Source organism: Rhizorhabdus sp. GW822-FHT03C02 (assembly GCF_058801765.1).
Genome location: NZ_JBXANN010000021.1, coordinates 1 through 56,377, shown reverse-complemented (window position 1 = coordinate 56,377; position 56,377 = coordinate 1). Strand labels below are relative to the sequence as shown.

Genomic DNA, 56,377 nt, shown 5'->3' with positions numbered 1-56,377 from the left:
TCAGCTTGCGGTCGGCATCGTGCCAGGCGAGCAGCCGGGCGATGCAGCCGTCGCGATCGAGGTCGGGCAGGCCCGCCTCGGCACGGACCTGCGCCAGCTCGTCGGCGAGGCGATCCTCCTGCGCGGCGACGAAGCCGGCGAGCCGCGACCGCGCATAGGGGAACAAGATGTCATGGACGAAGGCGATGCTCGAGGTCGTCCCCTCGATATCGGTGACGATCGCCCGCGGGATCATGCCGCGCCCTCGTAGCGCGGGATCGCATCGGCGATCGGATCGCCGGTGAAGCGGACGATCCAGCCGTCGGGATCGGCGAACAGCCGGATCGCGGTGAAGCGCGGCGCCGGCCCCATGTCGAACCAGTGGCGGGTTCCCCTGGGCACCGCGATCAGGTCGCCGCGGGTGCACAGGAGTGCGTGGATCGCATCGGCGGCATGGATGTAGAATATCCCCGATCCCTCGACGAAGAAGCGGACCTCGTCATCGGCATGGACATGTTCGGCGAGGAATTTGGCGCGCAGCGCGGCGCGGTCGGGATGATCGGGCCGCAGCCGGATCACGTCGCACGACCGATAGCCGCGCTCGGCCATCAGCCGGTCGATATCGCTGCGATAGGCGGCGACCACCGCCGCGTCGTCGGCATCCTCGGCCAGCCGCACCGGTGCCTGCCAGCGCTCGAAACCGATGCCGATCGGCGCGAGCAGCGCCGCGATCGCATCGGCGTCGTCGGTCCGGCTGCGGACGGCGTGCGGCGCGTCGGCGGCATAGATGGTGAGCATCGTCATCGCGCCGGCCGCCCCAGCTTCATCGCCTCCCACTCGCAGGCGAGCAGATATTCGACCGCCTCGACCATATTCTCGGCCTCGGCGAGGTCGCGGCCCCAGGCATAGAGGCCATGGCCGCGAATATAGAAGGCCGGCACGATCGGATCCTGCGCGACGATCCGCGGCCGCAGCGCCGCCGCCAGCGCGACCATGTCCTGGCTGTTGTCGACCAGCGGGATCGCCACCCGCGTGGCATGGGTGTCGATGCCGGGGAAGATCTTGAGCATCTCATAGCCGTCGAAGCCGATCGCATCGGCATCGGCGAGCGCCCGGCTGAGCACCACCCCGGTCACCGAATGGGTGTGCAGCACCCCGCCTGCGCCGCCGTCGAGCGCATAGATCAGGCAGTGGAGCAGCGTCTCGGCCGACGGCCGCCGGCCGTCGAGCGCCGCCCCTTCCCCATCGACCCGCATCACCTGTTCCGCCGCCAGCCGCCCCTTGTGCGCCCCCGACACCGTCACCGCGATCGTCCCGTCGGCGAGCTTCACCGAATAATTGCCTGCGGTGGCCGGCGCGAGCCCGCGCGCATCGAGCCGCCGGCCCGCCGCGACGATGGCGTCGGCCGCCGCCGCCAGTGCCGCCGCATCGGCGTCGGCGGTCCGAAACAGGCTGTGCGGGGCGGGCGCTGCGCTTTTGTCCATCGATCCGATTGATAAGACCGCTGCATGACAGATCGGTGACTGGCGCATGCCCAAGCTTTGAGCCCCTCCCTTTTAGGGAGGGGTTGGGGTGGGTCGCGAGCGCAGCGAGCGTCGGCGCTGGAACCAGAAGCGCCTTCAGCGGCATCGAGCCGCTTCAGTCGCACCCCACCCCCAAACCCCTCCCCGTTGGGGAGGGGCTTAATTTGGAGGAACAGCCCCCCTAAAGCCCCCGCCCCCGCGCCGTTACCCGATAGGCAAGGGGGAACGGCCATGTCCGTCGGGGCGATCAATGCGGAACTGGGGCTGGCGACCGGCTTCGACCTCGCCACCCGCGCGATCCCCAGGGCAGGCCCGATCGCACTCGAATTCGCCGCCGCGCTGCTCGCCGCCCAGGCGTTCGCCGCCGACCCGCTGACCGCAATGGCACCCACCGACGGCGCACCGAAGACCGAAGCCGCGCGCAACGTCTCGGTCGCCGGCGGGGTGCGGACGACGGTGATCACCTATAGCGACGGCTCGTCCGACACCGAGGTCGCCGCCGCTGCCACCGGCGACGATCGGCGCGAGATGCTGCCGCTGTTCCTCTCCGACATCGCCCGCCTGCCGCTCGCCACCTTCAAGGCGAACAGCGACCTCGAACCCGAACAGGGCGCCGACGCCCGATCCGCACCCCGCACCCCGTGGCGGGTGAAACCAGCCGGCCAGCCTCCGATGGGTGCGGCAGCAAATCGCGAGCCGGTCGAAGAACCGACATCCGCCGCCGGACAAAGCATGTCGACCAGCGACTGGCTCGACCTGCGCGCAGGAAGGCTGTTCGACCGGCTCGGCTGAGCGATCGTGCCGAAATCCAACCCGAGCGGTTCGACTTTGCCGCGCTCAAGCAGCGCAAAACCGCGGAACATCGCTGAAAACAACGCTGCCACCGTTCCGGCGTTCCCGTCGACCAGCATCAGCCCGGCAATGCAAGGTCCGCCGCAAACCACGTCGAATCGTCTGCAGGAGACATATCCTTGCCCGCCATGCGCCAGGCCAGGCTGACATAGCGCTCGCTACCGGCGCGGGCTCCCGTGATGATTTGATCGAACCCACTGCGTCCGTATCGGACGCACTCGGCGGAGAAACCATTGTCGCCGAGCCATTCGTCATCGTGCACCGCCACCTGCAAGACGCCTTCCGGGCTTGTAAACCGCATACTCTCCAGGCCCTGCCCGGTCTCGGCGTGACCCGGCAGATCGGTGACGATGCTCAGGCGTAACGGACGTTCGCGGATCACGGGAGCTTCGATGCCGATGCGAACGAGGATGACCCCGTCAACGACCATGCCCTCGGGGAGTTCTGGCGTCACAGCTTCGATGACGTCCATCACCACGGACGATCCGCCGCTGATGTGGATCGTCACCACGCCAATGGGCGTCTCCACCGCTTTGAGCGCGACGTCGATTTGGTCGCTCATCGCGCCACACTCACAGCCTTCCCCCCGAAATCCTCCGCCGCGACCGTCTCGATCTGCCGCGCGATCCCGCGGGTCAGCCCGGCCGGCACCGTCACCGCGAAGCCGCGGTCGAGCAGGCCGTCGATCGCCCAGCGGACGCAATAGTCCGCGGCCACCCCGATCACGACCGCCTCGCTTATCCCGCGCGCCTTGAGGTCGGCGAAGAAAAGGTCGCGGTCGATGCGCGGCGCCGCCGGATCGCGGGCGTCCTCAATCGTAAGGCCGGGCTCGGCCCACATGTCGAACACCCCCTTTTCGATCCGCCAGGCGGGGATCGCCCGATCGACCAGCGCGACGTCGAGCATGTTCGCCCAGCCGGGGGTGTCGCGCACGCAGTGGATCGGGAAGGTCTCGGCCTCAGCCGAGCCCGCATAGACCTCGGGAAGATGGGTGTCGAAGGTGAACAGCACCCCCGCGGTCTCCGCCGGATCGAGCGCCTTGAGCCAGTCGCGCATCGGTGCGGCGAGCGCCTCGGCGCCGGCCACGCTGAGCGCGCCGTCGGCCGCGATGAAATCATATTGGGTGTCGACCGCGATGATGATGCGTTGCATCGGCCTGCTCCTTGGTTCGTGCCGCTTGACATATATCCAAACTGCACATAAGTAAAGCGCATCTTGCATATAAGGTGCAGCGATGACCGACGCCGACTATCTCGAAAACTATGACCCCGGCGCTTATGCGCGGCCGTCGGTGACGGTCGACCTGGTGCTGATGCGGGTCTGGGAGGGGCGGCCGGCGGTGCTGCTGCTCCGGCGCGATCGTCCTCCGCACGAGGGCCGCTGGGCGCTGCCGGGCGGGTTCGTCGGCATCGACGAGTCGCTCGACGCCGCGGCGGCGCGGGTGCTGGCCGAGAAGGTCGGCATGAAGGCCGCGCATCTCGAACAGCTCTACAGCTTCGGCGCGATCGACCGCGATCCGCGCACCCGGATCATCACCATCGCCTATCTCGCGTTGCTCGACGCGCCCGCCTTCGCCGCGGCGCTGGCGGGGATGCCGGGACTCACCCCGGCGCTGATCGAGGTGCCGTGGCAGGGCGAAGGCGGCGGCCCGATCGTCGCGCGCACCACCGACGGCACCGCGCTCGACCTCGCCTTCGACCATGACGACATTCTCGCGATGGCGATGCGGCGGCTGCGCGGCAAGATCGACTATTCGGACGTCGGCTTCGCGCTGCTGCCCGAGCGTTTCACCCTGCGCCAGCTCCAGGACGTCCATGAGGCGATCCTCGGCACGGCGCTCAACAAGCCCGCCTTTCGCCGGCGCATGCTCGACAGAGGCTGGATCACCCCGACCGGCGAACGCGAGACCGATACCTCGTACCGCCCCGCCGAGCTTTTCCGCTTCCAGCGGCCGCTCTGACCCCACCGATCCCAAGGAGGCTATATCATGGCCAGCATTCGCAATTTCGGCTTCTTCGCCCAGTTGAAGAGCGAGGCGAGCAACCATGTCATCCGCACCCGCAATGGCCAGGTGAAGCAGTCGGGCCGCGGCCTCGTCTTCTGGTTCCGGCCCGAGACCGCGAGCATCGCCGAGGTGCCGATGGACGATCGCGAGATGACCCTGTTCATCAAGGGCCGCAGCCAGGATTTCCAGGCGGTCTCGGCGCAGGGGACGATCGGCTGGCATGTCGTCGATCCCGAACTTCTCGCCAGCCGGGTCGATTTCGCGATCGCGCTGGCGACCGGCAAGCCGCAGAACGAACCGATCGAACGGATCGAGGCGCGGATCGCCGGCATCGCCAACCAGGCGGCGCTGCAATATCTGGCGCAGGCACCGGTGCGCGCGCTGCTCGACGCCGGCCCCGAGCCGCTGCGCGCCCGGCTCGAGACGCTGCTCGCCGCCGACCCGACCCTCGCCGCGATCGGGGTCGCCGCGGTCGCGGTGCGGCTGACCAATGTCGCGCCGAGCAGCGAGCTCGAACGCGCGCTGCAGACCCCGACCTTCGAGGCGCTTCAGCAAAAGGCCGACGAGGCGACCTTCGAGCGGCGCGCGCTCGCGGTCGAGAAGGAGCGCGCGATCGCCGAGAACGAGCTGGCGACGAAGACCGAACTGGCGCGGCGCGAGAAGGAGCTGATCGCCGAGGAGGCCGACAATGCCCGCAACCGCGCCACCGGCCTCGCCGAGGCGCGCGGGGTCGAAGCCGGCGCCGAGGCCGAGCGCATCCGCCTGATCGAAGGTGCGAAGGCCGCGGCCGAGGCCCAGCATATCGCGGTCTATCGCGACGTGCCGCCGGCGGTGCTGATGGCGCTGGCCGCGCAGCAACTGGCCGGCAAGCTCGAGACGATCGAGCACGTCAATATCACCCCCGACCTGCTCGCCTCGGTGCTCGGCGCGTTCCGCGCCCCGGCCTCCTCCCCCGCCTCCCCCGCCCTGACCGAGCTGCGCTGAGGCGATCATGGCCGCGCTCACCCCCCGCGTCGTGTTCGTGACCCGCGAGACCGATTACGAGCTGCTGGTCGCGCGCCATGCCACCCGCGACCAGGCGCGCTTCTTCCTCGAGACCCGCGGGCAGAGGATCGAGGATGTCGAGGCGCGCCATGCCCGCTTCCAGGCGGTGCTCGCCGCGGCGCGGGCCGCGGTGCCCGGCGAATGGCGCCAGGCGCTGGTCCGCCGCGCCGACCTCGACCGTTTCCTGTTCGCCCCCGAGGATCTGGTGGTGCCGGTCGGCCAGGACGGGCTGGTCGCCAATGTCGCCAAATATCTCGATGCCCAGCCGGTGCTCGGGGTCAATCCGGCACCCGATCTCTATGACGGGGTGCTGGTGCGGCTGACGGTCGAGCGCCTCGCGACATTGCTGCCCGCGAGCGCCGCCGGCGCGGCGCCGGTCGAGCGGCGGACGATGGTCCAGGCCGAGCTCGACGGCGGCGAGACGATGACCGCGCTCAACGAGATCTTCGTCGGCCATCGCAGCCACCAGTCGGCGCGCTACCGGATCGCCGACCGCGACGACGCCGAGGACCAGAGCTCGAGCGGGCTGATCGTCGCCTCGGGCACCGGCGCCACCGGCTGGGCGCGCTCGATCGCCGAGGCCACCGGGCTCGACCTCGGCCTCGGCCGCGAGGAACGCGCGGTCGGTTACTGGGTTCGCGAGCCCTTCCCCAGCGTCGCCACCGCGACCCGGCTGCGCGCCGGCCGGATCGTCGAGGCGCCGCTGACCGTCACCTCGCGGATGAACGACGGCGGGGTGATCTTCGCCGACGGCATCGAACAGGATCATATCGCTTTCGACTGGGGCCGCACCGCCCGGCTGTCCGCCGCCCCGCGCGCCCTCCATCTCGTCACCGCCTGATCGCAGGACCCTATATCATGGCTTTCACCGACATCGCGACCCGCACCTATGATCACAGCTTCCGGCTCGATCCGATCGTCCGCAGCCTGCTCGACACCGATTTCTACAAGCTGCTGATGCTGCAGATGATCCGCCATGTGCACCCGGACGTCGACGCGACCTTCTCGCTGATCAACCGCACGAAGAGCGTGCGCCTCGCCGACATCATCGACGAGGCCGAGCTGCGCGCCCAGCTCGACCATGCCAGCACCGTCCGCTTCACCAAGAAGGAGCTGATCTGGCTGGCGGGCAACAGCTTCTACGGCAAGGCGCAGATGTTCAGCCCCGACTTCATCGCCTGGCTCGCCGATTTCCGCCTGCCGCCCTACGAGCTGCGCAAGGCCGACGGCCAGTATGAGCTGCATTTCGACGGCCCCTGGACCCACACGACGATGTGGGAGATCCCGGCGCTCGCGATCATCAACGAGCTCAAATCGCGCGCGGCGATGCGCGACCGCGGCAAGTTCGCGCTCGACGTGCTCTACGCCCGCGCCAAGGCGCGGCTGTGGCAGAAGGTCGAGCGGCTGCGCGAGTTGCCCGACCTCGTCATCTCCGATTTCGGGACGCGGCGGCGGCACGGTTTCCTGTGGCAGCGCTGGTGCGTCGAGGCGCTGAAGGAGGGGCTCGGCGACCGCTTCATCGGGACCTCGAACGTGCTGCTGGCGATGGACGCCGATCTCGAGGCGATCGGCACCAACGCCCATGAACTGCCGATGGTCGCCGCCGCGCTCGCCGACGGCGACGCCGCGCTGGCGCACGCGCCCTATCAGGTGCTCGAGGAATGGCAGGCGCATTATAACGGCAATCTGCTGATCGCGCTGCCCGACGCCTTCGGCACCACCGCCTTCCTGCGCGAGGCGCCCGAATGGCTCGCCGACTGGACCGGCTTCCGTCCCGACAGCGCGCCGCCGATCGAGGGCGGCGAGCAGATCATCCGCTGGTGGCAGGACCAGGGCCGCGACCCGAAGACCAAGCTGCTGATCTTCTCCGACGGGATGGACATCGACGCGATCGAGGCCTGCTACCGCCATTTCCACGGCCGGGTGCGGATGAGCTTCGGCTGGGGCACCAACCTGACCAACGACTTCCGCGACTGCGACCCCGATGGCGGCGCCGCGCTCGACCCGATCTCGCTGGTCTGCAAGGTGACGAGCGCGAACGGCCGCCCGGCGGTCAAGCTGTCCGACAATCCTGCCAAGGCGACCGGCGAACCCGCCGAGATCTCCCGCTACCTGCGGGTCTTCGGCGACGCCGACCGGGCGCCGACGCCGGTGATGGTCTGAACATAGCTAGGATAGCCACGACCATGACAAGAGACGATCTCCTGGCACTTCTAGCGAACAATCTGCGACATCAAGCGCAAGCGGTACCAGGCGGCTTGCTTTTTTGCGCGACACCGCACGTCGGTCCGCATGCCTATCTTGCCCGGATATATGACATGGTGCCGACCGCCGCTGTAGATAGGTGGACAGGAGATTCCACCTATCGACACAATCCATACCTCACCTTCATCGCCACGGTTGCAAATGGTCTCCACTTCGCGAACATGAGCCTGTTCGGAATTATCGGGCAGATAGATCGTTCGGTCGGCCCCGGAGCAGGGCAACCGATAAGCCTCGATTATGGCAATCTGTGCGAACGCCCGCGCGGACTTGGAGAAGCCGAAATGGTCATAGGCGGTCTCGTAGGATGGTCGGCAAAGGCCAGCTATGTCATGCAGGAGGATGGCGCTGTCCGCCTCGTTCATTCGCTGGACGGTCGGGATGTCGCGGATAGATGGCCGAGTCTCTCAGCCATGCTGGAAGCCGAAGTCGGGAGATTGGCCGCGATGCACGACGGCGAAGGCCGCAAGCTCGGCTCTTCCACCGCCATGATGCATCCCAACGGACGACGGTGGGAAACCAAGGTTGAGCCTGGCTTGACGCCGGGCGCCTCGCAGCCAATCTCGCGATTTCCAGCATGGCTGAGAGACCGGCTGCGAGGCATAGCGCGTCGATGATCGAAATCGAACGGCCATCGCTTATGTTGGCACTTTGAGGATCCGTTCCGACCGATCGCTGAAAGTGGCTACGGACAGATTCGAGGGGTTCAATCGCGATTGAACAGCCATACATCGCGCCGCCGAGTCGTGCGAGGATGGTGTTCTGGTCATCAAGCGCTCCCCGGCAGCCGAAGGTGCCAAACGGACGGCGCCCGGCGCGCTGAACGCGTCGCGGCATGTCCCAGGATAACGTCCAGCACCGATCTACTGAACACCGCCCCATCGACATCGGCGCTCATGGGCCCGACGAGGTCGCGGATGGTGTGGCGGCGCACGTTCTGGGCAATCAGCAGGCCCGCGGCATCGCGCCAAGCACCCGCCCGCCCTGGCGGCGCAGCATATGGCCGATCAGCCCGAAGCCGAGGAGCAGCATCGCCCAGGTGGCGGGTTCGGGCGCGGCCGAGACCGGGCCGCTCAGGCCGAGGATCGATCCGACGCCGACCCCCGAACTCGATCCGTTGACGGTCGGATTGATCGACTGGAAGCGCACCGCGAAATTGTCGAGTTCGAGCGAGGTCATCACCTGCGCGAAGGTCAGCGCGAAGGTGCCGTTGCCGGTCTGGTCGGGGTTGGAGGTCAGCCCGGCACCGTTGCCGGTGCAGGTCCCGTTGCTGACCGCGGTGAAGCAGATCTCCACATTGCCGATGCCCTCGGGATAATTGACGTTCTGCGAGGCATAGCCGAAATAGCCTGTCGACGAGACCTGCGAGATATTCGGGTTGGCGTTGAGCGCGAACGAACTGATCCGCGAATCATAGACCGAATTGTTGAGCAGCGAATAGTTGAAGTTCCAGGTGAGTCCGTTGTTCGACGTGCCGGTGAAATTGAACGCGCCGGCCGCGGTGACGTTGCCGGTGCTCACCCCGCCGACCAGCCCGGTATAGGCGACGTTGAAGGCGACGCCCGGGGCGGAGTTGCTCAGCGTCACCGCCGCATAGGCCGTTCCCGCCATCAGCGCGAAGCTCGATGCGATGCCGGCGATGGTCCTGACGATGCTCACGATACGTCCCCAATTCAACGCAATGTGGTCCCGCGCGACAGGCCCGCAGTCAACTCCCCACAGGGTCGCCATTTTAGCACGAAACGCCGATGAAACAATTGTCGCCATTTCTTACAACCTGCCGGCCTGTGCTTTCCCGGCAAGGAAGAGAATATCGGAAATCAGCGAAATTCCGTTCGCTCGACCGAAGGATGTCTCGGCCATCGAGCGCCGGGACCCGCTCACCCTCACGCAATTTTTTCCTGTCTTCCCACGAACCGAAGCTTAAGAAATGGACATTGCACAGGAGAGACGATGACCGAAGCCGACCGCATCGCCCGCGAGGCCATTCGCGCGACGCTCGCCGCCTGCACCCAGGCCGGCGATGCGCGCAAGGCCGACGACTATGCCGCCTGCTTCGCCGAGGACGGGATCCTCGAACTGCACGAGACGATCGCCGGGCGCGACGCGATCCGGCAGTGGATGGCGGCGCCGTCGGTGATCCCGCAGCCGGGCGACGGCACGGTCGGCTTCGTCAGCCATCATCTCACCACCTGCCGGATCGACCCGACCTCGGCGACGACCGCGAAGGTGCGGACCTACTGGCTGGTGATCAGCGCGGTCGGGATCGATCATAGCGGCTATTATGACGACCGCTTCGTTTCGGTCGGCGGTGACTGGCTGATCGGCTGGCGGCGACCGCGCACCCTGTGGGTCGCACCCGGCAGCCTGATCGCCGGGACCGTCGCGCGATGACCGCGCCGCAACCCGCCGACGCGCTGTCGGCCGACCGGCGAAGCCGGGGCCGCCCCAAGCTCGAGGATGTCGCGGTGATCGAGGAACGGCTGCTGGCGATCGCGCTCGCCGAGTTCCTGGCGCATGGCTATGGGGGCACGTCGATGGCGCGGATCGTCAAGGCGGCGGGGATTTCCAAGACGACGCTCTATTCGCGCTTCGCCTCGAAGGAGGATCTGTTCCGCGCGATCGTCCAGCAGCAGATCGAGCGGCTGTCGGTCGCGGCCACCCTCGGATCCGACGCCGCCAGGCCCGATCTCGAAACGGGGCTGATCGCCTATGCCGAACGCACGCTGGCGATCAGCCTCGAGGGCGACCTGCTCGAGGTCAACCGGCTGATCTACAGCGAATCCAGCCGCTTCCCCGAACTGGGCGCGGCGGCGGCCGAACGCAGCCGGATGGGCGTCGTCCAGATCTCCGACTTCATCCGGCTCTGCGCCGCTGCCGACGGGGTGCCGTGCCGCGATCCCGACGGGGTCGCCGAGGCGTTCATCTTCATGCTGCGCGGCTGGTATGTCGACGTGATGCTCGCCAACCGCGCCGTCCCTGCCGCCGCCCGCCAGGCCTGGGCAGAGCGGACGGTGCATGTGCTGCTGTCGGCGCGCGCCGACTGGTGAATGTCGGGGGTCCATCCGCATCGTCAAGATCGCGCATGGGATGCGGAAGCGCTCGCGATCATTGCCCGCGCCCCACCGGCAACCTGGTCAGCTACCGAGGGCAGCCGTTCCGATGACATCTTCCGCGGTCAGCTTTTCGACGAGCACTGCCGGGGCCTCGATAGCGAAGGACTGGAGATTCCTGAACACCACGACCTTGCCCGCCGATCGCGCGGTCTCGCGCGATGCGCGCGCGACGATCTCTTTGACGACCTGTTCGGTCGCCTCGGGCGACAGCGCCGTGCCGCTCAACGTGAAGGCCGCATGGACGTTGCCGTCCTGCATTTTCCGTTTCACGATTTCGCTTTCCAGCTTCGGGTCGATATTCGCGGCCATAGGCTCGATATACGCCTCTAGGGTAGATAGTTCAACGCAAGCACCCCGTCCGGAATTCCGTGGCTCCCGCGGTTCGAGGCAATGGCCGGCGGCCGGCTCGCCGATTTGATCAGCGCGGCCTCGATCTGGGCGATGGTCGCATCAGGGCGATATTGCCAGAGCAACGCGGCCAGCCCCGAGATATGCGGCGTCGCCATCGAGGTGCCCGACAAGGCCAGCAATCCTCCCCCCGGCACACTCGACCATATCTCCGCGCCCGGCCCCAGCAGATCCGGCTTGGTATAACCGTCGGGCGGCGGAAAACGCTCGCTCGAAGAGTCTATCCAGATCTGGTCGGCGTCGTCGATCGCACCGACCGACAGGACGTTGCGATAATTTCCCGGCGAGCGGCTGGTGAGCGGGCCTTCGTTGCCGATCGCGACGATCGGCAGGATTTCCCGCTGCCTCAGGATGCCGATGATCGCCTCGAACTGCGGATCATAGCCCCTGAAACCCAACGAGATATTGATCAGCTTGACGCCCTGGCCGACGCACCAGTCCAACCCGCCGAGCAGCCGTGCTGCAACGACGCCGCCCTCGATCACCATCGCGCTGGCCAGCAGCGCATCGGGCGCCACGCCAAATTCGAAGTTGTGCGTTTTGCGCCCGGCCATGATGCCCGCGGTGTGGCTGCCGTGCCGCCCACTGTCGCGCGCCGCGGCACCGGGCACCATTTCCCCCACCCGATCGAATTCGGCAAACGCATCGACCGCGGCCGCCAAGGCGGCGTGCTGTGCATCGACGCCGGTGTCGACATGACCGATCGTGACGCCGGCGCCGGTGAAGCCCTTGTCCCACAGCGCGTCGGCCTTGATACGCTTCACGCCCCAGGAAATGCCGGTGGGATCCTCCGCCGCCAGCGCCGCGCTGAGCTGCGGCCGGATCAAGCCCGCATCGGTGGCCGGCGCGATCGTCTGCACCTCGATGTCACGCTGCTGCTCCAGCGCCGCGAGGCCGGCCATATCGACTGTTCCCAGCAGGACGCCGAGATTGGGAAAATAGCGCACCGATTTCGCACGCGGCGACGGCGCCACAACCTTGGCCGGTGCGCCGGATGCTCCCTCGCGCTTCTGCTGTTCGCGCATCTCGCGCGCTATCGTCACCTCGCGGCTGCCTTTGAATCGCCCGAAATGGCCCTCGAGCTTCTTGGCCGCCTCCGCCTGCAAATCGCGGGTATCGCCCAATTCGAGGGTGAAACGCCCTTTTTCGCGCTTGCGTATCGTCGGCTTGAGCACGACGATGATCTGCGCATGCCCGTCGCGTGCGATGCGGTCGTGAATCCGGTCCATGGCCCCCTCCCCCCAAACCGCCGATCAATCCTGGACGAAGTCGGCCCAGCGCATGCGCACCATGCCGGGCGGCGGCGATTCATGCGGCGGCGCGATAACGACCGGGCGGTCGTCGCCGAAATCGCTGCGCGCACGCTGATCCCAGTCGTCGAGAAACGCCTTCTGATAATATTGGGCGATCTGGGGTTCGTACATCACCAGCCCCGCATCGCGATTGCGCAGGGTGCCGGCACTCGACCAGTTCGCGCTGCTCACCAGCACCGTCTCGCCATCGACGATGATGCCCTTGTTGTGAACATTGCTCTGCACGCGAATGCGGTCCTGATTATATCCCGCCTCGACGAGTTTGCGCACCTTCTCGGGCGCCGAATTATTGCCGACGATGATCCTCAGGTCGAAATCCTGCCGGTGGCTGAGCGTAGCGATATGATCAAGCATCTCGCGAAAGGGCGCGTCCCGTGCCGCTTCCGAATAGGTGATGTAGGAATATTGCAGATAGAGGCTGTGCCGAGCCGATTTTATCAGCGGCGCGACCCGGTCGATATAATTATCCGGACACAACAAGGGCTGCACCTGAAAAGGTCGCCCATGGTCCGGAAGCCGCTGCGGCGCGATCGGCTGCGCCGCCGCCAGAGCCAGCCCATCGTCGCCGGTGAGAACCTCGATCGGAACGAACAGATCGGGCATCGCCAGCGGTACATATTCGCTCAGCGCGCTGTCCTCTTCCTCCGACTGATCCCGGTCATAGCGGATATAGGCCTCGAACAGCTTCGCCAGAGGTTCGTCATCGACGACGATATGCCATTCGCGGTTGCCCTTGCCGTACATGCCGCGCGCTTCGGCAGGTTCGGCGATCGGATCTATATCGGGCTGGCTGCGCTTCGACCAATTGCCGCTCGACAGCCAGAAGGACCGCGAATCCTGGACGGCGACTTTCTCGTGATAGGCCGAATCGAAACGGTAGCCGCCGCCGGTCTTGACCAGCCACGCGTCGAGACGGCCCGCGAGCTTCGCCTTGAGATCCGCCCGGATCGCCGGCTCGTCGCCGGTCATTCCCGAATCCCAGGTCAGCACGAAATCGACGAGATTGTCGCGCACCGTCTCGACCAGGGTTTTGGCGATGTAAGCGGCGTTGAGATCGTACATCGCTGCGGTGAGGGTGTCGCGCGTGCCCTCGATGAACCGTTTGAGCACGGGCCATCCCGCATCCGGGCCGAGATGGCACAGGATCGGCCGATCGATCTGGAAGGGCCTGTCGATGGGATTGTCTGGCTTCTTCGCATAGGTGAGCCCCGCAAGCGCCATGTCCGACAGAGCAGCGGTGAGTGCCGCGCCGTCGCCGTCATACGCCAACAGCCGAAGCGGATCGGCGGTAACGATGTCGACGCGAAATCCGTCGAGCATACGCGGCGCCATATCTTCGCGAAGCAGTTCGCTGGCCGGCCGCTTGCGATCGACATAGAGGATGATCGCGGGCTCGCGCCGAACCCACCCCCCGACGATGCGGAAGCCCGGCTCGGCATCGACGAAGCCAGGCATCTGTTCGAGCGCGTCGCGATGCGTCGCGATGACATCTGCAATTTGGTCCCTGGTTGCCTGATCCAGCCTGAGCATCAAAGCCCGCCTCCCCACGCATTCCGAATGTCACGGATTCGACCTGCCCCCGTTAGGCAACGGCATGCTATCGCCAAGCCAATTCTTTTCCATGACATTCGAAACACGCGCGATCAAATCGACCGAAAGCATCCCCATTTTATATTAACAATATGCGTTTGAACTTATTAGATTTATTGGGCAATCATATCTATCGAATATCATTCACCTGCCAAGACGATCCATTTCGGATCAGATTTCTATTCTCTTCCGAATCTCATGCGCCTCGATCCGGGATAGGTGCGTGAGGCCGATGGCAACCCGGATCGATCGCATCCGCGGAGCTTCACTCGGTGTAAAGCTTGACCAGCCGGTACATGAAGGCGCGGCCGTCCATCAGCGACTTGACCCGGATACGCTCGTTGAGGCCGTGGACGCCCTGCCCGTCGGGATCGGCGAACAGCCCCGAGACGCCATAGGTCGGGATGCCCGCGGCGTTGGTGAAGCGGCCGTCGGTGCCGCCGGTCGCGAGCCGCGGGATCACCGGCACGCCGGGCCACATCTCCCTGGTCAGCGCCTCGATCGGCCCCATGATCTGCGGGGTGAGCTGCGGCGGCGCCGACAAGGGCTGGGGCGGATCGGCGAGGGTCACCTTGATCTTCGGATCGCCGGCCAGTTCGGTGAGCTTGGCGAGGATCGCATCGACCGACTCGCCCGGGATGATCCGGCAGTTGATGTTGGCGGTCGCCGATTGCGGCTGGGCGTTCACCGCATGGCCACCCGACACCATCGTCGGGATGCAGGTGGTGCGCAGGGTCGCGTTCCAGCTCGGGTTCGCGGCGGAGACCACGGCATAGTCGGCCGCGGTCGCCTGGCCGGTGCCGACCGCGGCCATCGCCTTCGATGCCGCGCCCGGATAGAGCGGCGCCGATGCGCCGAAATAGGCCTTCGCCGCCGGGGTCAGGTCGACCGGGAAGTCATAGGCGTTGACCCGCGCCAGCGCCTCGGCGAGCCAGCCGATCGCGTTGTAATGCGGCACCTGGCGCGAGCTGTGGCCGCCCGGCGCGGTGACGGTGAAGGTGTAGTCCTGATAGGTCTTCTCGCCGGCCTGGACGCCGTTGCTGACCGGCTTGCCATTCTCGTCGAGCGAGCCGCCGCCGCCCTCGTTGAGCGCCCAGCCCGCCGACAGCGCCTCGGGCCGGTTCTTGAGCAGATATTCGACGCCGTTCAGCGCCTTCTCGGTCTCCTCGCCGCAGGTCAGCGCGAGCTTGATCGTGCGCTTGGGCTTGTAGCCCTCCTGGCGGAAACGGATCATCGCATCGGTGAACGAGGCCGCCATCGCCTTGTCGTCGGAGACCCCGCGCGCGCGGAAATAGCCGCCTTCCTCGATCAGGGTGAACGGGTCCTGGGTCCAGTCGGCGCGCTTGGCCGCGACCACGTCGATATGCGCGAGCAGCAGCAAGGCGGGGAGCTTGGCATTGCTGCCGCGCAGGATCGCCGAGAGATTGCCCTCCTTGGGATGCGCCGGATCGACGATCAGGACGACATCGGCGGCCGGATAGCCCGCCGCCGTCAGCCGCGCCGCCATCCGCTCGGCCGCCAGCGTGCAGCTGCCGTCGGGCCAGCTCGAATCGGTCTCGACCAGTTCCTTGTAGAGCGCGCGGAAGGCGGGCTCACCCGCCCGCGGATCAGGGGTCGCGGCCTGGAGCGGAAGCGCTGCCGCAACGGTTGCGAGCAACACGGCAAGGGTGACGGCGTGACGGCGGCGAGCCTTCATGATGGGGGCGGTCCTTTGTGTCGGGGAAAGGCGGATCGTCAGGGAAAAGCGGAGGCGCTTCTGCGGCGGCATGTCGGCACGGTTTTGGACAAAAGATCGCGCGCCGACAAGCCGCCAGCGCAGCGTCAGCGTGCGAGTTTCGCCGCGCGCAGTTTGGCGACGAGCTGCTTCGCGCCCGGCGGCGAAACCTCGATGAACAGGCCGAACAGGGTTTCGTCGGTCATCGCGTCGCCGTCGGTGCCGACCGGCAGCGCGATCGGCTGGCGCAGCCGGGCGCCGGGCTGCGCCTCGAGCACGAGCGTATGCCAGGCCATGCCGGCCGGCGCCTGGTCGACATCGTCCTCGAACTCCGACGGCACCGCGTTGCGGATGCGCATGCGGCGATCGGGATGTTTCGCGAACCAGGCCGCATCACCCTGGGTGGCGAGCTCGATCAGCTGCTCGTGGATTGCCGGTGCCATTCAAGCCGTCTCCGTCTTCGCGTCGCCAGCGCTATGCTCGCCGAGCGCCTTTTCGAGAAGCACGAAAGACAGATCGGCGCGCAGCGGCGTGCCGAAGCGGGTATCGTCATAAGGAAAGGGGCTGGTCTCGCCGGTCTCGCGATAGCCGCGCCGGACATACCAGGCGATCAGGCGGTCGCGGACATTGACCACCGACATTCGCACCCGCCGTCCGCCGCGATCGGCGATCCAGCGCTCGGCGGCGGCGAGCAGGGTGCGGCCGAGCCCGCCATTCTGCTGCCCGGGCTCGACCGCGAGCGAGCCGAGATACCAGCTGCCGTCGCCGAGCGGCTCGAGCCAGACGCAGCCGCTCGGCGGCGCATCGGGCCGCTCGCGCCATGCCAGCAGCGACGCCTGGGGCTTGTCGGCGATGTCGGCGCGCAGCAGCGCCTCGGTGGTGCGGTCGCCGCGGATATAGTCGGCCTCGGTGCTCCAGCCCGCCGCGGGGCCGGTGCCGCGATAGGCGCGGTTCATCAGGGCGACGATCGCCGGCAGGTCGCTATCGCTGGCTGGCGCAAACATCCGGCATCCTTTCGCTTCGGCCCTTTCGTGGCGCGAACGCCTCTACCGATCCGCGCCGGCCATGATATGGCGGGCCGATGAGCGTCAAGACCGCATCGCCCAGACTGGCCGCGCCGACCGCCGCCGAGGCCGCTACGCCCGACTTCGTCGTCATCGACGTCGAGACCGCCTGCGCGCGGGTCAGCAGCATCTGCCAGGTCGGGATCGTCGGCTTCCGCGACGGGCGGGAGGTGTTCGCCTATGAAACGCTGGTCGACCCGCGCGACGAATTCTCGCCGTTCAACGTCCGCATCCACGGCATCTGCGCCGACCATATCATGAACCAGCCCTGCTTCGCCGACATCCATCCGGTGATCGACGGGCATCTCGCCGGCCGGATCACCGTCGCCCATTCGGCGTTCGACAAGGGCGCGCTCGCCGCCGCCTGCCGGGTCCACGACCGGCCGCCGATCGAGACGCGCTGGCTCGACAGCGTGCGCGTCGCCAAGCGCGCCTGGCCCGAGCTCAAGAGCCACCGGCTCGGCGAGCTCGCCCGTTTCCTGGGGCTGCGCCACAAACATCATGACGCGCTCAGCGATGCCCGCGCCGCCGGCATGGTGATCGTGCGGGCGAGCGAGCACAGCGGCATCGACCTCGCCGGCTGGCTGAACCCGCCCAAGGCCGCCAAGCCGCCCCCGCCCCAACCCGCCGCCGACGGCCCGCTCAAGGGCGAACGCGTCGCCGTCATCGCCGCGGCGCGCGGCGGTGAGCTGGCGGAGCTGCTGGCCCAGGCCGGCGCGCGGCTGGTGTCGTCGGTGGGACAGACCACGACGATGCTGGTCGTCGGCCGGGATCAGCCGTTCGGCAAGTTCGTCCATCTGAGCCCAGCCTATCGCCGGGCCGAGGAGTTGCGCGAAGCCGGCCGGCCGATCGCGATCCTGACCGAGGACGAACTGCGGGAGCGGATCTAGCCGACGAAGGCCATCCCGATGATCGACCCCGCCGTGAAACGCCGCGCACATTGCCAATATCGCGGTAATCCCGGTAGGTTGCGGGTTGCTGGCAAGGGGATCGCAGGATGGTGTCGTGGACTTGAGCCCCCTCCCGCTCGGCAGCGTCGTCGGCGCCTTCCTGCTCGCCTTCCCCGCGCTGTTCTCGATCGTCAATCCGGTCGGCGCGGCGCTGATCTTCAACGAGGTGACGATCGGGCGATCGGGGCCGGAACGCCGGCGCATGGCCGGCAAGGTCGCCACCTACTCCGCGCTCGTGCTGCTCGCGTCATTGTGGCTCGGCGGCTATGTGCTGAACTTCTTCGGGATCAGCCTGGGGGCGCTCAGGATCGCAGGGGGCCTGGTCGTCGCCATTCGCGCCTGGGGCCTGCTGATGCAACCCGCCGTGCACGAGGAGCGCAAGGCGACGGTCGCGGCGCCCGTGCAGGAATCGGATGACGAGGTCGCCTTCTTCCCACTGACGATGCCGCTCACCACCGGCCCGGGGACGATCGCGGTGACGATCGCATTGTCGTCCCAGCGACCGTCGACCGGCCTCGGCACCCTGTCCTTCTTCGGGGGCATGAGCCTGGCCGCCGCCTGCGTCGCGCTGCTGATCTGGCTCTGCTTCCGCTGGTCGGATCGCGTCGTCACGCTGCTGGGTCCCGGCGGCGCCCGGGTGATGTCGCGCCTGGTCGCCTTCCTGCTGCTGTGCGTCGGCGTGCAGATCATGATCACCGGCATAACCGGGGTCGCCGAAACCCTGGTGCGGAGCGCCGGCCGATAGCGGATTGAACCCGCCCGCCTCCAGCTCGTTACCCCCGCATGGCCCGTATCGCACATCTCTCCGACATCCATTTCGGCGCCAACGATCCCAGGATCGTCGCCGCGACCGAGGCATGGCTGCAGGACCGCCAGCCCGACCTGGTGATCATCAGCGGCGACTTCACCCAGCGCGCGCGGATCGACCAGTTCAAGGCGGCGGCGGCGTGGATCGGCCGGTTGCGCGCGCGCGGCTTTACGCTGCTGATGGTGCCCGGCAACCACGACATCCCGCTCTACGACGTGGTGACCCGCTTCACGACCCCGCTCCAGCGCTATCGCCGCTATATCAGCAAGGAGCTGTGTCCCTGGTTCGAGAATGACGAGGTCGCGGTGCTCGGGCTCAACACCGCGCGGTCGCTGACGATCAAGGACGGGCGGATCAACCATGACCAGATCGCGCTGATGCATCAGCGCTTCGCCACGGTGCCGGCGTCGAAGACCCGGATCCTGGTCACCCATCACCCGCTGTTCGCGATGCCGATCGGCAAGGGCAGCGAGCTGACCGAGGCGGTCGGCCATCATGACGATGCGGTCCAGGCGGCGTGCGAGGCGCGTGTGCACATCGCGCTCGCCGGCCATTTCCACCGCACCTACGCCGAATCCGCGCGCAAGATGGTCGAGAAGGCCGGATCGGCGCTGGTGATCCAGGCCGGCACCGCGACCTCGACCCGGCTGCGCAACGCCGAGCCGCAAAGCTTCAACTGGTTCCACACCAACGGATCGAACGACATCGAGCTGCAGGTGATCGTCTGGGACGGCGCCGCCTTCCAGCGCGGCAACCATGTCCGCTATCGCTTCGACGGCGCCGACTGGAGCCGTGAGAATATCGCTGATGCGAGTCCGCTGGCGCTGAGGGTCGCGTGAACCGGGCACCAGTTGTCACGGCACATAAACAAGGGTCGGACAGGGAGAGCGATCTTTGAGATATCACATGATGGGTGGTATCTTGGAGCATATGCCGAAGGATGGTTCTCGACACGGACATCATCGTGACCGCGCCGAGGAACGGGTTCGGCGACGGCAGCGCGTCATGAGCAAGGCATCCTATCCGCTCAGGCTCCCGGCATCGGTCAAGGACGCCGCTGCCCGGCTCGCCAAGGAAGACGGCGTTTCGCTGAACCAGTGGATCGCGGTCGCCATCGCGCAAAAGATCGGCGTGGTCGAAACCGCAGCCGATTTCCTTGCGCGCCGCGCCGGCCAGGCGCAGCCCGGCGATATGCTGTCGTTCCTCGACGGAGCGAAACTGGAGACGCCGCCGGCCGGCGACGAAGCCTGATCGCGAGCGCACGACCGATGGCCGCTGGAGCATGTTCTGATCAGATTGATCAGGACATGCTCCAAATTGTCTTTGTTTTCCGCATTTCCCGAACCGTCAGGTGATTCCACCTGACTTGAAAATGCTCTAAAGGCGGTCGCCGCCCGCGGCGATAGTTCAGGCCGCCGCGCGGTAGGTCGCGGTTGCCCGGGCCTCGGCCTGCCCGCCGAGCTTGAACTGGGCGACCTCGCCGGCCAGCACGCTCGCCTCCGAGGCGAGGCCGCGGGCGGCGGCGGTGGCCTGTTCGACCATCGCGGCGTTGCGCTGGGTGGTGTTGTCCATGTCGCCGACCGCGCTGTTGACCTGCTGGAGTCCCGAGGCCTGCTGGTTGGCCGAGCGCGCGAGCGACGAGACCAGCCCGCTGATCTCCTCCATCCGCTCGACGAAGCGGCCGAGCGCCTGGCCGGTCTGGAGCACCAGCGCGACGCCGATGTCGACCTGTTTCGAGCTGCCGGTGACGCGTTCCTTGACGTCCTTGGCGGCGTCGGCCGAGCGCTGGGCGAGCGCGCGGACCTCGGACGCGACCACCGCGAAGCCGAGCCCGGCATCGCCGGCGCGCGCGGCCTCGACCCCGGCGTTGAGCGCGAGCAAATTGGTCTGGAAGGCGATGCCGTCGATCACGCTGACGATCTCGCTGATCTCGCGCGAGGAGCGTTCGATCGCCTCCATCGCCTCGACCGCCTCGCGCACGATCCGGCCCGATTCCTCGACATCGGCGCGCGCGGTGGCGACGACCGTGTCCGCGCGGCCGGCATTGGACGCGGCCTGGCGGACGGTGCTGGTGATCTCGTCCATCGCGGCGGCGGTCTCCTCGAGCGACGCCGCCTGCTGTTCGGTGCGCTGCGACAGGTCGTCGGACGCCTCGCGGATGTCGGCGGCGCCGCCGTCGATATTGTGCGCGGCCTCGGCGACCCGCTTGAGCACCATATGGATCGCGTTCAGCGCCTGGTTGAAGTCGGCCTTGAGCGCCTCGTAACTCGTCGGGAAGGCCTGGTTCAGCCGGTGGGTGAGATCGCCCTGCGACAGCGCTTTCAGCCCGCCGCCGATCGCATCGACCACCAGCGCCTGCTCGCGCGCGATGCTCTCGCGGATCTCCGCGGCATCGCGTTCCATCTTCGCGGCGGCCTCGCGGCTGCGCGCCTGCGCCTTGATCATCGATTCGAGCTGGAGCACGACCTGGATCAGCACCCCGGCTTCGACCAGCACGATCACCGCATGCATCACCACCCGGACGATGTCGGCGCCGTCGGGGAACACCCAGGCCGGCAGCAGCAGATTGGCGCCGAGATGGTGGACCGCGGTGACGAGGGTGCCGGCGACGATCGGCCGCCAGTCGCACAAGGCGGCGAGCGTCGCGAGGATCGCGAAGAACAGCATATGGATGTCGATCTGCCAGTTGGCGCCCTGCCACTGGAACAGCAGCACCGCCGGATAGAGCGGCAAGGTGACCCCGAGCATCAACCGGGTGGCGGTGTCGTTGCGCCCGCCGAGCACCAGCGCGGTCGGCAGCGCCGCGAGCAGCAGCGCGATCAGCAGCGCGTTCCAGCCCTCGGCCGAGCGCAGGCAGCCGACCCCGATGATCGCGGTACAGATCCAGATCACCCCGATCAGCGCGAAGGCGCCACGGCGCCGCAATCGGGCAAGATCCACCAGCTCGGACACTCGAACACTCCCTGACGACACGCATGGCCTCGCGGCGGAGCATAGTCGGCGGGGGTTAAACAATCGTTCTTCGGGCGGATCGAACCTGCCCTTACTCGTCATCCCGGACTTGATCCGGGATCTCGCTTCTTCTTTGGCCGCGAAAGGCAGAGAGATTCCGGGTCGAGCCCGGAATGACGAAGGAGCGACTACGCCGCCAGAGCGACTTCGGGGATGTCGACCGGCACGACCAGCGGGTCGCCGATCGCGCCGAGATCGACCTGGCCGCTGCGTTCGAGCTTGCCCCAGCCGACCCGCGGCCCGCCGAGGGCGGCGAACAGCGCACGCACCACCACCGCGTAGAGAAGCTGGCGATAGCCGAAGCGCTGCATCAGCAGCCGCAGCGCCGGGAAGCCGGTCTCGCGCGGATCGAGCCGGTAGGCGATCCAGCCGCAGGCGATGTCGATCGCCGCGAAGGCGCACCAGAAGCCGAGCATCGCCGCGAGATCGCCCTGCATCGCCACCAGGCCATGGTTGAACAGCCTGAGCATGGTGCCGGCGAGGCTGGCGACGAGCGCGAGATCGATCAGCGGCGAGACCAAAGCGAAGCCGATCTGGAACAGCCAGGCCTGCGGCATGCCGAAGCGGGCGAGCCCGCGCGGGCGGCCGGTCAGCAGCGCGCCGCGATGCTTCCACAGGCATTGCAGCGTGCCGAACGCCCAGCGATAGCGCTGCTTGAACAGCGCGGCGAAGCTGTCGGGTGCCTCGGTCCAGGCGACCGCATCGATGTCGCAGGCGACCCGCCAGCCGGCGCGCTGGATCGCGATCGTCAGGTCCTGGTCCTCGGCGAGGGTATCGGCCGGATAGCCGCCAACCATATCGAGCGCGGTGCGGCGCCACGCCCCGACCGCCCCCGGCACCACCGTGATCGCGTCGAGCGCCGCAAGCGCACGCCGTTCGAGATTCTGGGCGGTGACATATTCGACCGCCTGCCAGCGGGTGACGAGATTGACCTGGTTGCCGATCTTGGCGTTGCCGGCGACCGCGCCGATCGCGGGATCGGCGAACCAGCGGGTCAGCCGGGCGATGGTGTCGGGTTCGAACTGGGTGTCGGCGTCGAGCGCGATGACGATGTCGCCCTTCGCGATCCGCAGCCCCTGGTTGAGCGCGCGCGCCTTGCCGCCATTGGCGAGGGTGAGCAAAGTCACCCGCGGATCGATGCCGAAGGCGCGCGACACGATCGCCGAGGTGTCGTCGGCGGAGCCGTCGTCGATGACGATCACCTCGATCCGCGGGCCGGTGCTCGCGAGGATGCGGCGGACCGAGGTCTCGATCACCCGCGCCTCGTTGAACGCCGGGATCAGCACCGACACGAAGCCCGGCACCAGATGCGGCGCGGGCGTCGGCGCGGACGCACGGCGCGCTTCGATGCAGGCGAGCAAGGTGAGGATCAGCGACCGGGCGATGCCGACCGCGAGCGCCGCGACGAACAACAGCGCGAGCAGATGCGCGCCGCCCGACAGGCCGTGGAACAGGGTGTTGGTCCCGCCCGCGGTGACCTTCTGCGTGCCGGCGAGCGGCGGCATCACCTGGTCGCGGTCGAGCCCGGCGAGCCGCGACACGGTGACCAGATCATAGCCGCGCGCCCGCAGCGCGCGGATCAGGCGCGGCAGCGCCGCCACCGTGGCGCTGCGATCGCCGCCCGAATCGTGGAGCAGCACGATCCGCCGCATATGGTCGCTGGTGCCCGATTCGACCTGGGCGAGCGTCCGCGCGACGATCGCGTCGGCGGTGGTGTCGGTCCAGTCGCGCGGATCGACGTTGAGCCCGACCGACAAATAGCCCATCGCCGCCGCGACCCGCGCCGCGCGCAGTTCCTGCGGAGTGTTCGGCTCGGCATCGCCGAGATAGGGCGCGCGAAACAGCCGCATCGAGCGGCCGGTATAGCTTTCGACCAGCCGCTGGGTGATGTTGAGCTCGAGCCGGATCGCGCTTTCGGGCATGCGATCGAGATCGGGATGGGTGGTCGAATGGTTGCCGAGCTCGGACCCCTCGTCGACGATCCGGCGCAGCAGCTCGCGCTCGCCCAGCGCATTGGCGCCGGTGACGAAGAAGGTCGCGGGCGCGCGCTCGTGGCGCAATATATCGAGGATGCGCGGGGTCCAGCGCGGATCGGGGCCGTCGTCGAAGGTCAGCGCGACCGATCGCCGCCGGGTGCCGGCGCGCTGGACGAGATTGTCGGTCGGCAGCGCATGATAGGCGGCGGCGCGGATCAGCCCATCGGCGGCGGGCACGGCGTCGCGCCGGCCGGGTTCTGCAGGGCGCGCCAGCCGCAGCACCTCGCCCTGCCCGACCAGCCGGACCGCGCCGTCGGTCGGCAGCGCCGCGAGATCGGGAGCGGTCCCGGCGGGGGCGCCGAGCGCGGCCCAGAAACCGGGATCCTCGCTGCCCAGCCGCCACAGCGCGATGCCCGCGACCGACAGGCCGTGCGCGGCCTGGAGCTGGTTCCAGGCGCTGATCGCGTCCAGCGTCCAGACCTGGTGGCGGACGCCGCCGGTGACATAGGCGAAATGGCTGTTGCCGAGGCGCGGGTCGAAGACCGGCCGCACGCCGTTGGCCGCCGCGCGTTGCCAGGCGTCCTCGACGCCGAGCACCTCGGTCGCGCCGCCATCGGTCCCGGGGCGGCTCCAGTCATAGGCATAGTTGCCGATGCCGACGATCGCCTTGGCCGGCCCGACCGCGCGGACCGCGTCGGACACCGTCCTGACGAACCAGGGCTGCGAGGCGATCGGCCCGGCCGCGCCATCGGGCCAATGCTCGTCATAGGCCATCAGCATCACCCGGTCGGTGACCGCGGCATAAGCGGCGAGATCCCAGGCGCCATCGTCGACCGGCGCGGCGATCGTCAGCAGCAGCCCCTTGCGCGCGAGCCGGCCATGCGCCTCGGCGAGCAGGCGCCGATAGTCGCGATGCGCGCGGTCGGGCAGCGATTCGATGTCGAGCACGACCCCGGCCGCGCCCTCGGCGGCGATCGCGGCCTCGATCTGCGCGAGGAAGCGGCCGCGCGCGGCGCGATCGGCGAACAACCGCGCGCTGCCGGCGCCGTCCCATTGGCCGGCATCGTCGATATTCTGGACCATCAGCAGCAGCCGCGCGGGCTTGTCGGCGAGCACCGCGCGCAGATGCGGATCGGTCGCATAGCTCCAGCGATGATCGCGGCCATGGACGCGGGCGAGCCCGGCAGCGACGACATCGAGATCGCCGGCATGCGTCGCGAGCGAGCGGCGGCCGGCGGCGTCCCAGGGCATGTAGAAGCCGACCCGTTCGCCGGCGGCGCGCGCGGGCGCGGCAGTGCCAGCGACGGGCAGCCAGCCGGCCTGGCGGATCGCGGGCTGGGAGGTCGCGGACTGGAAAGTCGGCGGGGCGAGTTCGGCAAAGCCGGGCAAGGCGGGGGGCGCCCGCCGCTCCATCGTCATGATCGTCGCGGCGAGGATCGCGACCGCGCCGACCGCCAGCAGGATGGCGACGCCGATCGCGATCCGGACGCGCCGCGCCCGCCGTCCGGTCGGATCATGGAAAATCTGTCGGTCCACCGTGCGCCCCCCACTATCGTGCCGGGCGGCGCCTAGCCGAATATGGATAACGAAAGCTTATCTATGATCGTGATGGTGTCGGCGCTTCCTCAATCAGGTGCTCACGTGCAGCACGGGCCTAGGGCGGATCCAGGCCGGTTTAGCCACTAGAGCATGTCCTGATCAGATTGATCAGGACATGCTCTAAATTGTCTTTGTTTTCCGCATTTTCCGAGCCGTCAGGTGATTCCACCTGACTTGAAAATGCTCTAATCGCGCGAGATCTCCGCGACACGCCACGCCGCGGCCAACTCAAGGATGCGGCCGATCACGCGATCATAGAGCCTGGGCGGGATGAAACCGTAGGCGAACCGATCTTTGCTTCCGGGCACGGGCCGAATGTCATAGCCTGGCCAGTCGAACTGGTTGACCTCATCCAGCACGATCCAGGAGCGGTCGTCGTCGAGGCCGAGCGCCTGTTTGACGCGGGGTGGTAGCTCGATTGCCTCGCCCCCCTTCGTTGGATGCGTGTGCGTGATGGGTGCGACCGTTACGCGTGGAGCACCCTTCCCGGACCTTTGCACCGCCAGAACGATGACGCTTGGACGGACCTTGCGGCCTTCCTCCTGTCCCTTGCGATGCTCGTGCCGCCACAGATAGGCATAAGGGATTACCAGGCCCGGTTCCGGGTCGGGAAGCGACAAGGGCTCAATCCATCAGCGCGTCGAGGTGATCGTGGCGAGCATCCATCCGCGATGCCGCCAGCGCCCTCAACGTCTCGCCGTCCAGTTCCTCGACCGCCAGAGCACTGGAAGCGGCCGCCTTGAGGCGCTGATATTCGTCATAGTCGCGTGCCGACACGAAATAGCCAGTAATCCGGTTATGCGTTACCACGGCGACCGGTTCACGCTGTGCTTCCTCGCGGTACCGACCAAAATTGCGGGCGAACTCCGTCGCAGCCACCTGAGTCATTGCGCCCTCCTCGGCATTTACGAGAGAAATACACAAAATACGCGTTTTTCGCAATCTCTGTGCGCGGTTATCGCCATAGCCCCTTTTACGGCAATCATGGTGGATCCGATCCAGTTCTCTCCGCTCCCATCCGGAAGCGACGCGTCGGCGATATCTGCGCACCCGCCTCCATCGTTCGTCGACGAAGTCTTGACCCTATCCGGCCATGGTTCGAGGACGGATCATCATCCAATGCACCGGATCATGGGAGTCCCCCCGATGTCGACCGACGTGAAAACCCGCCTGCTCACCGAAGAGCTCAAGCCGCTGATCGGCACCCGCATCCTCAACAGCAAGGAAGAGCTGCTGAGCGGCGAGCTCGGCGACGAGATTCGTGAGCTCCTCCAGCAGCGCGGCATCCTCGTCTTCCCGAAGATCGACTTCGACGATGCCGAGCAGATCGCCTTCACCAAGACGCTCGGCACCTTCGCGCCGGAGGCGTCGGACGGCGAGAACATCACCAAGATCACCCTCGACACCAAGGCCAATCCGCATTCGGCCGAATATCTCAAGGGTTCGCTCTATTGGCATATCGACGGCACGATGAACCAGGTGCCGATCCTCGCCTCGCTGCTGTCATGCAAGGTGACCGCGACCTGGGGCGGCAACACCGGCTTCTGCAACACCTATGCCGCCTGGGACGAGTTGCCCGAGGAGCGCAAGGCCGAACTCGACGGGCTGCGCGCGGTCCATGGCGTGTGGCCGACGGTGTTCTATTATGACCCCGAGCCCAGCCTCGCCAAGATCAAGGGCATGCAGTCGGTCGGCGAGAACGAGCTGCCGCTGATCTGGACTCACAAGTCGGGCCGCAAGTCGCTGGTGATCGGCTGCACCACCCAGCGCATCCTCGGCGTATCGCCGATGGAAAGCGCGCAGATCATCGTGGGCCTGCGCGAATGGGCGACCAGCGAGCAGTTCAGCTACAGCCATGAATGGTCGGTCGGCGACCTGGTGATGTGGGACAATACCGGCACGATGCACCGCGCCGAGGCCTATGATCCCAATTGCAACCGGATGATGCATCGGACCAAGCTGAAGGGCGAAGAGCCGTTCGAGTGAATTTCTGAGATCCTCCCCAGCTTTGCTGGGGAGGTGGCGCCAAAGGCGACGGAGGGGTGATGCAGAACATCGACGACTGCGCTGCCTCAAAGGCCGAAGCCCCCTCCACCGCTCTACGAGCGGTCCCCCTCCCCAAAGCTGCGCTTTAGGGAGGATTGAGTTTGATCCGCGTCGGCGAGGCCGAAATCCGCCCCGTGCTCGAAATGGCGCTGACCGGGCGGCCGATCGGCTGGCTGGGGGCCGCCCCCGAGCTGATCGACGCGCATCGCGACTGGCTCGCGCCGCACTTCCTCGAGGAAGGCGACAGCTGGAGCCTGAATTTCCAGAGCTGGATCGTCCGGGTCGACGGCAAGATCCTCGTCGTCGATCCCTGCACCGGCAATGGCCGGCCGCATCCGCTGCCGCCGTTCGACGATCTCGATCTGCCGTTCATCGAGCGTTTCGAGGCGACCGGGGTGCGCCCCGAGCAGGTCGATCTGGTATTCTGCACGCATATGCACCACGACCATTGCGGCTGGAACACGCGGCTGCGCGGCGGGCGCTGGGTGCCGACCTTTCCCAATGCGCGCTATATCTTCATGCGGCGCGAATATGAGCGCTGGGACCCGAGCGGTGCCGGTTATCGCGCGGTCGACTATAATGACGGGGTCTATGAGCGCAGCATCCGGCCGGTGGTCGAGGCGGGCCTCGCCGATCTCGCCCTCGACGACCACCGCCTGTCCGCAAGCCTGCGGATCGCCGCCGCGCCCGGCCATACGCTGGGCCATGCGATCCTCCACCTCGTCTCGGGCGACGAGCCCGCGGTGTTCAGCGGCGACAGCTTCCATCACCCGCTCCAGATGATCGACCCGACGATCCAGTTCGGCGACTGCGACGATGTGGCCCTGGCGATCGCGACGCGGCGGCGGCTGGCGGCGTTCGCGCTGGAGCAGGAGGCGCTGCTGATCCCCGCGCATCTGCCATTTCCCCATGCGGGGCGGCTGCGACGGCGCGACGGGCGAACGGTGTTCGAGGCGCTGGGCTGACGCAGCCACTGCGGCGAGGCGGCTAAAAGTGCACTGTCACCGAATTGTGCCGGCTAATTCGGTGACAGTGCACTTTTAGCGCGCACCGCGGTGCCGCTCCGCAACTTCCCAGCCGGGCGGAGGTTGGGTATCGATACCAGGTCGTTCGGGAGGAAAATGTGCTGATCGTTCATCATCTCGGGCTGTCGCAGTCGGAGCGCATCGTCTGGCTGTGCGAGGAACTCGGGCTCGATTACACGCTCAAACGCTATGACCGGCGCGCCGACACCCGGCTGGCGCCCGACGCGTACAAGGCGCTGCATCCGATGGGGATCGCGCCGGTGATCACCGACGGCGATCTGGTGCTCGGCGAAAGTGCGGCGATCTGCGATTATATCAATGTCCGCCATGGCGGCGGCCGGCTGGCCCCTGCCCCGGCCGATCCCGACTTCGCCGACCATCTCTTCTGGTTCCACTGGTCGAACGCGACCTATATGGCGACCAAGATGATGGGCCTGGCGCTGACGCTGGCCGGCAGCGGCCCGGCCGCGGTGCCGTTCGTGCAGGACCGTTTGACCCGCAGCGACGAACTGGTCGAGCGCCGCCTCGCCGAGGCGACCTTCTTCAGCGGCCGCGAGATCGGCCTCGCCGACATCATGATGGTCTACACGCTGACCACCTCGCGCGCCTTTGCGCGCACCTCGCTGGCGCATATGCCCAACACCCTCGCCTATCTCCAGCGGATCGGGGCGCGGCCCGCTTATGCCCGGGCGATGGCCAAGGCCGAACCGGGCATGGAACCGATGCTGGCCTGAACCGCGATCGTCACGCGCATCCGGAACCACCCGGCCGATCGCCGGTTCTGTGCACCGGACGCGGCCCGCGCACGGATACCGGGGGCGGCCTGCGACCGATAGGAGCGTCCCGTCCCGCCTTCTGGGGCAAGGCGGGACGCTTTCTCCTTCACTCGTTCGCCTTGCCGATCAGCGCGAGCATCGTCGCGAGCCACGCCGCGCGCGCATCATCGCCCATCCGCCGCGCATCCTCGAGCTGGCGCGCGACCACCGCACAGGCCTCGTCCGACCCATAATCGGCGATCAGATCGGCTGCCTCGCGCCGCGGATCGTCGGCTTTCGGGCGGGCGACGGGCCTGGCGCCCGCAAAGCCGGTGGGGTCGAAGCCGGCCTGGTCTTCGCGCAGTTCGGGTGCGGGCGGCGCGTCGCTCGCGACCATCCATCGCGGCGGTTCAGGCGTGCGTCCAAGCTGGCCACGCGCCGGCATCTTCATCGATTTCATCATAGGCCCATGAGGTGAGGAGCGCGCAGAACGCGAGCGATCGACGCACGTTCCGCACTGCAGCAAAATTGATCGCGGCCTACGCTAAAAGTGCACTGTCACCGAATTAGGCGCGCGCGGCGAGGGCCGGGTCGGCCTCGAAGCGATATTTGTCGAAATAGATCGACGAAATCTGCCCCGAGCGGAGGCGGAACTCGCCCTCGAGCAGGGCGACGGCGGTAACGGCCTTCGGCAGCGCGGGATCGATCATGGCCGGTCGATGGCATAGATCGACGGCGGCTTCCAGATATAGGGATGCAGCGGCGCGCCATGGACCGTTTCCCCGTCACAGGCATTGAAGCGCGATGACCGCAGACATCGCCTTCGTCGGGGCCGGGCCGACGACCATCTACACGCTCCACGCGCTCATCAACGCCGCGACGCTGCCGTTCGCGCTGACGATCTTCGAGGAACAGGCGAGCGCGGGGCGCGGAACGCCCTATCGGCCGGGGTGGAACGATCCGGCGATGCTGTCGAACATCGCCAGCATCGAAATCCCGCCGCTCGAGGAGAGCCTGGTCGACTGGCTGCGGGCGCAGCCGGCGGCGCGGCTGGTCGCGCTCGGGATCGATCCCGACGATATCGGCGAGCGGACCTTCTATCCGCGCCTCGCGCTCGGCGATTATCTCCAGGACCAGTTCGAGGCGCTGATGGCGCGCGCCCGGCGCCAGGGGATCGAGGTCGCGATCCGCACCCGCTGCCGGGTGCTCGACGCGGTGAGCACGGCCGCGGGCATGATCCTGACGGTGCGTCCACGCCATGGCGCCGCCTATGAGCAGCGTTTCGACCATGTCGTGCTCGCGACCGGGCATCAATGGCCGGCCGAGCCCGAGGTGCGGCCCGGCTATTTCCTCAGCCCCTGGCCGGCATCGGCGCTGGCGGCGATCCCGGCGTGCAAGGTCGGCATCCGCGGCAGCTCGCTGAGCGCGATCGACGCGGCGGTCGCGCTCGCGGTCAGCCATGGGGAGTTCGTCGACGATGCCGAACATAGCGTGCGCTATGTCCCCGCCCCCGAAACGCAAGCGTTCGGCATGACGATGATCTCGCGAAAAGGGCTGCTGCCCGAGGCCGATTTCTTCCATCCGGTCCCCTATGAGCCGCTGTCGATCTGCACCCCCGAGGCGATCGAGGCGATCGCGACCGGCCCCGACGACGACCGGCTCGACCAGGCCTTCGCGCTGTTCAAGCGGGAACTGACCGCGATCGACCCCGATTATGCCGCGTCGATCGGGCTGGAGACGCTCGCGCTCGAGGATTTTTGCGAAGGCTATTTCGCCGACCGGGCGGCGGCCGATCCGTTCGCCTGGGCCGAGGCCAACCTCGCCGAGGCCAAGCGCAACGAGGCGGCCGGGGTGACGGTGCCGTGGCGCTATGCGATCCTGCGGATGCACGAGGTGATGGCGCTGCTGATCCCCGCGCTGGAGCAGGAGGATTTCCAGCGCTTCTCGCGTTACTTCAAGCCGGTGTTCGTCGACGATTATGCGACCGTCCCGCATGAATCGATCGAGCGGATGCTCGCGCTCCACCGCGCCGGCAAGCTCGACATCCTGGCGGTCGGCGAGGATTATAGGATCGACAGCCATCGCCCCGAGGGCGGCGCGGTGCTCGTCCTCGGCCAGGAGCGGCTGCCGTTCGCGGCGTTCGTCGAGGCGACCGGCCAGCGGCCGCTGTCGGCGAAGGACTTCCCCTTCCCCTCGCTGCTCGCGCAGGGGATCGTCCGCGACGCCAGCAGCGACGGGCCCAGCGCCGACCCGTCGAAGGCATCGCGCGGGATCGTCATCGACGACCAGTTCCACCCGGTCGCCGACGACATCCCGGCCGACCAGCTGTTCTGCCTGAGCCTGCCCTTCATCATGGGCCGGCATCCGTTCATCCAGGGGATCACCAGCTCGCACGAGATGGGGCTGGTGGTCGGCGGCGAACTGGCGGCGGCGATCGCGCGCGACGAAGTCGACACCATCGAAGAGGCGGCGGCCCGATGAAGCTGTTCGCGATCTATATCGGCGGCGAACATCCCGGCGCCAATATCGAGGTGCACGACATGCGCTTCGTCGTCGCTCCGTCGATCGCCGACACCCATGCCGAGCTCAGGCGGCAATGGTGGGGCAAGCCCGGCAGCCTGCATATCGACTGCTGGGCGGCGATCGACCATGCCGACGGCTATGACGTCGACCTGCGCGGGGAGCCGTTCGACGGGCCCGAACGGCTCTATTATGTCAATCTCGGCGGTTATGACCGCAGCGACTTTTCCGAACGGCACCGCAATGTCTTCGTCGTCGCCCCCACCCTCGCCGCGGCGAAGACCCGCGCGATCAGGACCGCCAAGGGCTGGGACGCGCTCCACCGCGACGACATGTACGAGGCCGAGCAGGCATTCGCGCTCGACGACAGCGTCGGCGCGCGGCTCCATATCCACCTGACCCCAAGCGCGCTGACCCGGCCGATCGCCTTTTCGTGCGATTATACCCCGATCCGCGGGACGCGCTGAGCGCGGTTCCACCACCGCAGGGTGTCTCGACTTCGCTCGACACGAACGGGTGGCTATTTGAAGTCCCGCTGTGAATCGGTGGAACTTTGGCGCGCGCTGCCGATTATAGGCGCGCGGTGCGTCATATGGTCGTCGTGCCGAAGGGGGCGAGCATGACGATCCTGGAGCATGGTCCGCAGGTGTTGCCGATGGGTGCACCGGCCGAGGAGTCGGGCGGCGGACTGTCCGATGTCGACCTGCTGCACCGGATCAGCGTCGCGCTGATCAACGAGCAGGATCGCCACGAACTCTACGGCAAGATCGTCGATGCCGCGGTCGAGATCACCGGTTCGCAGTTCGGCACGATGCAGCTTCTCTGCCCGGCGGGCGATCCGTCGGGACATGGCGGCGAGTTGCAGCTTCTGGCGCAGCGCGGCCTGCCGCCCGCGGCAGTCGGCTTCTGGCAATGGGTCAGCCCCGCCGCCTATAGCAGCTGCACGCTGGCGCTGAAATTCGGCCAGAGGGCGATCGTTCCCGACTTCGAGCGATGGGACGAGATCGCGGACACGCCGGACCTGCAGGCGTTCCGCGACACCGGCATCCGATCGGCCCAGACCACGCCGCTGCTGGCCCGCAACGGCAAGCTGCTCGGGATGATCTCGACCCACTGGAGCACCCCGCACCAGCCGAGCGAGCGCGACCTGCGGATGCTCGACATCGTCGCGCGGCAGGCGGCCGACATCCTCGAGCGCACGATCGCCGAAGAAGCGCTGCGCAGGCTCAACGAGACGCTCGAGGTCCGCGTCGAGGAGCGCTCGCGCGAGCTGATGGCGTCCGAGGACCAGGTCCGCCAGCTGCAGAAGATGGAGGCGATCGGCCAGCTGACCGGCGGCGTCGCGCACGACTTCAACAATCTGCTGACGATCATCCGGTCGTCCGCCGAGCTGCTGGCGCGACGCGAGCTGCCGCGCGACAAGCAGAAGAAATATATCGACGCGATCGCCGAGACCGCCGACCGCGCCGCGAAGCTGACCAGCCAGCTGCTCGCCTTCGCCCGCCGCCAGGCGCTCAAGCCCGAGATATTCAACGCGGCGACGAAGGTCGGCAGCGTCGCGGAGATGCTGCGAACCGTCGTCGGATCGCGGGTCGATCTGGTCGTCGATGCGATATGCTCGTCCTGCTTCGTCGAGGTCGATGCGAGCCAGTTCGAAACCGCGCTCGTCAACATGGCGGTGAACGCGCGCGACGCGATGAACGGCGAAGGCCGGATCACCATCGCGATCGAGGCGGCGGGATCGGTGCCGGCGCGGCGCGGCCATGCCGCCGCGAAGGGCGATTTCGTGAAGGTCGCGGTGACCGACAGCGGATCGGGCATGCCGCCCGAACAGCTCGACCATATCTTCGAGCCCTTCTTCACGACCAAGGAGGTCGGCAAGGGCACCGGGCTGGGCCTGAGCCAGGTCTACGGCTTCACCAAGCAATCGGGCGGCGAGATCGATGTCGACAGCGCGCTGGGCGCGGGCACGACCTTCAGCCTCTATCTGCCCCGAACCTCGGCCCCGAACGCGGCCGACGCGATATCGGCGCCCGAGAAGGTCGCCACCACCGAGGCGAGCATCCTGATCGTCGAGGACAACGACCAGGTCGGCGAGTTCGCGTCGCACCTGCTCGCCGACCTGGGCTTCACCACCCGCCGCGCGACCAATGCGCGCGATGCCATCGCCATCCTCGAGCGCGAGCATCGCGAGATCGACATCGTCTTTTCGGACGTCATCATGCCAGGCATCGACGGCGTCGAGCTCGGCCGGCAGGTCCGCGCGCGCTGGCCCGAACTGACCGTGGTGCTGACGAGCGGCTACAGCCATGTCCTGGCCGACGACGCGCGGCACGGCTTCGCGCTGCTCCACAAACCTTATTCGGTCGACGAGTTGTCGCGGGTGCTGCGCGAGGCGGTGCAAGCAGACCGACCCTAGAGCATTTTCAAGTCAGGTGGAATCACCTGACGGCTCGGAAAATGCGGAAAACAAAGACAATTTAGAGCATGTCCTGATCAATCTGATCAGGACATGCTCTAGGTCAGGCTTCGTCGCGGCGCCGCGACCGGCGAGCCGTCAGATGATTCCGCCTGCCCCGGAAAAGCTCACCACGGCACATCGTCGCCGGGCGCACCGCTGAACCAGCGGCCCTCGATTTCGATCTGTGCCGCCGCCTCGTCCGCCTCGCGGTCGGCGAGATGCCCTTCGACATCCTCGGGCGTGACCAGCACCGCCCCGTCTTCCTCGATCGCGCCGTCGATCACCTTGGCGTGGATGATCGGCGCGAGAATCGGCCAGCGCATGTCGACCAGCAGTTCGGCCGGGAGCCGGTCATGCCCCGCCAGCAAGGCCAGCACCTCGCCGCTGATCGTCACCGCATAGGCCCCGGCGATATGCCGGGTCACATTCTCGATATACATGGCATTCGTCCCATCTGCATCGACCTGAATAGAACATATAGAGAACATCGGAGTCAACGCCTCTTGCCGATCGTCGATCGGCGCAGAGCCTCCTTACCCGGCCAATCGGGACCGCCGTGCCGGCCGACGGGTGGTTGCCATCAGAGAATGGGTGGAAAATCCGCCATTCCATGATAGCAATGGCTGCCGGTACCCGCTCCGCCGCTCATGAGAACGATTCGCATGACGGCGATTTTGTAACATGTTGTTGCCGGCGGCGGAAAATCACCCGCGATGCGGACCCAAGGGCGTTCCGTGCAGTTGTACACGGTTGTTGCGATATATTCTCAGTGAAGTCGCGTGCCAGAATATATCGTCCGAGACCGCGAGGACCGCATGCCCGGCAAACGCCATGTCTTCATCGTCGATGGCCAAAGCCATCTGTCGCATCGGTTCGCCCCGAGCCTGGGCGATGCCGGCTTCCTGCCGCGAACCTTCGCCGATGCGTGCGGTTTTCTCGAGTGGCGCGACAGCCTCGGCGCGGGTTGCGTGCTGCTCGGGCTGGGACGGTCGGACATATCGGGCCTCGCCGTGCTCGAAACGCTGGCGAGCCGTGACAGCCTCATGCGCACGGTGGTCATCGCCAGCGACGGCGACGTCGGCACCGCCGTCCGCGCGATGAAGCTCGGCGCGGTCGACTATGTCGAGATGCCGGTCGCGCCGGCGCGGATCGTGGCGATCCTCGGCCAGGTGTTCGCGGCGCTGGAGGCCCATGACCGGATCGTCAGGCAGCGCCAGAATGCGCGCCGCCGGCTCGCCGGCCTGACGCCGCGCGAGCAGGAGGTGCTGGCCGGGCTGGCGACGGGCCGGTCGAACAAGCTGCTCGCCTATGAGCTGGGGCTCAGCCCGCGCACCGTCGAGATGCATCGCACCCGGATGATGGACCGGCTCGAGGCGAAGTCGCTGCCCGATGCGCTGCGGATGGCGTTCGAGGCGGGACTGTTCGTGACGGGCGATGCCCGCGGGCCCTGGTGACGGGCCGGCCTGTCGCCCGCTGCGATGTTCATGACGAGCCGATCGGGCGACGGAATCGGGCGGCTGCTGCGCGAACATGGCGCCGGGGCTGCGATATCTGACGGATTTCCAACGCTCCGGCGATAAATGAACATCGACGCTACGATATCGGTGCGGATCGGGACACCCGACGGCGTCCGATATTAACGCAGACAAGTCGTCGCACGACCGGTCCGGGGCAGGTCGGAAAAAGGCCGCGAACAGGCGACGATCCCGCGGACCCGACGCCGCCGAAATCCAGATAAAACGGGGCCGTTCGCGTCTCCGCGACGTGATCGGAAAGACCATGCCCGGCGGGTGTCTCTGCGCGTCAAAAAGCGTGCGGTTGTCGTCCGGATATGATCTTCGGCGCTTCATATTGCTGCCCCGTTTCGCGGATTTCCGCCATTTTCCTTATAGGGAAGACTTGCGCGCGGCGCGGTTCGCGTTAGGCAGACGCCAATAGATGAGAATGTCTCACCCGCAAAAATGCGGGTTCCAGGGAGGATATATGACTGCTCGCTTCGGACGTGCCCTGCTTTGCCTGACGACCACTTTGGCCGCCGGTTGGGCTGCCCCGGTTTTTGCCCAGGCCGCCCCGGCGCCGCAGGCCGCACCGCAGGCCACCGACGACAATGCCGCCGAGATCATCGTCACCGCCCGCCGGTCCGAAGAGCGGCTGCAGGACGTGCCGATCTCGATCACGGTGTTCAACCAGGCGCAGATCGACAACCGCAACGTCGTGTCGGGCACCGACCTGGCGACCTATACGCCGTCGCTGACCTCGAACGCGCGCTATGGTTCGGAGAACGCCTCGTTCGCGATCCGCGGCTTCACCCAGGAACTGCGCACCACCGCGTCGGTCGCGGTCTATTTCGCCGATGTCGTGGCGCCGCGCGCCGGCAATAGCGGGCTTCCCGCCGGCGATGGCGTCGGCCCCGGCAGCTTCTTCGACCTGCAGAACGTCCAGGTGCTCAAGGGCCCGCAGGGCACGCTGTTCGGCCGCAACACCACCGGCGGCGCGATCCTGCTGGTCCCCAAGAAGCCGACCAGCGAGCTCGAAGGCTATATCGAAGGCACCTACGGCAATTACGACCAGAAGCGCCTGCAGGGGGTGATCAACGTCCCGCTGGGCGACCAGGCGCGCGCGCGGTTCGGCGTCGACCGGATGAAGCGCGACGGCTATCTGAACAACATCTCGGGCATCGGCCCCGACAAGTTCGGCAATCTCGATTATCTGGCGGTGCGCGGCAGCATCGTCATCGACCTGCTGCCCGACCTCGAAACCTATACGATCGCGTCGTACAACAATTCGGACACCAACGGCCCGATCGCCAAGCTGACCCGGTGCATCCCCGGATTCCCGTTCGGCACGCTCGCCTGCAACCAGATCGCCCGCGCTTCCGGCGAGGGTTTCTACACGGTCGACAATCTCGAACCGAACCCGCGCAGCCTGTCGAAGACCTGGCAGGTGATCAACACCACCACCTTCAAGGCGAGCGACGCGCTGACGATCAAGAACATCGCCAGCTATTCGGAGCAGCGCAACATCATCCGCGCCGAGCTGTTCGGCACCCGCTACGTCATCCCGACCAGCTTCGGCCCGATCCCCAACACCGGCGCGCTCGCCGGCACCCAGCTGACCTTCGCCAATTCGATCAATGCCGCGAACCGGCTGTCGAACAAGCAGGCGAACTTCACCGAGGAGCTGCAGTTCCAGGGCAATGCGCTCGACGGCAAGCTGACCTGGCAGGCCGGCGGCTATTATGAGAAGAGCACGCCGCTGGCCTTCACCGGCTCGCAGTCGCCGCTGCTGCTGAGCTGCACCAACGCCCAGGCGTTCCAGTGCGTCGACGCGATCGGCACGCTGATCGGCCGTCCCGGCACCGGCAGCATCAACTTCGCGATCGGCAAGACCACCTTCACCAACAAGGCCGCCTATGCCCAGGCGACCTACGACCTGCTCGACAATCTGAAGTTCACCGGCGGCATCCGCTATACCTGGGACAAGACCGACCAGGTGTCGCAGTCGGTGACCTACCGCTTCTTCACCCCGAACGTGCCGAGCGGCTTCTGCACGCTGACCGGCCTGCCGACCACCAGCCCCGGCCTGTGCGAGATCAACCTGACCCAGAAATCGGACGCACCGACCTGGCTCGCCGGGCTCGATTACAATCCGATCAGCGACGTGCTGGTCTACGGCAAATATGTCCGCGGCTATCGCCAGGGCGCGACCAATTTCGGCGCGCCGGCGGGCTTCAACATCTTCGGGCCGGAAAAGGTCGACACCTATGAGGTCGGCGTCAAGACCAGCTTCAAGGGCGCGATCCGCGGCACGTTCAACGTGTCGGCCTTCTACAACGACTTTTCGAACCAGCAGCTGGCGATCGGCCTGATCAGCAGCACCAACGCCGCGACCCCGACCCAGGCGATCGTCAACGCCGGCACCTCGCGGATCCAGGGGATCGAGGTCGACTCGTCGATCACCCCGCTGCCGGGCCTGACCCTCGACGGCAGCTATGCCTATCTCGACACCAAGCTGAAGCAGCTCGCGGTGCCGGCGGCGGTGGCGCCGTACGACATCTTCCAGTTCTCGGCGGTCGCCGGATCGCGGCTGGGCTTCACCCCCACCCACAAATATACCGGCACGGTGACCTATCGCCTGCCGCTGCCGGCGAGCATCGGCACGATCTCGCTGTCGGGCACCTACACCTATACCAGCAGCATCCTGATCGTCAGCGCGCCCGGCGGCACGCTGCCGTCGAACGAGCTGGTCAACCTGAACATCAACTGGAAGGGTGTCGGCGGATCGCCGATCGACGCCACCTTCTTCGCCACCAACGTGACGAAGGAGAAATATTATGCCGGCATCAACGACCAGTCGCGCACCGGCTTCGTCTCGCAGACGGTCGCCGAACCGCGCATCTACGGCGCGCGCCTGCGCTATAATTTCTGATCGACGATCGGGACGAAAAAGGGGGCGGCGTCCGCGGACGCCGCCCCCTTTTTGGTTCGTGCTTTTAGCCCTGCTATATCAGCTACGCGCCCCACGCAGCGTGCCCAGCACGCCGAGCGCGGCCACGCCGAGCAGCATCGCGCTGGTCCACGGACGCTCCTTCGCAAAGCCCTTGGCCTTTTCGGCCAGCGGCGCATCGCCCGAAAAATGGGTCCGGAACGCGTCGGTGAGCGCGGTCTTGCCGTTCGAAACGGGCGTTGCGGTCGTGTCGGTCATGGAACTTCTCCGTCTGGACGCGGGATCGCGCCTGTTCGGCCGGTCAACGCCCAGGTGGCAATAAGGTGCCCTGATACGCGATCGCGAAGATGCTCACGCATCCTCGATGGATATGGCCGGGCGCCACACAGGCCAATATCGCGAAGACGATCTACATTCACGATATTTGACCAGTCCGCTGGCGAAGACCCCATCGCCGAGATCATATTCGCGTCATCTGGCCGATATTGTCATTCTCATGTATCTATTCATCGGCAAGGTCGATTCAGCGCTGCATCGAGGTCGACATGGTGCCCGGGTCTGACATAGCAGCGGGGGAATGACGGATGACCGATGCCATCGACTATAGCATCCCGATCAGCGTAACGCTGCTGCCCGTCTGGCCCGGTCCGGCATCCGACGAGCCGACCGGCATCCTCGTCGTCACCCCTCCCCCGCCGCTCCCCCCTACCCCGCCGATCCCGACCGCCGACATCACCCTGACGTACAGCGGCGGCGCCGCCAGCACGATCATCGCGACGATGGACGATGTCTCGGTGATCGAGGGGACCCAGGGCACCGGCCCGGGCAAGGCGATCTTCACCGTCCATCTGTCGGCGCCATCGGCGACGCCGGTGACATTCGCTTATGCCACCGCCAACGGCACCGCGGTCAGCTTCCCCGACTATGCCGCGACCAGTGGAACGCTGACGATCCCGGCAGGGGCGACCAGCGGCACGATCCAGGTCCAGATCGTCGGCGATACGCTCTACGAATATGACGAGCGCTTCACGATGACGTTGAGTTCACCGGTCGGCGCCGGCTTCGCGGGGAATGCGAACAGCCTTTCGGCGACCGCGACGATCGTCGACGACGACCTGCCCCGCGGGCCGATCCTGACGGTCGGCGATATCGTCGTCTCCGAAGGCGACAGCGGCACCACCCAGGCCGTCTTCACGATCAGCCTGTCGCAGCCTGCCGCCGGCGCGGTGACGGTGCGTTATGCGACAGGACCCGGCACGGCCACCGCCGGTACGGACTATGGCACGGTCGACGCCACGCTGACCATCGCGGCCGGCGCGACGAGCGCCACCGTTTCGGTGCCCGTCTTCGGCGACATCATCGGGGAGGGAAATGAAGACTTCGTTCTTTACCTGATCAATCCTGTCGGTGCGTCCTTCACCGGCGGTGAGACCGGGATCCATGCGACGGCGACGATCAGCAACGACGAGATCACCGGCGACGCGCAGGACAATGTCATCACCGGCACCGGCGCGTCCGAGGGGCTGTATGGCGGCGACGGCGACGACGTCATCTCCGGCGGCGGCGGCAACGACATGCTGGGCGGCAACGGCGGCGACGATCGTCTCCATGGCGGCGAGGGCGACGACATATTGATCGCTGGCGATACCTATGACGCGGGCTACTACGACGTCCTTTTCGGCGGGCCCGGCGACGATCGGTTGATCGGCAGCGGGCGAGGCACCACCACCGCCTCCTACGAAGACGCGCCCGGCGCCGTGAAAGTGTCGCTGGGGATCGTCGGCGTCCAGCACACCGGCGGCGGCGGCAACGACACGCTTTCGGGCATCTCCGCCCTGATCGGATCGAGCTACGGCGACAGGCTGACCGGTAACGGCGGTTCCAACACCCTGCGCGGCATGGGCGGCAACGACGTCATCGACGGCGGCGACGGCGACGACCAGATCGACGGCGGTACCGGCAGCGACATACTGACCGGCGGCAACGGCATCGATTATCTCAGCTATTCCGATGCCACCGGCGGGGTGACGGTATCGCTGGCGATCACGACGCTGCAGCAGACCGGCGGTGCCGGCAACGATATCGTCAGCGGCTTCGAACATCTGTCCGGTTCCTATTATGATGACCGGCTGACCGGCGACGCCGGCGACAACCAGATCAGCGGGTTCAGCGGCGACGACATATTGAGCGGCGGGCTCGGTACCAATTATCTGAGCGGCGGCATCGGTTTCGACATGGTCTCCTATGCCGGAGCCACCGCCGGGGTGAAGGCGTCGCTGGCGATCACCGGGATCCAGAACACCGGCGGCGCCGGCCGCGACCAGTTCGTCGACATCGACGCGCTCGAGGGATCGAATTTCGGCGACCAGTTGACCGGCAGCAGCCGCGACGATGTGCTCTATGGCCGCGGCGGCAACGACACGATCAACGGCGGCGACGGCAACGACCTGCTGGTGGGCGGCGCGGGCAGCGACAAGCTGACCGGCGGGCTGGGGATCGACACCGCCAGCTATGAGGATGTGACCGCCGCGGTCGCCGTCTCGCTGGCGATCCTGACGGTGCAGAACACCGCCGGCGGCGGCAACGATACGCTGGCCGGCGTCGAGAATCTGACCGGATCGGCCCATGACGACCGGCTGACCGGCGATGCCGGCGCGAACATGCTGGCGGGCGCCGCCGGCGATGACATCCTCATCGGCGGGCTCGGCGACGACAGGCTCGACGGCGGGCTGGGCAGCGATACCGCCAGCTATGCCGGCGCCGCCGCCGGAGTCCGGGTGTCGCTGGCGCTGGCCGGCGCGCAGGACACGGTCTCGGCGGGGCTCGACACGCTGACCGGCATCGAAAATCTGGCCGGATCGGCGTTCGCCGACACGCTCACCGGCGACGGCGCCAACAACAGCCTGTCCGGCGGCGACGGCGACGACATCCTCGTCGGCGGCCTCGGCAACAATGTCCTCAACGGCGGCGCCGGGTTCGATCTGGTGTCCTATGCCGCCGCCACCGGCGGGGTGCGCGCCTCGCTCGCGCTCACCACCTTGCAGACGACCAGCGGCGCCGGCCGCGACCGGCTGATCGGCATCGAGGGGCTCGAGGGATCGGCCTATGGCGACCTGCTCGACGGCGGCGACGGCGACGACATCATCTATGGCCGCGACGGCAACGACACGATCAAGGCCGGCGGCGGCGACGATATATTGATCGGCGATGCCGGCTTCGACAAGCTGACCGGCGGCACCGGCTTCGACCGGATGACCGGCGGCGCGCTCAGCGACCAGTTCATCTTCACCGCCGTCGCCGACAGCATCGTCGGCCATGGCGACATCATCACCGACTTCCACCATGGCGAGCGGGACAAGATCGACCTGGACGGAGTCTATGCGGGGACCTTCGCCTTCATCGGCGCGGGCGCGTTCACCGGCCATGCCGGCGAACTTCGGTATTCGCTGGCGGGTCCGGACATGCTGCTGAGCGGGGATATCGACGGCGACGGTCTCGCCGATTTCGAGATCAGCCTGCTCGGGGTCGGCACGATCACCGCGTCGGATTTCGTGCTGTAGAAAAATACCAGGCTCAGGCGGGCAGCTGAGCCCGCGCCTGCTCGGCGGCGACGAGGCGGCGGATGAGCTGTCGCACCTGGCGGCCGCCGACATCGCTGGCGATGTCGATCATCGGCTGGCCATCGTCGGCGTCGATCCGCTGCTGCTGGAGTTCGAGCACCTCCTGGTCCTCGCGGAAGGTATCGGCGGTCTGGCGGAACACCAGATCGGCAATGCCGTCCTCGAGCCTGTTGGTCGCCATCGACCAGAAATAATGGGTGGTGCGATCGGTCTCGGGGGTGATGCCGTGGAAGCCGAGCATCGAGAAGCCGTGCTGGCGCTTTCCCGCATAGGCGCCGGTGCCGGCGTCGCAGGCGCCGGTGTGGATCCGGATCATCACCGGGGTGAACTCGATCTCCTGCCAGCGATCGACCAGCCCGGTGAACCTGCCCGCCGCGCGGTAGGTCGGCGGCGGCTCCGAGGCCGGCATGTGGCGGGTGACGCGGACGCCGTTGGTGATCTTCATGGTCTCGGTCTTCGTCCGGAAGTGCAGCTCCGGATCGCCGCCGATCGTGTTGGGGTGGATATAGGGGAGGTGCGAGAGGTCCATCAGATTGTCGATCAGCAGCTGCCAGTTGCCGGCGACCGGGAAATGCGCGCTGCGCCAGGCCCAGGCGGGATCGTCGTGCCAGCCGATATCGGCGATCGTCGACGGGTCGGCACGGTCGGGATCGCCCATCCAGATCCAGATCAGCGCATTGCGTTCGACCAGCGGATAGCGGCGGACGCGGGCGGTGGCGGGGATCTGCGCCTGCGCCGGGATCTTGCGGCAGATGCCGCCGGTGTCGAACTCGAGCCCATGATAGGTGCAGCGCAGATGCTCGCCAGCCACCTGCCCCCGGCTGAGCGGCATCGCGCGGTGGACGCAGCGATCCTCAAGCGCGCCGAGTTCGCCGGCATCGGTGCGGAACAGCACCACCGGCCGGTTGAGGAAGGTGCGGCCGACGCGGTCGCCGGGGGCGAGATCGGTGCTCCAGCCGGCGACATACCAGTTTTCGTGGAGGAAAGGCGGCGATCCGGTCATGACGGGGCGCTCCGTGGTGGTGAATGGGGTGGCCGGGGTGCGCTCAGAAGCGCTGCAGGTCCTGGGCGATGACGATCGGCCCCTTATAGGCGGCAGCGATCTGCGCCTCGATCGCGTCGAGCGCCGCCGGGGTCGCGCCGGGGGCGACGAGATGGGTGACGACCAGTTGCTTCACCCCTGCCAGCACCGCCAGCTCGCCGACCTGCGCCGCGGTCAGATGATGGCCCGACAGATGGCGGGTCAGCGCGGCGATCGCCGGCGCGGGCATATCGGGGGTGTTGCGGCGGACATTGGCGACGGTCGCATCGACGTCGATCAACTCGCTCACCAGCAGGTCGACGCCGCGCGCCAGCGCCTCGACCGCGGTGCTCGGGCCAGTGTCGCCGGTATAGGCGATCGAGCGTCCGGGCAGGTCGAAACGGAACGCCAGCGACTTGAAGCGGCGATCGGCATCGCTGCCCGGCGCGAAGCTATAGTGGCTGTTCTGTGCCACGGTCACCGTCGCCGCGCCGATCCGCACCACCGCGCCGCCGGCGATCTCGGTCACCTCGACCATCGCCGCGGGATCGGCCTGGGGTTCGCCGGGCAAGCCGTAGCCGGCGGCGGCCGCGGGCGCCATCGATGCGAGCAGGCCGTCGATCATCGCCCGGGTGCCCGGCGGGCCATAGATCGCCAGCCTGCCCGGGACATTGGTCTGGTAGCGCAGCCCGAGCAGCGCGGCGACGCCGCCGGTGTGATCGAAGTGGAGATGGCTGAGGAACAGCGCCTTGACCTGCGGCAGCCGGACCCCGGCCTTGGCGAGCTGTTCGACGGCGCCGTCGCCGCAGTCGACCAGCCAGGCGTCGTTGCCGTCGACGATCAGATTGGCGGGCTGCGAGCGGTGCGGATCGGCGATCGGTCCGCCCATCGTGCCGAGGGCGATGAAGGCTGGTGCGGCCGACACGGGCGCGGCCGCCAGCGCCACTGCCAGCACCATCATACGCGTCCAAACTCTCATCGCGCGCCTCCTGCTTTGACCACCCTCTGGTCGATCGCGCCGAACAGCGACCGGCCGTCGGCGGTCACCTCCATCCGCACGCGGTCGCCGAAGCGCATGAACGGGGTGACCGGCGCACCGCCCGCGATCATCTCGATCGCGCGCCGTTCGGACAGGCAGCACGAGCCAACCTCGGCATAATCGGCGTTGGACACGGTGCCCGAGCCGATGATCGTGCCCGCGGGCAGATCGCGGGTGCGCGCGGCATGGGCGATCAGCTCGTGGAAGCCGAACGCCATCTCGCCGCCATGCGGCCTGCCGAAATGGCCGCCGTCGCGTTCGACCGCGAGCGGCAGCTGGACCCGGCCGTCGGCCCAGGCCGGCCCGAGCTCGTCGGGGGTGATCGCGAACGGCGCCAGCGAACAGGCGGGCTTGGCCTGGACCCAGCCGAAGCCGGTCTTCATCTCGGCCGGCGCGATCGCGCGCAGCGACCAGTCGTTGATCAGCAGCAGCAGCTTCACATGGCCGAGCGCATCGCCGGCAGAGGTGCCCATCGGCACCGCATCGGTGACGACGCCATATTCGCCCTCGAAATCGATGCTGTCGGCCTCGTCGGGCAGCGGCACATCGGCATGGCCGGGCAGGAAAAGATGCGACATGCCCTGGTACATCAGTGGACGATCGGTCTCGATCGGCGGCAGCCCGAACGCCTTCTGCATCAGCACGCCGTGCTGCGGGAAGGCCGATCCATCGAGCCATTGCCAGGCGCGCGGCAGCGGCGCGAGGGTGGCGGCCGGATCGATCGCGAACAGCCCGCGCGCGGTGAGCCGCTCGACTTGTTCGGCCAGCGCGTGGAGCGCGGGCGCGACCGCGTCCCAGCGTTCGAGCGCGTCCTGCAGGGTCGCGGCGATCGCGCCGGCGTCGGCGGCGCGACCGAGGTCGCGCGACACGACGACGAGCCGGCCGTCGGGGGTGCCATCGGGCAGGGTCGCGAGCTTCATCTCAACCCTCGACGATCGCGACCGCGCGGGTCCAGCCCGCCGAGGCGCCCTTGATCTTGTGGGGGAAGCAGCTGACGGTGAACCCGTGCGGCGGCAGTATCTCGAGATTGTGGAGTTTTTCGAGGTGGCAATAGCCGATGTCGCGGCCCGCCTTGTGACCTTCCCAGATCAGCGAGGTGTCGCCGGTCTCAGCGACCTTCTGCGCGGTGTAGCTGAACGGCGCGTCCCAGCTCCACGCGTCGGTGCCGGTCACCCGCACCCCGCGGCTGGTGAGGTAGATCGTCGCCTCATAACCCATGCCGCAGCCGATATTGACATAGTTCGGATCGCCCACCGCCTTGCCGGCGGCGGTGTTGATCAACACGATGTCGAGCGGCTGGAGATCATGGCCGATCCGCGCGAGTTCGGCCTCGACCTCGGCGGCGGTGACGACATGGCCGTCGGGAAGATGGCGGAAGTCGAGCTTCACCCCCGGGCGGAAGCACCAGTCGAGCGGCACCTCGTCGATCGTCATCGCCGGCTTGCCGCCGTCCTGGGTCGGGTGAAAATGCCACGGCGCGTCGAGATGGGTGCCGTTATGGGTGGTCAGCGTCACCCATTCGGCGGCGGCGAAACCGGCGCCGTCGGGGGTCTGCTCGGCGGTCACCCCGGGGAAGAAATGGCCGAGTTCGGGCAGGGTTTCGCCATGGGTCTGATAGGTGATCTTGGGCCGCAGGAAGGGCGGGTCGGTGACCACGTCGTTTTCGAGCAGGATCGACAGATCGACGAACGAACGGGTCATGGGCGTTCCTTGGGGATTGGGAGGGATGCGGTGACGGCGAACCAGGCCGGGGTCACAGGCAATCCACAACCGTCATGCTGAACTTGTTTCAGCATCCACTCCTCCACGCGGGAACGGCCCCTTGTGACACGGTGGATCCTGAAACGAGTTCAGGATGACGGAGGTGGGGATGGCGTGCCGTGGTCATGCCTGGCGCCATAGGCGGCGGAGTGCGAGGGCGGTCACCGTCGCGCCCAGGGCCGCGCCATAAGCGATCTTGGCCAGCAGTCCGGTCGCGAAGCCGATCGTGACAGGGGCGGACAGCAATAGCGCGATACCGCCACCGAGGATCGCGGCGATGACTGCCAGAACGAAAGCCTGCGCCACCACGAACGACCGCGCAGGCACGGTCAGGCCGGCGGCGGCGATCGGCCGCAGCGCGAGCAGCCCGGGGACCAGCGCGCCCATCAGCGCGACCATGAAGCTCTGCGGGACGAAGTCGAAGGCGAAGCCGCCGACGCCCGCGACCGGCACCGCCGCGAGGCCGTGGAACAGCGCGAGGTAGAAGCCCGCGCTGATCGCCGCGTTGATCAGGGCGCTGATCACCGCCTCGCGCGCGATGACGGGGCTGCTCACCCGAGCCGCCCGCCGAGCGTTTCGGCGAACCAGTCGGCGATATGGTCGCGGCCATAGGCCATGTTGTCGGCGCCGACATGCTCGACCCCGCCCTCGCGCGCGGTGAAGATCTTCAATTCGCGGCGCGGGCTGTTGATCAGCTGGTCGTAGCAGTCATGCGCATATTGGACGCCGATCTGGCGGTCCTTCTCGCCATGGGTGACGAGGAACGGCACCCGGACCCCGTCCATATGGCCGTTGAGATTCATGTCGGCGCTCTTGGCGAGGAAGTCGTCCATGTCGGTCGCGCCGAACGCCCACATCACATGCGCCCAATAATGCGGGACCGGATTCTCGCCCTCGCGCTTGAGCCTTTTCTGCTGAACCTCGGCCCAGTTGTGGTTGGCGCCCCACACCGCGCCGCTGGCGAAGCGCGGCTCATAGGCGACCGCGCGCGGTGCGAAATGGCCGCCGAGCGAGATGCCGGTCATGCCGATCCGCGTCGGATCGACCTCGGGCCGCGCCTCGAGCCAGTCGACCGCCTTCGACGCCCAATGTTCGCTATGCGGATCGACCGGCAGCCCCTGCAGCCGCAGCGCCTCGCCGCTGCCGGGCTGGTCGACGCACAGGGTCGAGATGCCGCGGCGTGCGAGCGCCTCGGGAAGCCGCGACCAGTAGAGCAGTTCCTTGCAGCTATCGAGGCCGTTGCAATAGACCACCACCGGCTTGGGCCCGACGCCCGGCGCGCGGGTGTAAAGCGCGGGCATCGTGCCGGTCGTCAGCGGGATCTCGACCCGCTCGCGGTCGAGGCCGCCGAGCCGGGTCGCCTTTTCGAACGCCGCCAGCGCCTTGGCGTAGGTCGCCTGGCGACCGGGATGGCCATGGCCCTGCATGCGTTCGGCGTTGATCAAGTAGAGCGCCGCGCGATCGAGCTTGGCCGACGCCGAGAAGCCGCGGCCGAGCGCCTCGTCCTCAGCCGCCAGATCGACCAGCTTGTCGCCCATCGCCACCCACTGCGCCATGAAGTGCGGGGTGCCGGCGTCGGCGCCGTTCGCGGCGGCGTCGCGGATCGGCTGACACATGTCGACGATCTCGCCGATCTGCCCGCCGCTCTCCATCGCGATCGCGACCGACAGGTTCCAGATATAGTTGGGAAAATATTCGAACAGCGCCACGATCAGATCTCCGCCGGCTGGAACAGGCCCTTGTCGGCCTCCGGATGCGGCATCGTCTGCGGGCCGCCGACGCCGATCCCCCACTGGTCCATCACCCCGGGGCCGGGGACATGGACCTTGTCGACATGCCCCTCGAAATCGACATCCTCGAGCTCGGCGGTATATTCGACCGCGAAGCCGGCCGGGGTGGTGAAATAGCTGAAGGTGTTGTTGCCGGCGGTGTGGCGCCCCGGGCCCCAGCGCAGTTCGGTGCCCTTGTGCCTGAGCCGGTGGATGCCGCGCATCATGTCGTCGACCGACACCATGTCATAGGCGACATGGTTGAGGCAGGGCGGCCCGGGCAGGATGGCGAGGCGGTGATGCGCGCCGTTGCAGCGCAGGAAGCACATGAAGTCGCCGAGCCAGTCGGACACGCGGAACCCCAGCACCTCGACGAAGAAACGCACCATCGCCTGATGATCGGGCGAATGGAGGACGATATGGCTGATCTTCTGCGGGATCCCCTCCCAGCGCGCGACCTCGCGCTTCGGGCCGCGCGCGACATCGGCCGATATCTCGAACGGCAGTCCGTCGGGGCTGAAGAAGCGAAAGCCGTAACCGCCGCCCAGCGTCGTCAGCTCGCGCGGGGCGAAGATGATCCGGCAGCCCGCCGCGACCACCTTGTCGCGGAGACCGTCGACGTCGGCGCGGCTGTCGGCATGGAGCGCGATCACGTCGACCCGCCGGTCCTCGGCTTCGCGCAACCGCACGACATAGAGTTCGTCGGCGCCCTCGGCGGCGAAATGGACCATGCCATCCTGCTCGCCCGCCTCGCGCAGCCCCCAGACGTCGCGGTAGAAGGCGCGCTCGGCATCGAGGCCGGGCACGCCATAGCCAACATATCGGATCTCGGTGACACGCGACATCGTAATACTCCCCTGGCGAGCCGTCAGATCGGCTCGGCAATCCTCATGAACATTTCGCGGGTGGCGACGCTGTTATCGACCAGCGGCCCCTGGCCGAGCTGACCCAGGCAGATCGCCCGCGACGCCTCGACGATGTAGCGGCAGCGATCGAAGCGGCGCGCCTCATAGGCCGCCAACGCCGGCGCGATCGCGTCGCCGCGGCCCAGTTCGTCGGCGAGCACGATCGCATCCTCGATCGCCATCCCCGCCCCCTGCCCCAGATGCGGGGTGGTGGCGTGGACGGCATCGCCGAGCAGCACCACCCGCCCCTGGTGCCAGGGACCCGACAGCAGCAGCCATTCGAGCGGCTTGTAGACCACCCCGTCATCGTCGTGGATCCGGTCGGCGAGCGCACGGATCGCGGGCGCCGGCACCCTCGCCAGCCGCTCGCGCATCGCCGCGGCCAACCCCTCGCGCGGGAACCGCGGATTGCCGGGCTCGGCGGTGGTGACGAACATGTACATCAGCCCGTCGGCGAGCGGCACGAGGCCGATCCCGGTCTCGCCATTATAGACGCTGAGCCCGTCGACCGCCGCGTCGCGGGGGAAATTGTAGCGCCAGACCGACTGGCCGGTGAATTCGGGCGCCATCGCGTCCGGGAAGATCGTCTCGCGGATCTGCGAATAGAGGCCGTCGGCGCCGATCATCAGGTCATAGTCGCCGGTGTTGCCGTCGCTGAACCGCACCGCCACCCGGCTGCCGTCGTCGTCGAAGTCGACGACGGTGACGCCCAGCCGGATCGCGGCGCCCGCCGCCCTGGCGCGGGCGGCGAGCACGTCGTGGAGCGACCGGCGGCCGATCCCGACATTGGCGGGATATTCGGGCACCAGCCGCGGCGACGGCACCTGCGCGACCTTCTGCCCGGTCGGCAGATGGATCGAGACATGGTCGAAGCCGAAGCCCGCCGACAGATAATCGTCGATCAGGTCGAGTTCGGCCATCGCGCGCACGACATTGGCCTGCTGGATGATGCCGACGCCATAGACCGACCAGTCGGGATCGCGTTCGATCATCGTGACCGCATGGCCGGCGCGGCGCAGCGCGATCGCGGCGGTGAGCCCGCCGATGCCGGCACCGACCACCAGGATGTTGAGGGATTGCATGGGCGCCGATGCTCCGATCAATATTTCGCCATGACCCGCAGGCCATAGGTGCGCGGGGGCGAGGTCACGACGGTGCCGACCCCGCCGATGTTGAAGATCGGTGCGGCGGTGACGATGCGGTTGTCTTCGATGTTGCGGACGAAGCCGGCGATCGACCAGCGGTCGTCGGCGGGGCCGAAGGAGAGCTGGGCATTGGACGACCAGGTCGATCCGACCCGCTGATAGTCGAGATATTCGAACCCGACATAGCGGCTCGACTTATATTGGGTGTCGGCCTGGGCGACGAATTTATAGTCGCCGACCGGGATGGTCTGCTGGCCGCCGAGGTTGATCGTCCATTTCGGCGACTGATAGGACGGCCGGCCCGAGCAATCGACGGTGCGTATCGTCGGCGTCGCGGGATCGATCGTCACCGGGCAGCCGACATAGGGCGGCGCGTTGCCGACCGGGACGGTGTAGGCGAAGCTGGAATATTTCGCCTTGAGATACTGAACCTGGGCGTTGAGCAGGGTGTTCGACAGCGGCCGCCAGATCATTTCGACCTCGGCGCCCTTGTTGGTCGAGCGGCCGACATTCTCGGTGAACTGGCCCTGGTTGCCGCGCAGGTCGATGCCGGTGTGGTTGACCTGCTGGTTGCGATATTTCCAGTAGAAGGCCTCGATGTTGAGCTGGAGGCTGTTGTCGAACAGCCGGTTCTTCGATCCGATCGTGAAGGCGTCGATATATTCGGGCTCGAACGTCTCCTTGCCGAACGACAGCGAGAAGCCGCCCGAGCGGTAGCCGGTCTCATAGCTCGCATAGACCAGCGACGACAGCCCCAGATCATATTCGGCGGCCGCCCGATAGGTCACCCGACTGGGCGACTGGCTCTGATCGACCGGGGTGGTCGCGCGGGTGACGATCGCGCCGGTGCCGGGCAGGAAGGCCGGCGCGCCATTCGCCGCAGGCACCGCGAACGGGATCTGCGACACCCGGTCGACCACCGGGATCACCGGCGCATTGGGGCAGCTCGGCACCCCGGCCACGCGCACCGTGCAGACCACGGTGACGACGTCGGCGAGACCGCTGAAATCCTTCTCATCCTTGGTGTAGCGCAGGCCCCCGACCAGCCGGAGATTGTCGCCGACATGCGCGGTAACCCGGCCGAAGGCGGCATAGGAGCGGGTCTTGCTGGTGAAATCCTGGATCGCGGTCAGCGCGTCCTGACTGAAGGTGTAATTGCCCTGCACCCGCTCGTCGAAATAATAGCCGCCGGCGATCAGGTCGAAGATGCCGACCCGCTCGCTCGCGAAGCGCGCCTCGAGGCTATACTGGCTGTCGTCTTCCTGGATGAAGCCGATGAAGGCCGGGGTCGGGAAGCCGTTATCGAGGGTCGCGAAGCGCGCCGCCGGGATGATGGTGAAGGTGCCGGCGTCGGTGCGATATTCGACCTCGGCCTTCATCCCCCAGAAGCTGTTGTCCTGATAGACGTCGGGATCGAGCGCGCCGAGGGTGCGGCCGGGAAGCCCCGCGAACAGCGTGCGACGATAAGCGATCGAGGCCGGATCATAGAGCCCGGTCGACCGCGACAGCCCCGACGGGCGGACGACATAGGCACCCGCGACCGGATTATAGCCGAAGGATTCGGCATAGGCCGCCCCTACCCCCTCGCCGCCATTGTGCGACCAGTCGGCGCCGATCCTCAGCTTGAGATCCGGGGTGAGATCGACCGCGAGCTGCGCGCGCAGCGCCTGGGTCTTCTCGTCGTTCATGCCGTCGGACAGATAGCCGTCGCGCGAGACGATATTGCCCGACAGCCGGAAGCCGGCATGTTCGCCGAGCCCGAGGTTGATCGCCCCTTGCGCGTTGATCGCGTCGTAATTGCCGTAGCTGAGGCTGGCGAAGGCCGAGGTCTCGCCCTTGACCGGCTTGGCCGGCAACACGTTGATCGCGCCGCCGGTCGCGTTGCGGCCGTAGAGGGTGCCCTGCGGCCCCTTGAGCACCTCGACCCGTTCGAGATCGTAGAACATGCCCGCGGTCGAGGTCGGCCGGCCGAGATAGACGCCGTCATAATTGAAGGCGATCGCCGGGTCGCTATAGCCGTTGACGGTGAAGTTGCCGACGCCGCGCAGGAAGAAGGTGGTGTTGGCGCCGCCATTGTTCTGGACGCTCAGCGACGGGATCAGCGAGCCGAGCTGGCCCGATGTGGTGACCGCACCGGTCATCAGCGCGGCGCCGGTGACGACGTCGACCGGGATCGCCGCCTTCTGCAAGGATTCCGAACGGCGCTGCGCGGTGACGACGATCTCCTCGAGCCCGGCGTCGGGCGTGGCGGCGTCGGCGGCCGCAGGTACCGGCGCCATCTGGGCCGCGGCCTGCCCTCCGGCCAGCAGGCCGATCATCGCCGTTCCGATCAGATATGTCGCGCGCATCGCATTCCCCTCCATCGGCCTCTGCGCCGTTGGCGGCGCGGGCTGCTTTCGGGAGGTCTATTGCCAAGCCGGCAGGATTAGAGGAAATCTATTGTTCGGATGAATTTCCATTCATGAATCAAATAGGTCCGCATGCGCTACAAGGGGCTCGATCTCAACCTGCTGACGGCGTTCCAGGTGTTGATGACCGAACGCAGCGTCACCGCGGCGGCGCGGCGGCTCAACCTCAGCCAGCCGGCGACCAGCTCGGCGCTGTCGCGGCTGCGCGATTATTTCGAGGATGAGCTGCTGATCGTGTCGGGGCGGACGATGCTGCCGACGCCCAAGGCCGAGACGCTGATGCCGCTTGTCCACGCATTGCTGGGCGATGCCGAGCGGCTGGTGGCGGCGTCGACCCGCTTCGATCCGGGGCGTACCGCGCGCCAGTTCCGGATCGCCGGGTCGGATTATATCCTGACGGTGCTGCTGGCGCCGATGATCGCGCGGCTGGAAGCCGAGGCCCCGAATATCGGCTTCAAGCTGGTGCCGGTGACCGCCGCGAGCCTATCCGATCTCGAACGCGGCGATGTCGACCTGCTGCTGATGCCCGAGCAATTTCGGTCGCCGGCGCATCCCAGCATTCCCATCTTCGAGGAACCGCATGTCGTGGTCGGCTGGAGCGGCAACCCGGTGTTCGACAGGCCACTCACCCTCGACGCCTTCCTTGCCCAGAAACATGTCGTCGTCGAACTCGGCCCGACCCGCGCGCTGCCCTTCGCCGAGGAACATGTCCGCGGCCTCGGCCTCGAACGGCGGATCGACGTCGTCGCCCCCTCGTTCGCGGCGGTGCCCTGCCTGCTCCCCGACACGACCCGGCTGGCGATCATGCACCGGCGGCTGGCCGAGACCTTCGCCGCCTGGCTGCCGCTGACGATCGCCCCGCTGCCGTTCGAATTACCGGCGATGCGCGAGGTCGCCCAATATCACCGCACCCGCGACAAGGACGAGGGGCTGCACTGGCTGATCGGCGAGATGAAGCGCAGCGCCGACGGCATCGACGATGCGCAGGGCGCACCGGCGGCCTGAGTGACGATTCAGGCCTCCGCGGCCATCCCCTCGACCGGCGCGGCGGCAGGCGCTGCAGGCTGGATCTTCTTGGTCTGGCGCGCCTTGGGATTTTCGAAGTCGGCGACGAATTTCGGGCGCACCGTGCCGCACAGCCAATCCCAGATCGTGGTGTATCCGCCGAAATTATAATTGAAATATTTATGGTGCTGATCGTGGAAACTGGTGGTGATGAACCATTTCGTCGCCCAGCTGCGGTTCCACCAGCGGGGGAAGAATTCGTAGCCGGCATGGACGTAGAGGCCCATGATGATGTTGGTCGGGCCGATCAGCGCCATCGTCGCGTCATGGACGGTGAAGACCGCGAGGAACAGCGGCACGAAGCCGCCATTGATCAGGGATTCGAGCGGGTTGACCGACAGGGTCGTCAGCAGGTTCGGCGCGGTCGACTTGTGGTGGAGCTTGTGGACCCAGCTATAGACCGGTTCCTTGTGCATCCAGCGGTGCAGCCAGTAGAACCAGGTGTCGAACAGGAAGAAATAGAGCGCGAATTCGAGGCCGATCACCCACCACTGGGTCGGCGCGCTGTTGAAGGTGATGAAGCCGTAATCGCCGAGCAGCTTGCGCAGCGGCCCGAGGGTGAAGGCGCTGACGACGAGGTTGATCAGCCCGAAGATCGCCTCGTTGCGGAAGATCTTCCACTTGAAGCCCTTGGGCTGGATCTTGCGCGCCTTGAAGAAGCCGCTGGCGATGCCGATCGCCAGCCCGCTCAGCAGGAACAGCGCCAGCCACAGGTTCAGCATAGAGTCGCCGCTGAGCAGGCTTCGGATCATTCTTGTCGCTCCAGGACCGGGATTCGCTGCGCCCTTATATAGTTCAATATATGAATAAACAATATCGCTCGATAAGGCGCCTCGACCGTTCGCCAGGCCCGGATCAATCGGGGCGATACCAATAAACGTCCTGCCCCAATGCCGAAAACCGGCCCGCAGGCTCCGGCGGTTCGCGCCGGTTTCGCGGAACGAAATAGCCCCAGCCGCCGTCGAAATAGGGCTTCACCAGGATATCTATACCGTTCGGATCGATGGTTACCTGTGCGGGCCCGAGGCTTGCGATATGGTGGGGCCAGCGGCTTTTCGGAACGGCATGGTTGCGGGGCGGATCGGTCGCCATCAGGATCCGGGATTCGCCTTCGATCGCCCGCAATGTCGAAAGATCATGGATCGGTCGGCTACAACCGGAGAGCACGGCGAAGGCCATGGCCAGAACGGCGAACGCCGCTGCACTTTGCCGCCGCCTTTCGCGCGCCTCGAAGATTTCGCGCTGCCCGGTTTCGGGCGCCGCCGATATGGCCGCCTCTCCCACTATCATTGTCTAACCTGGGATGGGGATTGCGGCAAGCCGGGGGTCCTGGCCCATGAACATGCCCCTCGATTCGGATCACCATGAGGGAGAGCAAATGATGACCGGCACCGCCGCACCGATTTTCTACCATGGCACCCGCGCCGACCTGAAGCCCGGCGACCTGCTCGGCGCCGGCTACAGCTCGAACTATGGCGCGCGCAAACAGGCGTCGTGGGTCTATCTGACCGCGACGATGGATGCGGCGATCTGGGGCGCCGAACTGGCCGTAGGCGACGGTCGCGAGCGGATCTACATCGTCGAGCCGACCGGGCCGATCGTCGACGACCCCAACCTGACCGACACAAAATTCCCCGGCAATCCGACCCGCTCCTACCGCTCGCGCGACCCGCTCAGGATTGTTGGCGAGGTCGCGGCGTGGGAGGGGCATTCGCCCGAACGGCTCAGGCAAATGCAGGATTTCCTCGTGCGGCTGAAGGCCGAGGGCATCGAGGCGATAGATTGAGGCTGCTGGCGTCGTACGGATGGCTGTGCGACGCTGGCTGCAACAAGCCGAGCAGGACAGCTGACGCATGCGCATGAACGAGAAGGAAGCGAACCGCCTGCATGTGCTGAAGATGATACGACGCCACGAGCCGGTCGCGCGGACCGACCTCACCCGGATCACCGGGCTGGCGCAGGCGACGATCACCGCGATCGTCGGCGATTTCGTCCGGCTCGGCTATCTGGTCGAGGAAAAGGCGCCGCTCGCGACCGGCGGGCGGCCGCGGATCGCGCTCAGGCTCAATCCCGATGCCGCTTATGTGGTGGGGGCGCTGCTTGCCGAGGACGGGACGATGCTGGTCGAGGTCGCCAATCTGCGCGGCGACACGCTCAACCGGCACGTCACCCCGATCGCCTGGCGGCAGACGCTCGACGCCTATGTCGCGCAGCTGGCCGACATATTGCGCGACGGCATCGCCCGTTCGGCGGTCGATTCCGCGGCGATCCACAGCATCGGCCTGGCGCTGCCCGCGCTGATCGACAGCGACGCCGGGATCGTCAACTGGTTTCCCGCCTTCCCGCCCGACCCGATCCCGCTGGCGGCGATCCTCCAGGCGCGGCTGGGGCTGCCGGTGCGGATCGAGCATGCCGCCGACGTGATCGCGCGCGCCGAGCACTGGTTCGGCGACGATCTGCAGATGCAGGATTTCAGTCTGCTGATGCTCGATCTCGGCATGGGCTTCAGCCGCTATGTCGATGGCCAGGTCCGCGCCGGCGCGCATGGCCTCAATTCGGAGCTGGCGCATGTGAAGATGGTGCTCGACGACGGCCCCGCCTGCGTCTGCGGCGCGCGGGGATGCCTGACCGCCTTCGCCTCGGTGATCGGCATCGTCTCGCGGATCGCGGCGCTGCGCGGCGAGGCACGGCCGCGGATCAAGGCGGTGCGCGGCCTGTTCCGCGACTATGCGCGTGCGGCGCTGGCCGGCGACGGCGATGCCCGTGCGATCTTCGAACAGGGCGGCCGCTGCCTGGGGCTGGCGGTCGCCAACCATATCAACGTGTCCGATCCCGCCCGGGTGATGATCCTGGTGCGCGAGCCGCTGCTCCACGAACTGATCGCGCCGGCCTTCCACGCCGCGCTCGCCGCCAATGTCCTGCCGCCGTTCGCCGAACGGGTGCCGGTCGCGTTCCGGGCGTGGACCGACGAGCATTCGTCGCGCGGGGCGGCGGCGCTGGTGCTCGAGCGGCTCTATCGGGCGAGTGGCGGGTGATGGTGGGCCTTCAACTTCTAACCCGTTCGTGTCGAGCGCAGTCGAGACACGTTGCGCTGGTGGCACGTGTTGGGGTGGACGGCCCCCGACGGCATCGCAATGTGCCAGAATGAGGTTGTCGAGATCTCAAACGAGGAGGCC

General features: G+C 67.2%; 55 protein-coding genes (1 of these 55 cut by a window edge). 24 read left to right on the top strand and 31 right to left on the bottom strand.

What is annotated here, in order from left to right:
* The 3 genes in view from mtnC to AC1RM6_RS29425 are tightly spaced (each overlapping or abutting the next) and all read right to left on the bottom strand, a layout consistent with a single transcriptional unit that may run on beyond the window.
* A protein-coding gene (mtnC, locus tag AC1RM6_RS29435; RefSeq protein ID WP_493108058.1) for an acireductone synthase crosses the window boundary here: on the bottom strand, positions 1-235 show its start. Its footprint begins 464 nt before the window's first position; the window shows 235 of its 699 coding nt (coding positions 1-235); the start codon lies at positions 233-235; its stop codon lies off the left edge, out of view.
* The gene (locus tag AC1RM6_RS29430; RefSeq protein WP_493108056.1) at positions 232-783 is read right to left on the bottom strand and encodes a 1,2-dihydroxy-3-keto-5-methylthiopentene dioxygenase; all 552 of its coding nucleotides are present in this window, start codon (positions 781-783) and stop codon (positions 232-234) included. The genes mtnC and AC1RM6_RS29430 overlap by 4 nt, the downstream gene beginning before the upstream one ends.
* A complete protein-coding gene (locus tag AC1RM6_RS29425) occupies positions 780-1,463 on the bottom strand; it encodes a methylthioribulose 1-phosphate dehydratase (RefSeq protein ID WP_493108054.1) in 684 nt (227 codons plus the stop codon). The genes AC1RM6_RS29430 and AC1RM6_RS29425 overlap by 4 nt, the downstream gene beginning before the upstream one ends.
* Positions 1,464-1,733: 270 nt before the next feature.
* Between AC1RM6_RS29425 and AC1RM6_RS29420 the strand changes: the two genes are divergently transcribed.
* Entirely contained in the window at positions 1,734-2,294 is a 561-nt protein-coding gene (locus tag AC1RM6_RS29420; RefSeq protein ID WP_493108052.1) for a hypothetical protein, read from the top strand.
* Positions 2,295-2,412: 118 nt separating this feature from the next.
* Here the strand turns inward: AC1RM6_RS29420 and AC1RM6_RS29415 are convergent, their stop codons facing one another.
* Both AC1RM6_RS29415 and AC1RM6_RS29410 read right to left on the bottom strand, forming a co-directional pair.
* Positions 2,413-2,916, bottom strand: coding sequence for an HAD family hydrolase (locus AC1RM6_RS29415; RefSeq protein WP_493108050.1), 504 nt, complete (start codon positions 2,914-2,916; stop codon positions 2,413-2,415).
* A complete protein-coding gene (locus AC1RM6_RS29410; protein ID WP_493108048.1) occupies positions 2,913-3,506 on the bottom strand; it encodes a cysteine hydrolase family protein in 594 nt (197 codons plus the stop codon). Before AC1RM6_RS29410 ends, AC1RM6_RS29415 begins: the two co-directional genes overlap by 4 nt.
* An 82-nt stretch (positions 3,507-3,588) precedes the next feature.
* Here AC1RM6_RS29410 and AC1RM6_RS29405 point away from each other — a divergent pair, with 82 nt between their 5' ends.
* From AC1RM6_RS29405 to AC1RM6_RS29385, 5 genes are all read left to right on the top strand, one after another.
* Positions 3,589-4,314, top strand: a complete 726-nt coding sequence (locus tag AC1RM6_RS29405) for an NUDIX hydrolase (protein ID WP_493108046.1) — start codon at positions 3,589-3,591, stop codon at positions 4,312-4,314.
* A gap of 27 nt (positions 4,315-4,341) precedes the next feature.
* The gene (locus tag AC1RM6_RS29400; protein WP_493108044.1) at positions 4,342-5,343 is read left to right on the top strand and encodes an SPFH domain-containing protein; all 1,002 of its coding nucleotides are present in this window, start codon (positions 4,342-4,344) and stop codon (positions 5,341-5,343) included.
* A gap of 7 nt (positions 5,344-5,350) precedes the next feature.
* Positions 5,351-6,244, top strand: a complete 894-nt coding sequence (locus AC1RM6_RS29395; protein WP_493108042.1) for a diacylglycerol kinase catalytic domain-containing protein — start codon at positions 5,351-5,353, stop codon at positions 6,242-6,244.
* Positions 6,245-6,261: 17 nt separating this feature from the next.
* A complete protein-coding gene (gene pncB, locus AC1RM6_RS29390; protein WP_493108040.1) occupies positions 6,262-7,566 on the top strand; it encodes a nicotinate phosphoribosyltransferase in 1,305 nt (434 codons plus the stop codon).
* Between the two features lie 155 nt (positions 7,567-7,721).
* On the top strand, positions 7,722-8,282 hold the full coding sequence (locus tag AC1RM6_RS29385; protein ID WP_493108038.1) for a hypothetical protein: 561 nt from the start codon (positions 7,722-7,724) through the stop codon (positions 8,280-8,282).
* 328 nt (positions 8,283-8,610) lie between these two features.
* On the opposite strand, the gene AC1RM6_RS29380 is transcribed toward AC1RM6_RS29385, so the two are convergent.
* Entirely contained in the window at positions 8,611-9,324 is a 714-nt protein-coding gene (locus AC1RM6_RS29380) for a cistern family PEP-CTERM protein (RefSeq protein ID WP_493108036.1), read from the bottom strand.
* A gap of 294 nt (positions 9,325-9,618) precedes the next feature.
* Between AC1RM6_RS29380 and AC1RM6_RS29375 the strand changes: the two genes are divergently transcribed.
* Together AC1RM6_RS29375 and AC1RM6_RS29370 are read left to right on the top strand one after the other, a co-directional pair.
* Positions 9,619-10,059: a nuclear transport factor 2 family protein gene (locus AC1RM6_RS29375; protein WP_493108034.1), complete on the top strand. Its 441-nt coding sequence runs from the start codon at positions 9,619-9,621 to the stop codon at positions 10,057-10,059.
* Complete coding sequence (locus tag AC1RM6_RS29370) at positions 10,056-10,715, top strand: TetR/AcrR family transcriptional regulator (RefSeq protein ID WP_493108032.1); 660 nt, start codon at positions 10,056-10,058, stop codon at positions 10,713-10,715. The genes AC1RM6_RS29375 and AC1RM6_RS29370 overlap by 4 nt, the downstream gene beginning before the upstream one ends.
* A gap of 87 nt (positions 10,716-10,802) precedes the next feature.
* Here AC1RM6_RS29370 and AC1RM6_RS29365 read toward each other — a convergent pair whose 3' ends face one another.
* The 6 genes from AC1RM6_RS29365 to AC1RM6_RS29340 form a co-directional block, all read right to left on the bottom strand.
* Positions 10,803-11,090, bottom strand: coding sequence for a hypothetical protein (locus tag AC1RM6_RS29365; RefSeq protein ID WP_493108030.1), 288 nt, complete (start codon positions 11,088-11,090; stop codon positions 10,803-10,805).
* Positions 11,091-11,107: 17 nt separating this feature from the next.
* Positions 11,108-12,418, bottom strand: a complete 1,311-nt coding sequence (locus tag AC1RM6_RS29360) for a S8 family peptidase (RefSeq protein WP_493108028.1) — start codon at positions 12,416-12,418, stop codon at positions 11,108-11,110.
* A 24-nt stretch (positions 12,419-12,442) separates the two neighbouring features.
* Complete coding sequence (locus AC1RM6_RS29355) at positions 12,443-14,032, bottom strand: phospholipase D-like domain-containing protein (protein ID WP_493108026.1); 1,590 nt, start codon at positions 14,030-14,032, stop codon at positions 12,443-12,445.
* 325 nt (positions 14,033-14,357) lie between these two features.
* Positions 14,358-15,788 (bottom strand): M20/M25/M40 family metallo-hydrolase, encoded by a 1,431-nt coding sequence (locus AC1RM6_RS29350; protein WP_493108024.1) that lies wholly within the window; start codon positions 15,786-15,788, stop codon positions 14,358-14,360.
* A 125-nt stretch (positions 15,789-15,913) separates the two neighbouring features.
* A complete protein-coding gene (locus tag AC1RM6_RS29345; protein ID WP_493108022.1) occupies positions 15,914-16,249 on the bottom strand; it encodes a hypothetical protein in 336 nt (111 codons plus the stop codon).
* Positions 16,250-16,810 (bottom strand): GNAT family N-acetyltransferase, encoded by a 561-nt coding sequence (locus AC1RM6_RS29340; RefSeq protein WP_493108020.1) that lies wholly within the window; start codon positions 16,808-16,810, stop codon positions 16,250-16,252.
* Between the two features lie 77 nt (positions 16,811-16,887).
* Between AC1RM6_RS29340 and AC1RM6_RS29335 the strand changes: the two genes are divergently transcribed.
* From AC1RM6_RS29335 to AC1RM6_RS29320, 4 genes are all read left to right on the top strand, one after another.
* Entirely contained in the window at positions 16,888-17,760 is an 873-nt protein-coding gene (locus AC1RM6_RS29335) for an exonuclease domain-containing protein (protein ID WP_493108018.1), read from the top strand.
* A 115-nt stretch (positions 17,761-17,875) separates the two neighbouring features.
* Entirely contained in the window at positions 17,876-18,565 is a 690-nt protein-coding gene (locus AC1RM6_RS29330) for a MarC family protein (protein ID WP_493108016.1), read from the top strand.
* A 38-nt stretch (positions 18,566-18,603) separates the two neighbouring features.
* A complete protein-coding gene (locus AC1RM6_RS29325; RefSeq protein WP_493108014.1) occupies positions 18,604-19,467 on the top strand; it encodes a metallophosphoesterase family protein in 864 nt (287 codons plus the stop codon).
* 166 nt (positions 19,468-19,633) lie between these two features.
* Positions 19,634-19,879, top strand: coding sequence for a toxin-antitoxin system HicB family antitoxin (locus AC1RM6_RS29320; RefSeq protein WP_493108012.1), 246 nt, complete (start codon positions 19,634-19,636; stop codon positions 19,877-19,879).
* A gap of 156 nt (positions 19,880-20,035) precedes the next feature.
* On the opposite strand, the gene AC1RM6_RS29315 is transcribed toward AC1RM6_RS29320, so the two are convergent.
* From AC1RM6_RS29315 to AC1RM6_RS29300, 4 genes are all read right to left on the bottom strand, one after another.
* On the bottom strand, positions 20,036-21,580 hold the full coding sequence (locus tag AC1RM6_RS29315) for a methyl-accepting chemotaxis protein (protein ID WP_493108010.1): 1,545 nt from the start codon (positions 21,578-21,580) through the stop codon (positions 20,036-20,038).
* A 188-nt stretch (positions 21,581-21,768) separates the two neighbouring features.
* Positions 21,769-25,152, bottom strand: coding sequence for a trifunctional glycoside hydrolase family 18/polysaccharide deacetylase/glycosyltransferase family 2 protein (locus AC1RM6_RS29310; protein ID WP_493108008.1), 3,384 nt, complete (start codon positions 25,150-25,152; stop codon positions 21,769-21,771).
* A 248-nt stretch (positions 25,153-25,400) separates the two neighbouring features.
* Entirely contained in the window at positions 25,401-25,835 is a 435-nt protein-coding gene (locus tag AC1RM6_RS29305; protein ID WP_493108006.1) for a type II toxin-antitoxin system PemK/MazF family toxin, read from the bottom strand.
* A gap of 4 nt (positions 25,836-25,839) precedes the next feature.
* A complete protein-coding gene (locus AC1RM6_RS29300) occupies positions 25,840-26,103 on the bottom strand; it encodes a type II toxin-antitoxin system Phd/YefM family antitoxin (protein ID WP_493108004.1) in 264 nt (87 codons plus the stop codon).
* Between the two features lie 258 nt (positions 26,104-26,361).
* Here AC1RM6_RS29300 and AC1RM6_RS29295 point away from each other — a divergent pair, with 258 nt between their 5' ends.
* From AC1RM6_RS29295 to AC1RM6_RS29285, 3 genes are all read left to right on the top strand, one after another.
* Positions 26,362-27,201, top strand: coding sequence for a TauD/TfdA dioxygenase family protein (locus tag AC1RM6_RS29295; protein ID WP_493108002.1), 840 nt, complete (start codon positions 26,362-26,364; stop codon positions 27,199-27,201).
* Between the two features lie 161 nt (positions 27,202-27,362).
* Positions 27,363-28,226 carry an MBL fold metallo-hydrolase gene (locus AC1RM6_RS29290; RefSeq protein WP_493108000.1) on the top strand — a complete coding sequence of 288 codons (864 nt, stop codon included), beginning with the start codon at positions 27,363-27,365 and terminating at the stop codon, positions 28,224-28,226.
* Between the two features lie 158 nt (positions 28,227-28,384).
* Positions 28,385-29,020 (top strand): glutathione S-transferase family protein, encoded by a 636-nt coding sequence (locus AC1RM6_RS29285; RefSeq protein ID WP_493107998.1) that lies wholly within the window; start codon positions 28,385-28,387, stop codon positions 29,018-29,020.
* 148 nt (positions 29,021-29,168) lie between these two features.
* Here the strand turns inward: AC1RM6_RS29285 and AC1RM6_RS29280 are convergent, their stop codons facing one another.
* Both AC1RM6_RS29280 and AC1RM6_RS29275 read right to left on the bottom strand, forming a co-directional pair.
* On the bottom strand, positions 29,169-29,501 hold the full coding sequence (locus AC1RM6_RS29280) for a hypothetical protein (RefSeq protein WP_493107996.1): 333 nt from the start codon (positions 29,499-29,501) through the stop codon (positions 29,169-29,171).
* Positions 29,502-29,607: 106 nt separating this feature from the next.
* Positions 29,608-29,751, bottom strand: coding sequence for a hypothetical protein (locus tag AC1RM6_RS29275; protein WP_493107994.1), 144 nt, complete (start codon positions 29,749-29,751; stop codon positions 29,608-29,610).
* A gap of 94 nt (positions 29,752-29,845) precedes the next feature.
* On the opposite strand from AC1RM6_RS29275, the gene AC1RM6_RS29270 reads away from it, so the two are divergent.
* The 3 genes from AC1RM6_RS29270 to AC1RM6_RS29260 all read left to right on the top strand — a co-directional run bounded on the left by AC1RM6_RS29270 (position 29,846) and on the right by AC1RM6_RS29260 (position 33,980).
* Entirely contained in the window at positions 29,846-31,522 is a 1,677-nt protein-coding gene (locus tag AC1RM6_RS29270; protein WP_493107992.1) for an FAD/NAD(P)-binding protein, read from the top strand.
* Positions 31,519-32,028: a DUF1543 domain-containing protein gene (locus AC1RM6_RS29265; RefSeq protein WP_493107990.1), complete on the top strand. Its 510-nt coding sequence runs from the start codon at positions 31,519-31,521 to the stop codon at positions 32,026-32,028. The genes AC1RM6_RS29270 and AC1RM6_RS29265 overlap by 4 nt, the downstream gene beginning before the upstream one ends.
* 152 nt (positions 32,029-32,180) lie before the next feature.
* Positions 32,181-33,980: an ATP-binding protein gene (locus tag AC1RM6_RS29260; protein WP_493107988.1), complete on the top strand. Its 1,800-nt coding sequence runs from the start codon at positions 32,181-32,183 to the stop codon at positions 33,978-33,980.
* 167 nt (positions 33,981-34,147) lie between these two features.
* On the opposite strand, the gene AC1RM6_RS29255 is transcribed toward AC1RM6_RS29260, so the two are convergent.
* On the bottom strand, positions 34,148-34,462 hold the full coding sequence (locus AC1RM6_RS29255; RefSeq protein WP_493107986.1) for a hypothetical protein: 315 nt from the start codon (positions 34,460-34,462) through the stop codon (positions 34,148-34,150).
* Positions 34,463-34,837: 375 nt separating this feature from the next.
* On the opposite strand from AC1RM6_RS29255, the gene AC1RM6_RS29250 reads away from it, so the two are divergent.
* Together AC1RM6_RS29250 and AC1RM6_RS29245 are read left to right on the top strand one after the other, a co-directional pair.
* Positions 34,838-35,476, top strand: a complete 639-nt coding sequence (locus tag AC1RM6_RS29250) for a response regulator transcription factor (protein ID WP_493107984.1) — start codon at positions 34,838-34,840, stop codon at positions 35,474-35,476.
* 529 nt (positions 35,477-36,005) lie between these two features.
* Positions 36,006-38,450, top strand: coding sequence for a TonB-dependent receptor (locus AC1RM6_RS29245; protein ID WP_493107982.1), 2,445 nt, complete (start codon positions 36,006-36,008; stop codon positions 38,448-38,450).
* Between the two features lie 78 nt (positions 38,451-38,528).
* On the opposite strand, the gene AC1RM6_RS29240 is transcribed toward AC1RM6_RS29245, so the two are convergent.
* A complete protein-coding gene (locus AC1RM6_RS29240; protein WP_493107980.1) occupies positions 38,529-38,726 on the bottom strand; it encodes a hypothetical protein in 198 nt (65 codons plus the stop codon).
* Between the two features lie 326 nt (positions 38,727-39,052).
* Between AC1RM6_RS29240 and AC1RM6_RS29235 the strand changes: the two genes are divergently transcribed.
* Complete coding sequence (locus tag AC1RM6_RS29235; RefSeq protein WP_493107978.1) at positions 39,053-42,028, top strand: Calx-beta domain-containing protein; 2,976 nt, start codon at positions 39,053-39,055, stop codon at positions 42,026-42,028.
* A gap of 13 nt (positions 42,029-42,041) precedes the next feature.
* Here AC1RM6_RS29235 and AC1RM6_RS29230 read toward each other — a convergent pair whose 3' ends face one another.
* From AC1RM6_RS29230 to AC1RM6_RS29190, 9 genes are all read right to left on the bottom strand, one after another.
* On the bottom strand, positions 42,042-43,091 hold the full coding sequence (locus AC1RM6_RS29230) for an aromatic ring-hydroxylating dioxygenase subunit alpha (protein ID WP_493107976.1): 1,050 nt from the start codon (positions 43,089-43,091) through the stop codon (positions 42,042-42,044).
* Between the two features lie 43 nt (positions 43,092-43,134).
* Positions 43,135-44,088 (bottom strand): MBL fold metallo-hydrolase, encoded by a 954-nt coding sequence (locus AC1RM6_RS29225; RefSeq protein WP_493107974.1) that lies wholly within the window; start codon positions 44,086-44,088, stop codon positions 43,135-43,137.
* Positions 44,085-45,068, bottom strand: coding sequence for a fumarylacetoacetate hydrolase family protein (locus AC1RM6_RS29220; protein ID WP_493107972.1), 984 nt, complete (start codon positions 45,066-45,068; stop codon positions 44,085-44,087). The genes AC1RM6_RS29225 and AC1RM6_RS29220 overlap by 4 nt, the downstream gene beginning before the upstream one ends.
* Before the next feature lies 1 nt (position 45,069).
* Positions 45,070-45,849 carry a cyclase family protein gene (locus AC1RM6_RS29215; protein WP_493107970.1) on the bottom strand — a complete coding sequence of 260 codons (780 nt, stop codon included), beginning with the start codon at positions 45,847-45,849 and terminating at the stop codon, positions 45,070-45,072.
* A 183-nt stretch (positions 45,850-46,032) separates the two neighbouring features.
* A complete protein-coding gene (locus AC1RM6_RS29210) occupies positions 46,033-46,464 on the bottom strand; it encodes a hypothetical protein (RefSeq protein ID WP_493107968.1) in 432 nt (143 codons plus the stop codon).
* On the bottom strand, positions 46,461-47,618 hold the full coding sequence (locus AC1RM6_RS29205; protein ID WP_493107966.1) for an alpha/beta hydrolase family protein: 1,158 nt from the start codon (positions 47,616-47,618) through the stop codon (positions 46,461-46,463). The genes AC1RM6_RS29210 and AC1RM6_RS29205 overlap by 4 nt, the downstream gene beginning before the upstream one ends.
* A gap of 2 nt (positions 47,619-47,620) precedes the next feature.
* The gene (locus AC1RM6_RS29200) at positions 47,621-48,523 is read right to left on the bottom strand and encodes a VOC family protein (protein WP_493107964.1); all 903 of its coding nucleotides are present in this window, start codon (positions 48,521-48,523) and stop codon (positions 47,621-47,623) included.
* A 23-nt stretch (positions 48,524-48,546) separates the two neighbouring features.
* Positions 48,547-49,665, bottom strand: a complete 1,119-nt coding sequence (locus tag AC1RM6_RS29195) for an FAD-dependent oxidoreductase (RefSeq protein ID WP_493107962.1) — start codon at positions 49,663-49,665, stop codon at positions 48,547-48,549.
* Between the two features lie 17 nt (positions 49,666-49,682).
* The gene (locus tag AC1RM6_RS29190) at positions 49,683-52,076 is read right to left on the bottom strand and encodes a TonB-dependent receptor (protein WP_493107960.1); all 2,394 of its coding nucleotides are present in this window, start codon (positions 52,074-52,076) and stop codon (positions 49,683-49,685) included.
* 132 nt (positions 52,077-52,208) lie between these two features.
* On the opposite strand from AC1RM6_RS29190, the gene AC1RM6_RS29185 reads away from it, so the two are divergent.
* Positions 52,209-53,141: a LysR family transcriptional regulator gene (locus AC1RM6_RS29185; protein WP_493107958.1), complete on the top strand. Its 933-nt coding sequence runs from the start codon at positions 52,209-52,211 to the stop codon at positions 53,139-53,141.
* A gap of 8 nt (positions 53,142-53,149) precedes the next feature.
* Here AC1RM6_RS29185 and AC1RM6_RS29180 read toward each other — a convergent pair whose 3' ends face one another.
* Positions 53,150-53,953: a sterol desaturase family protein gene (locus AC1RM6_RS29180; RefSeq protein WP_493107956.1), complete on the bottom strand. Its 804-nt coding sequence runs from the start codon at positions 53,951-53,953 to the stop codon at positions 53,150-53,152.
* Between the two features lie 103 nt (positions 53,954-54,056).
* On the bottom strand, positions 54,057-54,491 hold the full coding sequence (locus AC1RM6_RS29175; protein ID WP_493107954.1) for a hypothetical protein: 435 nt from the start codon (positions 54,489-54,491) through the stop codon (positions 54,057-54,059).
* A 91-nt stretch (positions 54,492-54,582) separates the two neighbouring features.
* Here AC1RM6_RS29175 and arr point away from each other — a divergent pair, with 91 nt between their 5' ends.
* Positions 54,583-54,987 (top strand): NAD(+)--rifampin ADP-ribosyltransferase, encoded by a 405-nt coding sequence (arr, locus tag AC1RM6_RS29170; RefSeq protein ID WP_493107952.1) that lies wholly within the window; start codon positions 54,583-54,585, stop codon positions 54,985-54,987.
* Positions 54,988-55,054: 67 nt separating this feature from the next.
* Entirely contained in the window at positions 55,055-56,236 is a 1,182-nt protein-coding gene (locus AC1RM6_RS29165; protein WP_493107950.1) for an ROK family protein, read from the top strand.
* Positions 56,237-56,377 lie beyond the last annotated feature (141 nt).

Coding starts and splice junctions, on each gene's coding strand:
- AC1RM6_RS29215 (WP_493107970.1), bottom strand. CDS start 45,849: ATGACCCGTTCGTTCGTCGATCTGTCGATCCTGCTCGAAAACGACGTG.
- AC1RM6_RS29275 (WP_493107994.1), bottom strand. CDS start 29,751: ATGATCGATCCCGCGCTGCCGAAGGCCGTTACCGCCGTCGCCCTGCTC.
- AC1RM6_RS29355 (WP_493108026.1), bottom strand. CDS start 14,032: ATGCTCAGGCTGGATCAGGCAACCAGGGACCAAATTGCAGATGTCATC.
- AC1RM6_RS29280 (WP_493107996.1), bottom strand. CDS start 29,501: ATGAAATCGATGAAGATGCCGGCGCGTGGCCAGCTTGGACGCACGCCT.
- AC1RM6_RS29200 (WP_493107964.1), bottom strand. CDS start 48,523: ATGTCGCGTGTCACCGAGATCCGATATGTTGGCTATGGCGTGCCCGGC.
- AC1RM6_RS29165 (WP_493107950.1), top strand. CDS start 55,055: ATGCGCATGAACGAGAAGGAAGCGAACCGCCTGCATGTGCTGAAGATG.
- AC1RM6_RS29235 (WP_493107978.1), top strand. CDS start 39,053: ATGACCGATGCCATCGACTATAGCATCCCGATCAGCGTAACGCTGCTG.
- arr (WP_493107952.1), top strand. CDS start 54,583: ATGACCGGCACCGCCGCACCGATTTTCTACCATGGCACCCGCGCCGAC.
- AC1RM6_RS29395 (WP_493108042.1), top strand. CDS start 5,351: ATGGCCGCGCTCACCCCCCGCGTCGTGTTCGTGACCCGCGAGACCGAT.
- AC1RM6_RS29260 (WP_493107988.1), top strand. CDS start 32,181: ATGACGATCCTGGAGCATGGTCCGCAGGTGTTGCCGATGGGTGCACCG.
- AC1RM6_RS29220 (WP_493107972.1), bottom strand. CDS start 45,068: ATGAAGCTCGCGACCCTGCCCGATGGCACCCCCGACGGCCGGCTCGTC.
- AC1RM6_RS29405 (WP_493108046.1), top strand. CDS start 3,589: ATGACCGACGCCGACTATCTCGAAAACTATGACCCCGGCGCTTATGCG.
- AC1RM6_RS29265 (WP_493107990.1), top strand. CDS start 31,519: ATGAAGCTGTTCGCGATCTATATCGGCGGCGAACATCCCGGCGCCAAT.
- AC1RM6_RS29370 (WP_493108032.1), top strand. CDS start 10,056: ATGACCGCGCCGCAACCCGCCGACGCGCTGTCGGCCGACCGGCGAAGC.
- AC1RM6_RS29345 (WP_493108022.1), bottom strand. CDS start 16,249: ATGGCACCGGCAATCCACGAGCAGCTGATCGAGCTCGCCACCCAGGGT.
- AC1RM6_RS29190 (WP_493107960.1), bottom strand. CDS start 52,076: ATGCGCGCGACATATCTGATCGGAACGGCGATGATCGGCCTGCTGGCC.
- AC1RM6_RS29250 (WP_493107984.1), top strand. CDS start 34,838: ATGCCCGGCAAACGCCATGTCTTCATCGTCGATGGCCAAAGCCATCTG.
- AC1RM6_RS29320 (WP_493108012.1), top strand. CDS start 19,634: ATGAGCAAGGCATCCTATCCGCTCAGGCTCCCGGCATCGGTCAAGGAC.
- AC1RM6_RS29385 (WP_493108038.1), top strand. CDS start 7,722: ATGGTGCCGACCGCCGCTGTAGATAGGTGGACAGGAGATTCCACCTAT.
- AC1RM6_RS29240 (WP_493107980.1), bottom strand. CDS start 38,726: ATGACCGACACGACCGCAACGCCCGTTTCGAACGGCAAGACCGCGCTC.
- AC1RM6_RS29400 (WP_493108044.1), top strand. CDS start 4,342: ATGGCCAGCATTCGCAATTTCGGCTTCTTCGCCCAGTTGAAGAGCGAG.
- AC1RM6_RS29420 (WP_493108052.1), top strand. CDS start 1,734: ATGTCCGTCGGGGCGATCAATGCGGAACTGGGGCTGGCGACCGGCTTC.
- AC1RM6_RS29185 (WP_493107958.1), top strand. CDS start 52,209: ATGCGCTACAAGGGGCTCGATCTCAACCTGCTGACGGCGTTCCAGGTG.
- AC1RM6_RS29365 (WP_493108030.1), bottom strand. CDS start 11,090: ATGGCCGCGAATATCGACCCGAAGCTGGAAAGCGAAATCGTGAAACGG.
- AC1RM6_RS29300 (WP_493108004.1), bottom strand. CDS start 26,103: ATGACTCAGGTGGCTGCGACGGAGTTCGCCCGCAATTTTGGTCGGTAC.
- AC1RM6_RS29230 (WP_493107976.1), bottom strand. CDS start 43,091: ATGACCGGATCGCCGCCTTTCCTCCACGAAAACTGGTATGTCGCCGGC.
- AC1RM6_RS29180 (WP_493107956.1), bottom strand. CDS start 53,953: ATGATCCGAAGCCTGCTCAGCGGCGACTCTATGCTGAACCTGTGGCTG.
- AC1RM6_RS29375 (WP_493108034.1), top strand. CDS start 9,619: ATGACCGAAGCCGACCGCATCGCCCGCGAGGCCATTCGCGCGACGCTC.
- AC1RM6_RS29415 (WP_493108050.1), bottom strand. CDS start 2,916: ATGAGCGACCAAATCGACGTCGCGCTCAAAGCGGTGGAGACGCCCATT.
- AC1RM6_RS29255 (WP_493107986.1), bottom strand. CDS start 34,462: ATGTATATCGAGAATGTGACCCGGCATATCGCCGGGGCCTATGCGGTG.
- AC1RM6_RS29175 (WP_493107954.1), bottom strand. CDS start 54,491: ATGATAGTGGGAGAGGCGGCCATATCGGCGGCGCCCGAAACCGGGCAG.
- AC1RM6_RS29225 (WP_493107974.1), bottom strand. CDS start 44,088: ATGAGAGTTTGGACGCGTATGATGGTGCTGGCAGTGGCGCTGGCGGCC.
- AC1RM6_RS29430 (WP_493108056.1), bottom strand. CDS start 783: ATGACGATGCTCACCATCTATGCCGCCGACGCGCCGCACGCCGTCCGC.
- AC1RM6_RS29340 (WP_493108020.1), bottom strand. CDS start 16,810: ATGTTTGCGCCAGCCAGCGATAGCGACCTGCCGGCGATCGTCGCCCTG.
- AC1RM6_RS29245 (WP_493107982.1), top strand. CDS start 36,006: ATGACTGCTCGCTTCGGACGTGCCCTGCTTTGCCTGACGACCACTTTG.
- pncB (WP_493108040.1), top strand. CDS start 6,262: ATGGCTTTCACCGACATCGCGACCCGCACCTATGATCACAGCTTCCGG.
- AC1RM6_RS29325 (WP_493108014.1), top strand. CDS start 18,604: ATGGCCCGTATCGCACATCTCTCCGACATCCATTTCGGCGCCAACGAT.
- AC1RM6_RS29360 (WP_493108028.1), bottom strand. CDS start 12,418: ATGGACCGGATTCACGACCGCATCGCACGCGACGGGCATGCGCAGATC.
- AC1RM6_RS29425 (WP_493108054.1), bottom strand. CDS start 1,463: ATGGACAAAAGCGCAGCGCCCGCCCCGCACAGCCTGTTTCGGACCGCC.
- AC1RM6_RS29195 (WP_493107962.1), bottom strand. CDS start 49,665: ATGCAATCCCTCAACATCCTGGTGGTCGGTGCCGGCATCGGCGGGCTC.
- AC1RM6_RS29295 (WP_493108002.1), top strand. CDS start 26,362: ATGTCGACCGACGTGAAAACCCGCCTGCTCACCGAAGAGCTCAAGCCG.
- AC1RM6_RS29410 (WP_493108048.1), bottom strand. CDS start 3,506: ATGCAACGCATCATCATCGCGGTCGACACCCAATATGATTTCATCGCG.
- AC1RM6_RS29350 (WP_493108024.1), bottom strand. CDS start 15,788: ATGAAGGCTCGCCGCCGTCACGCCGTCACCCTTGCCGTGTTGCTCGCA.
- AC1RM6_RS29335 (WP_493108018.1), top strand. CDS start 16,888: ATGAGCGTCAAGACCGCATCGCCCAGACTGGCCGCGCCGACCGCCGCC.
- AC1RM6_RS29270 (WP_493107992.1), top strand. CDS start 29,846: ATGACCGCAGACATCGCCTTCGTCGGGGCCGGGCCGACGACCATCTAC.